The following is a 57,671-nucleotide window of genomic DNA, read 5'->3' on the forward strand; positions in this document are numbered from 1 at the left end:
GATTCATGTTTGGGATACCGAAGGTGGCGTAGCGTTTAGCTGTGAAGAGTTTACAATAGATCAAGTGATGGTGATTGATTATCCGCGTTACTTTACACCAAACGGTGATGGCATCCATGATGCTTGGAATATAGTAGGCTTATCGAATTTTGCTGAGCAAACCACGATATACATCTTTGACCGTTACGGCAAGCTTTTAAAACAATTGAGTGCCAGTGACCAAAGCGATGGTTGGGACGGAACTTACAACGGAAAACCATTACCATCAACAGATTATTGGTTTACGGTAGATTTCCCTGAGCAAGGAGCGATGAAGCAATTTAAAGCGCACTTCTCGTTGAAACGATAAATAACAGATTTATAAAAAAGCCACTCAAATCGAGTGGCTTTTTTGTAATGATAGAAAATCAATGCGTGTAATTAGCCCCGATAGGAGCTGGCTACCCTGCCTGCCTGCAGGCATGTAGCGCGGATAGCGGGAGCAGGAGTGAAGAAAAGCACAAATGATCTGCTTCTAAAAATAAAAAAAACGCCTCAAAAAAATGAAGCTTTTTTTGTGGAGTCGGGGAGAGTAGCTACGCTCATCTCCAACGTTCCTTTTCTGCAAATGCAATTTTCAGCCTTTACCAGGCTGACGGCTTAAAATAAAAAAATCCAATCAAGTGAACTTGTTGGATTTTTTTATTTTAAGCCGCAATAAAATTGCGCTTGGTGTGGAGTCGGGGAGAGTGGCTTCGCCCATCTCTGGTATTCCAAAATTGCAAATGCAATTTTCGGTTTTTTCAAGACCGCCGTATTAAAAATGGAAAAATCAGATCAAGCGAGCTTGTCTGATTTTTCCATTTTTAATACGCTAAACCGCGCTTGGTGTGGAGTCGCCGAGAGTCGAACTCGGGTCCAAACAAGCAACTAAAGAGCTTTCTACACGTTTAGTCTTTGATTGGGTTTTCGACAGTAGGCTATGCCAAAGACAGCGGCCTAATGCTTAGCTCTATCAGTGTCAGAAAGGATTCAGAACATTACCTTTCCTAGGTTTACTTTTACGGTTCCCCTGAGCCAGACGCCATAAACCAAGGCTTCTGAGGAGAATCCAGCTTCCTGACCTTGTCGGGACTTGGCAAATCTTACTTTAATTCAGATTATGCAGCTAAAGCGTAGTTATTTTCGCCGTTTATGTGTTTATACCCTTGGATTTACGAGCAAAAGGTACCATGCTCGACGTGCTTACTGTTCAATTCGACTTGCTGTCAAAACCAGTCGACCCCAGATTATTATTCTGATTAGCAAAAATCAGACCACAAAAGTAGTTAATTATTCGTCATTATCCTCATTCAATTTGAATGGATAATCGCCAAAAAGGGAAGCCAATTTTTTTGACTGGTAGGTTTTTCGGGTGAATTTATTGGAAAGTGTGATGATGGTTACTTTTTCTTTTCTCAAATTAATGAAGGAAGAAGTATTGCCGTGCCACCAGCCGTTATGAAAAAAGAAAGGTTCTCCTTTTTCAAATTCAATCATTCTGATTCCGAGGCCATAATTTTTCAATCCTTTGCTTTCATAGCTATATCCTTGGTATACTTTCTTTAGTAATTCTTTATTGAGGAAGAAAGGAGCATAGCGTGCAGCATCAAATTTTAATAAGTCTCTGGGTGTAGAATATATGTTTTTATCGCCGTAAATTCCGTCTAAATAATCGGTTCCAATTTCGACATGATTACCTTTATAGGAAGGGACAATATTTTCTCTGTCTTTTTCAAAATCACACACATAAGTATTGGTCATTCCCAGTGGTGAAAAAATCATTTCTTTCATTGCTTCCGGATATTTTAATCCGGTTACTTTTTCAATGATTAGCGCCAACATGGCATAATTGGTGTTGCAATAGCTGAAATGGGTATCGGTTTTGGTTTCCAATTGAATTTCTTTCTCTACCATTACTTTGACGATGTCCTCATTGGTCAATAATTTTTTCTTGTCCCAGTTATTATTTTCGAACGTGAAATAAGCATAGTTTCTCATGCCGCTTCTGTGGTTTAAGAGCGTTTGCACTGTAACATCAGGATAGGGAAAACCATCGATTAGTGTAGTTACTTTTTGGTCGAGTTTAATTTTTTCAGCATCAATTAACATCAAAATTGCCGTTGCTGTCAAAACTTTACTAACCGAAGCGATATGTAATGGTGTTTCTTTCGTTATTTTTTCATCGGTTCGTTTATTAGCGTAGCCCATGTAGTTTTCATAGATGATTTGACCGTTTTTGGCCACTAAAAAACTCACGTTATCATTCTTTTCAGACCAAGTTTTTTCAAAAAAACGAGCAGAACCATATTTTTTGTCATTGATGAATGATTTGGAAAGTTCAGGCAATCCTTCTTTCATAGGTTGCATAACCGGAATTCCGTTTTCGTTGATTTTAATGATACTCTCTTGTGTTTTCTCTTGTTTGGAGCAGGAAGTACTGATTAAAAATAAGATACTGCAAAGTAGTATATAGTGGGATTTTTTGATTTTCATTTTAAAGACTTATGGAAACACAAATATAATTATTCAGGTAAGGTGTATCGTTAATATTTTGCAAAGCTTTCAACAGGTTTTTCACAATTTTTATTTTTCCGAAAAAGTTTTGAAAACGATTTCGTTACTACTACTTTTGGGGCACAAAAAAAAGAGAGAATGAAATTCGGCATAATTAAAGAAAGAAAAAATCCACCCGACAGAAGAGTTGTTTTTACTCCGGAAGAACTGGTGAGATTACAACAGGAACATCCTGAAGCTATAGTGAAAGTGGAAAGCTCTGATATTAGAGTTTTTAATGATGAAGCGTATAAAAAACTAGGTATCGAGGTAGCTGAAGATATTTCTGATTGTGATGTATTCTTTGGAGTGAAGGAAATTCCGGTTGACTTTTTGATTCCGAATAAGAAGTACTTTTTCTTTTCGCATACGATAAAAAAGCAAGTACACAACAGAAAGCTATTGCAAGCAATTTTGGCCAAAAATATTGAATTGTATGACCACGAAACAATCGTAGATGCCAGCAACAGAAGGTTAATAGGTTTTGGTCGTTATGCCGGAATTGTTGGTGCTTATAATGGCTTTAGAGCTTTCGGAATTAAATATGATTTGTTTACTTTACCTAAAGCGGAAACCTTAAACAGTAAGGATGATTTAATCGTTCGTTTAAAAAGACAAACTTTACCCAATATCAAAATTGTTTTAACGGGTCACGGAAAAGTAGGTATGGGTGCCAAAGAAATTTTGGACGGTATGAAGATTAAAGAAGTTTCAGCAGCAGACTTTTTAAATAAAGTATACTCACAACCTGTTTATACCCAAATCGACGTATTGGACTATAACAAACGTCTTGACGGACAAGTTTCAGACAACAATGATTTTTACAAAAATCCACAAGAATACACTTCTAACTTTGAACGTTTTACTAAAGTAGCTGATATATACATGGCAGGTCATTTTCACGGGAATAATGCGCCTGATATTTTGACACAGGATATGTTGAAAGCGGCTGATTGTAAAATAAAAGTCGTAGCCGATATTTCTTGTGATGTTGACGGACCGATTGCTTGTACTATTAAAGCTTCAACGATAGCCGAACCGTTTTTTGGTTATTTACCCTTTGAAAATAAAGAAGTACCGTTTACACATCCGGGTTCGATTATGGTGATGTCTGTCGATAATTTGCCGTGCGAACTGCCTAAAGATGCAAGCGAAGGTTTTGGAGAAATGTTTATGGAACATGTGATTCCGGCATTTTTCAACGGAGACAAAGATGGTATTTTAGAGCGCGCCAAAATCACCGAAAACGGCAAACTCACACCTCGATTTGCTTACTTACAAGATTACGTTGACAGAAATTAATTTTTAATTGGTACCAAAAGGCATAAGTTTTTTTATTTTTGACTATTAATCTGCCAAAAGTGAGAAACAAAATCGCCTTTTTCTTTTTATTGCTCTGCTCATTTTTGAATGCTCAGGAGTTGTTACCGTTTGTAGAAAACTTTACCAAAAGTAATTACAATGGCGATAATCAGGTTTGGAGTGTTACCCAAGGCAACGACAATGCCTTTTATTTTGCCAATAACCATTATTTACTTCGTTATAACGGTGTTCGTTGGGAAAAATACAGTTTGCCTAATAAAACCATCATAAGATCCGTTTTTTCGGATGGTGATAAAATTTATTCGGGTTCTTACAATGAATTTGGGTATTGGAGAAGACAGAACGGAATATTGCGATATACTTCTCTTTCGGAAAACAAAAATTTTTTTACCGGTTCCTCCATTAACGAAGAGATTTGGAAGATTTTTAAGCATGACAATAAAATTTACTTTCAGTCTTTCAATGAACTTTATGTGTTAGAAAATGGTAAGACGCGAAAAATCAGGATTCCGTTTCAAATTTCATATTGCTTTTTAGTAGAAAATAAAATCTATGCTGCTTCGGTAAAGGAGGGCGTTTTTCTTTTTGAAAATAATAAATTCAAGAAGATTGACAAATGGAATTTATTGGAAGACAATATCATTCACGCTATTGACAAAGCCGATGGGAAAATGTTCTTTTTTACCCAAAAAAGTGGCGTTTACATTGAAGAAAGCAACACTTTAAAACCTTGGTCACATCCTTTAAATGAATTACTCAAGAGGGAAATTATCATTACTGCCAAAGCCATTTCTAATAACAGACTCGTTATTGGAACCGCTTTTCAAGGCGTTTATGTCATTGATTTAAAAAACAATAGCTACAATAATATTTGCCGAAAAAATGCCTTAAAGAACAACTCTATTTTAAGCATCGGATTGGATAAAGAAAATGATTTGTGGCTTGGCTTGGACAACGGAATTTCTCATATCGAAATCAATTCTCCGTATAAAATATTTTCAGACAATACAGGTGTTTTGGGTTCGGTTTATACTTTGGCACCACTGAATGGTGGATTGCTTTTAGGCTCCAATCACGGTGTTTTTAAATACCAGAATAAAACTTTAACCTTGTTATCAGATTCTCAAGGACAAGTTTGGGATATTTTGAAAGTAAATGACAGATATCTCATCGGACACAACGACGGAACCTATATTTATGAGCATGATGTTTTGCAAAAAGTAAATGAAGTCAGTGGCGGATGGAAGTTCTTAAAGAGTAATTTTCATGATATCTTTTTCTTAGCCAATTATTCAGGCATTGTAATTTATGAGAATCCAAGTGATTTTAAGCGATACAAATACTTTTCAAATCTTACTAAGCCCATAAAAAATATAGTACAGAACAAACCAAATGAGCTTTGGGCTGTAGACAATTACAGAAGCTTGTATCGAATACTCTTTGATGATAATTTCGCCGTTAAGAAAATAGAAAACATTACCCAGAAGAATAAAATTCTCAATGATTATGGTGTTAAAATGGTGAATTTTAATAATGATGTGCTGTTTTATATCAATTCAAAATGGTACGGTTATAATGCTATTTCCGATAAGTTAGAACTGAATGCTTATTTCAATAAATCGTTTTCCAATATTTCAGAGCTAATCCCAATTGATGATGAAAATTTTATTATTCTAAAAGACAAGTCACTTTATGTCATCAATAGAGTCAATGATAAGTTTGTATGGCGACTCATTCCTGAAAAGTATTATGAAGGAAAAATTATCAACCAAGATACCAAGGTGTTTAAAACCAATGGGCAATATTTATTAAATCTCGATGATGGTTTCTTTGCATTTAAATTGCAAAAGGCCAAGCCCAATCCCCATAGCAAAAGTGTGAAATTGGAAGCAACTGTTGATGGAGTATTTATTGAAAAATCAGCATCGATAGACTATAACAAGTCAATCAGTCTTGATGTTATTTCTGAGTATTATGGCTACAACAAACAAGAACTTTTTTACATACTGGATGACAACAATAAATACAATTCTTTAAAAGATTCGAACATTGTTCTAAATAATTTGTCCAGCGGAAGTCACGAATTCACGGTTTATTGTAATAATGGAGAGAATTACATTCAGTTAGATTCCTTTAATTTCAGCGTGGATAGGCCATGGTACATTTCTTTTTGGATGATTTTGATTTATGTATTCATTATTGTAGGAGCTTTTTACCTTTATTATAAATGGAATAAAATCCGCTACATCGAAAAACTAAAGTTAAAAGAGGAAGAACTCAAACACCAAAAAGAAATTCTTCACTTGGAAATGGAAGCTCAGAATAAGTTGAAGTTGCAAGAGTATGATAAGCACATTTTGGAAGTTCAAATCCAAGCCAAAGCCTCTGAAGTTGCCGGTAAATCATTGTCTATTGCCAAACAATCAGAAATGATTGAAAGCATTCAAAAAGCATTAGAATCCGAGAGTGATATCAGTAATTTAAAAAGCAGTATTAAAAAATCGATTAAGATTAATGCTATTAATAAAAATGAATGGGAGAGTTTTGAGAAAAACTTATTACAAAGCAACGAAGAGTTTGTACAGCGATTGTCTAAAAAACACCCAATCTTAACCTCTAAAGATATTAAGCTTTGTATTTACCTAAAAATGAATCTTTCTTCTAAAGAAATTGCACCGTTAATGAATATTTCTTTCAGAGGTGTTGAGCTTCATCGTTACCGCTTGAGAAAGAAATTAGGCTTAACCTCAGATGACAGTCTTTCTAAATTTATGATAAACACATAATTTTATGTGTTTTTTTGTCAAAGTTGTAATTTTTTTTATACTATTTTGTCAATTATTAACACATCAATACTACATCATCAATGATGTGTATCGATGTGTTTTTTGTTGTTAATATATATTTTAATTAATTGAAAATTAATAATTTGTGATTTTATTTTAAAAAAAAGATGTAGTAATGTAGTAAGATATGTATAACTACTATAACGATTTAGTTCACTATATTTACTAAAACAAAATCAAATTTTATACAATGAAAATTTTCTTAGCTTATTTTTTGTTGCTAACTATTGGTTACGTGTCTTACGCTCAAGAGATAAAAGGTAAAGTAATTGATGTTAGTGGAATGCCACTTCCGGGAGCAAATGTTGTTGTCAAAGGAAAGAACATTAGTACATCAACTGATTTTGACGGTGTTTTTTCTTTAAAAGCTGATCTGGCTGATAACATAGAGTTTTCAATGATTGGTTTTGAAACGGTTTCTTTAAAAGCCCAACCGAATATGGTTGTAACCCTCAATGAAAGCAATCAGTTGTTAAAAGAGGTTGTTGTAGTTGGTTATGGTACTAAAAAAGCCGGTTCGATTACCGGTTCTGTGGCACAAATTAAGGCGGTTGATATTGTTAAAACACCTTCGCAATCCGCTGTACAAGCTATCCAAGGGAAGGCTGCCGGTGTAAATATTGTTACCAACGATGAGCCTGGCTCTAATCCTTCTATCCGTATAAGAGGTTTGGGAACAGTTTTAGGGGGAAGAGATCCTTTATATTTAATTGATGGGGTAGAAGCTACCGGATTGAATGGATTGAACCCAAATGAAATTGCTACTATTGATATTTTAAAAGATGCCTCTTCCTTAGCTATATATGGTCAAAAAGCGGCCAATGGAGCTGTAATCGTTACTACCAAAAAAGGAAAAAAAGGAAAAATAAAGGTGCAATACGACTCTTACTACGGTCAAAAATTTATTCAAAAGAAAGTCGAAATGGCCGATTCGTACCGCTTTGCCTATTACAATAATGTTGCTGCAGGTTCTTCCTCTTATTATAGTTTTGAACAACCTTATAATACTGATTGGCTTGATGAAATTACGGATACCGGTGAGGTGATTAGCAACTATGTTTCATTTTCAGGAGGTAATGAAAACGCCAGCTATTATTTTGGAGCTACAAATTACAAAGAAAAAGGGATTTTAATCGGAACCGAATACGAACGAAATAATATCAATTCAAGAAACGAATTTAAAATATTTGACGATAAAGTAAAGATTTCTCAAAATTTCAATCTTGCTATCGCTAACAATACGCCAAAACCTGTTAACGCTTTTACGAATGCTTACAAGCAATCACCAATTGTTCCGGTGTTTTTTCCAAACGGAAGATGGGGAGTACCATTGCGTAATCCAGCCACCGGACTGATAGATATTAATGGAAACGATCGTTTCAATAATGTTGCTAATCCTGTTGCCCAACTTACTTATTTCAATGAAAGAAACAAGAATATTGTAATGTCAGGTTCTGTTGCCGCTGAAATTGCCTTGTTGAAAGAGTTAAAATACACTTCTAATTTTGGTGCTACTTATGTTTTGAATAAAGGCTTCAATTTTTCGCCAAATGCGGATATTTATTTATCTCAAAATGCCACACAATCATTACAAGATTATGAAGATAGTTTCGGCGATAATCCCATAAAATACAACACGCTTCAACAATACAAAAGCGATGATTATATGTGGAATTGGGATAATTACCTAACTTATAAAAAAGTATTTGACAAGCATGATATTACCGTAATTGCCGGTATGTCTAGGTCTACCAAAAATAATGGTGAATATTTATCAGGAACTCGTTTTAATGTTCCGGAAAGTTCCAATTACTGGTATTTAGATCTATCGTCTTTTAACGCAGATACAGCACCGGGTAGTGTTGTGGCTAACAGCCATTCAACTCCAATTGTTTCTATAGCTTATTTTGGAAGAGCTGAATATGAGTACAACAACAAATATTTGATATCGGCTTCCATCAGAAGAGAAGGAATCAGTTCGTTTCAGGATGTAAAAAAATGGGGCTACTTCCCAGCGGTTTCTGCCGGTTGGGTAATTTCTAATGAGGCTTTTTTAGAAAAAATAAAATTCATCAATTATCTTAAATTCCGCGCCGGATATGGAGAAGTTGGTAATGCAAATTCACTGAATGCATTAAATATTCCTGTATTTGCTGCGGGTTATAACTATGCTTTTGGAGATGATCAATCTATTTTTCCAGGAAGCAATCAGCCTTATCAAGTTGATCCAAACCTAACATGGGAAACCATGAAAGAGTTTGATTTCGGACTAGATTTCAAAGTCTTGAACAATAAACTTTCGGGTTCAATTGATGTTTATGACAGAACTTCTTCAGACGTGATTCTTCCTGTAACGCTTCCACCGGTATTATCTCCGGGAGAAGTGACTGTAAACACAGGAGAAGTAAGTAATAAAGGAATTGAACTTTCATTACGTTGGGATGCTGAAATTAACGACAATCTAAAATATTGGGTTTCCGGAAATTTTTCACACAATAAAAACGAATTGACCAAAGTGAATAACGCTTATTTTTCAAGATTAATTGGCGGTGGTTTAGGTAATGGAGAATATACCAAACAAGTATTGGTTGGTCAACCATTAGGTAGTTTTTATGTTTATGATGTGCTCGGTATTAACGGTGATGGCGCTTTTATTTACAGTGATGAAAGAGTTGTGGCAGGTTCTTATTTGCCAACTTACACTTACGGATTGAGTTTAGGTGGAAGTTACAAAAATTTTGACTTTTCCGTGGATACTTATGGTGTCGGTGGAAATAAAGTCTACAATGGAAAGAAAGCGCAACGTTTTGGAGGAGAGAATATTGAGTACAGTTACTTGGATAGCTTCTGGACACCTTCAACACCCAATGCAACCAATCCAAAGCCTTATAATGAAATACCAAGACCTTCTACTTATTTCTTAGAAGACGGTTCTTTCTTGAGAATTAATAATATTACCATTGGATATACGATACCAAATTTTTATAACAAAATTGAAAGAGTGAGGATTTATATCACCGCTGTTAATCCATTTGTATTTACCAAGTATACAGGGTATTCTCCGGAAGTTGTTGGTGGTGACAATGCAAATCCTCTTGGTGGTGCCGGAATTGAATTGGATGCATATCCAACTAATAAAACATTTTTGTTTGGTCTTAATATGAGTCTATAAAATACTATGAAAAATGATTTGTAACATAAAATTTAAAACAATAGCGCTGTTCTTATTTCCGTTGATTTTCTTATCCTGTGAAGAAGATTTAAACGTCGAACCCAACAATGCCTTAACTGAGATTGATTTTCTTAACGATCCTAACAATGCCGTTCAATTGGTGAATGGTGTTTACAACAAACAATTGGATTATAATATGTACGCCTTTTCATGGATAGGAATTACTAGTATTGTCTCCGATGATGCCGATAAAGGTTCTACATTAACTGACACTGGAGTCGATAAAGGAAGACTTGATAATTTGGCTTTTGGCCCAACTGATATTTCCTTTAATGATGTTTGGATAGGTCGTTATGACGGAATATATCGTGCTAATAATGCCTTGTTTTATTTAGAACAATTATCTATCGAAGAAAGCCTCAAGAATAGATTAATAGGCGAAGTAAAATTCATTAGAGCTTTATGCTATTTTGATTTGGTTCGTTGTTTTGGTGGAGTACCGTTGGTAACATCAAAAATTGATATCAATGATACAGCACAAATCAATGAAGTGGTATACGTCAGAAAGTCAAAAACGGAAACTTATGCCCAAATTGAAACAGATTTATTAGATGCCATCGATAAGCTACCTTTAAAAGGAGCATATTCACCTAATGATAAAGGAAGAGCTTCAAAAGGTGCTGCACAAGCTTTATTAGCTAAAGCCTATTTATACCAAGAGAAATGGCAAGAATCATTTAATATGAGTGGTAACGTAATAAGTTCAGCCCAATACAGTTTGATGACCAATTATGCTGATGTTTGGAAAGAAATAGGCGAAAATGGATCCGAATCCATTTACGAAGTACAAGCCACATTAACCAAAGGGTTACAAGATTATACAAATGTTCAAGCACCAAGAGGAACACCAGATTTGGGTTGGGGTTTTAATACGCCATCATTATCCTTAGCCAATTCCTTTGAACCGGGCGATATTAGAAGAAGTAGTTCCATCATTTTTGTTCCGTCAGTACTTTGGGATGGATTTGTTGCACCAACTACTTGGACCAATGCAAGATACAATTACAAATCTTATCAGAGTAGTATAGCAGAATCTTGGAATGGAGACCGAACCCAAACCGCTAAAAATCTGAGAATTTTAAAATATAGTGATATACTATTAATCAGAGCAGAAGCAGCCTTTCATCTTGGGTTGAATTCAGAAGCTACTGATAGAATTAACGATTTACGAGCAAGAGCCGGTTTACCGATAGTAAGTTCGGTTACCCTTGATAACATTTTAAAAGAACGAAGAGCAGAAATGGCAATGGAGCATGACCGTTGGTTCGATTTAATCAGAACCGGTCAAGCATCAGCTGCTATGGCTGCTGACGGCAAGACATTTATAGTTGGAACTCACGAATTGTTTCCGATTCCACAAAATCAAATAATTACAAGCGGAGGCTTACTAACTCAAAATCCGGGGTATTAAAATTAATTTAACTTAAACCATTTTTTTTATTATGAAAACGAACAAAATTTTTATTTCAGCATTTGCTTTAACAATTGCATTTGCATCATTAACAAGTTGTAGCAGTGATAGTGATAGTTCATTGCCACCAATTGGAGGTTACAACAATGCTGGTGAAGTAGGAGCAACAGATTTAGTTGCCTATTGGCCTTTAAATGGCAATGGTAAAGAAAGTATTTCGAATACTTCGCCTTCAGCTACCGTTGGAGCGTCATATAACACCGCTGTAAAAGGCGACGGTTTAGTACTGACTAACGGGTATTTAGCTTACCCTGAAATTACGGCTTTGGCTAGTACTTCAGCCAGTATGTCAATTAGTTTATGGGCTAAAATCACTAACAATGGAGGAACAGATGGACACCCAACAATGTTATTCTCTTTAACTCGTCCAAATGAATGGGCAGGAAATTTAAACTTAATGTCTGAAACAGGTTGGAGAACTTCTGCTAGTGACACATTGGTGGTTAAAGGTTTAGCCGTAATTAAAAACGGTGATGGAAGTGCTAATTTCCAAGACATTATCAATTCAGCTAATCCAAGTCCGGATGACATTGCGGCTGGTCACGTAGCTCATGCTGCAAAATATGCAAATGCTTGGGCTCATTACGTAATCACATGGGATGCACCAACAGCGTTATTCAAAGTGTATGCTAATGGTCAAAAAATTTCTAATCCGGTTTGGGAATCTAGAAATGGCGGAACAGCTTTACCTTTAAATTTCTTTACACCTGCAAAAGCAGTTATCGGAACATTTGGAACAGTAGTTTCCGGCACAGCTGATTCATGGCAACGACCTATGAATGGTCAAATTGACGAGATTCGTGTTTGGAAAAAAGCACTTTCAGCTTCAGATATCAATTCATTGTATGAGTTAGAACTAGCAGGTAGATAATTCCTGGACAATTTTAAAAAAGTCTGGTGGTTTAACTGCCAGACTTTTTAATTCTAAATTTAATCATCTCCCCATCAATCATGAAAAACATTGCCAAAATGATTATCCTTTTACCTTTTTTACTACTTTTCGGCTCATGCTCAAAAGATTCTTCAACGCAAACACAAGAACCTACAGTGTTAACCGATGAGGAGATTCTTAACTTGGCCCAAAAAGATGCTTTAAAATACTTTTGGGATTATGCAGAAACCAATTCAAAATTAGCCCGAGAAAGATGCCATATCGATGAACCGTCCGTTGATGAAAATCTTGTAGCCACAGGTGGTTCAGGATTTGGATTAATGACTATTCTGGTAGGTATTGAACGTGGCTTTGTTCCAAGAGGTGAAGCAGTAACCCGATTGAATACAGCGCTTACATTCCTTGAAAACGCAGACCGATTTCACGGTGCTTGGCCTCATTGGTTGAATGGTGTGAACGGAAATGTCGTTCCCTTCGGAACTGTTGATAATGGTGGAGACATCGTTGAAACTTCCTTCCTGTGTCAAGGATTAATCTGTGTTAGAGAGTATTTCAAAAATGGTACTCCAGAAGAACAAGCATTGGCTTTAAAAGCTGATAATCTATGGAAAGGTGTGGATTGGAATTGGTACACTAAAGGTGAAAACGCCATGTATTGGCATTGGTCTCCTGAGTATGAATGGCAAATAAATTTTAAGTTGGAAGGTTATAATGAATGTTTGATTACCTATATAATGGGTGCTGCATCACCAACCCATCCGATTCCATCTGCCGCTTATCATGAAGGTTGGGCCAGAAATGGAAATATTGTTAGTGCAAGTACAAGTTTTAATATTCCCAGAGTTTTTAGTTATAACGGAACTTCAACGGTTGGACCTATGTTTTGGTCGCATTATTCTTATATGGGATTAGACCCAAGAGGTTTAACAGATCAGTATGCCAATTATTGGACATTGACCCAAAATCACACCAAAATAATGAATGCTTACTGTATTGCTAACCCTTTATCATGGAATGGTTATAGCGACGAATGTTGGGGTTTAACAGCAAGTTATTCTCGTAATGCTAATGGTACAACGGGCTATTCTGCACACCAACCTAATAACGACAGAGGTGTGATTTCGCCAACAGCTGCCTTATCCTCATTTCCTTATACACCGGAAGAATCAATGAAAGCACTGCGGTTTTTTTATGAAAATGAAAATTGGAAAGATAGATTGATAGGTGTCGCCGGACCGTATGATGCTTTTTCGCCTCACCACGATTGGGTAACTAAAAGATACTTGGCCATCGACCAAGGAACTATTGCACCAATGATTGAAAATCACAGAACAGGATTTCTTTGGAACTTATTCATGCAAGCTCCTGAAATACAAACCGGTTTGCAAAATTTAGGATTTACTTCCACACAACACGGATTTTAATATGATGCGTTATTTTAAAATACTACTGTTCTGTTTCTTCGGTACTAGTTTTAATACTTTTGCTCAAGAAACTTCTGGTAGCTTTTCGACTCAAATAACTACAACTTATTCTTATGGTTATCTATTGAGTCAACCCAAAAATGTAAAATCTAAAAAGCCGTTAATTGTTTTTTTACACGGTTCCGGTGAAAGAGGAACAGATTTGGAAAAACTTAAAATTCATGGTCCATTAAAATACAATCAAAATCATGAATTAGACGCATTCATACTTGCGCCACAATGTCCGGAAAATGGTAATTGGGAAGCTGAATCGCTTTACCAATTGATTCAAAAAATCGTTAAAGAAAATAATATTGATGCCAATAGAATTTACTTAACCGGTTTGAGTATGGGCGGTTGGGGAGCATGGGACTTGGCATTAGCCCACGCCGAGATTTTTGCTGCCTTAGTCCCAATAGCAAGTTTTGTAAATCAAATGCAAGAAGACGATGCTTGCAAAGTAAAAGATATTCCCATTAGAATTTTTCACGGTCTGCTCGATGATGTAGTGGTTTTAAATTCTGTAACCAATGTATTTAAAAATCTTAAAACATGTAACGCCGATGTTCAACTAACTATATTTGCAGATGCCGATCACGATAGTTGGAGTAGGGTGTATGACAACTCTGAAGTCTACGATTGGATGTTGCAACAAGTTAAAAAATAAGGAACTATAATGAAGTTAAAAGCCACAATAATCCTATTACTGGTAACCGGATTAACCTTTGCCCAAAAAGCTAAAAAGGGTAAAACCACTATAACAATTGCACCAAAAGAAGTTTTTGTGTCTGATTTATTATCCAAAATGACTTTGGAAGAAAAACTTGGACAGCTAAACTTACCTACTTCCGGAGATATTACTACCGGTCAAGCCAACAGTTCAAATATTGCTAAAAAAATTGAAGAAGGTAAAGTTGGTGGCTTGTTCAATATAAAATCCGTCAAAAAGATTAAAGAAGTTCAAAAGATTGCCGTTGAAAAAAGTCGCTTAAAAATTCCGTTGCTTTTCGGAATGGACGTCATTCACGGATACGAAACTACATTCCCGATTCCGCTAGGATTATCGTGTACTTGGGATATGAATTTGATTAAAAGAAGTGCCCAAATTGCCGCTCAAGAAGCCAGTGCCGATGGCATAAATTGGACGTTTTCACCTATGGTAGATATTTCCCGAGATCCGCGTTGGGGAAGAGTTTCCGAAGGTTCAGGAGAAGATCCTTATTTGGGAAGCCAAATTGCCAAAGCCATGGTTAGTGGATATCAAGGCGATGATTTAATGAAAAATAATACAATTTTGTCTTGCGTAAAACACTTCGCTTTATACGGTGCACCGGAAGGTGGAAGAGATTACAATACGGTTGATATGAGTAAACTCAGAATGTTTAACGAATATTTACCTCCATACAAAGCTGCAATCGATGCGGGAACAGCTTCTGTAATGGCCTCATTTAATGAAATCGATGGGATTCCGGCAACGGGTAATAAATGGTTATTGACAGATTTGCTTCGGAAACAATGGGGTTTCAAAGGTTTTGTTGTAACCGATTATACCGCAATAATGGAGATGAGCGAACACGGTGTTGGTGACATGCAAACCTCAGCTGCTATGGCATTAAATGCCGGAGTAGAAATGGATATGGTAAGCGAAGGTTTTTTACTAACGCTTAAAAAATCACTAGAAGAAGGCAAAATCTCAATGTCGCAAATTGATAACGCAGTAAGGTTAATTTTAAATGCCAAATACGATTTGGGACTATTTCATAATCCTTACAAATATTGTGATGCCAATCGTGCGGAAACGGAAATTTTTACTTCATCTCACAGAGCTGAAGCTAAAAAGATTGCCATAGAATCATTGGTTTTACTAAAAAATGAAAACCAAACGTTACCCTTAAAAAAGTCAGGAACCATTGCCGTTATTGGTCCGTTAGCGGATGCTAAAGAAAATATGGCAGGAACTTGGAGCGTGGCAACCAAACAAGAAAAATCGATTTCATTGATCGCAGGAATTAATTCGGTGGTCGGAAATTCAGCCAAAATATTGTATGCCAAAGGTAGTAATCTCGATTATGATGCCGCTTTAGAAGAAAGAGCCACCATGTTTGGTAAAACCTTACACAGAGATAACAGAACGACCGAAGAACTACTCTCAGAAGCGCTGAAAATCGCCAATCAAGCGGATGTTATTGTGGCAGCATTAGGGGAATCAGCTGAATTCAGTGGCGAATGTAGCAGTAGAACTAATCTAGAAATACCACAAGCGCAAAAAGATTTGTTACAAGCTTTATTAAAAACAGGAAAGCCGGTTGTTTTGGTTTTATTTGATGGTCGCCCATTGGTTATAACGGACGAAAATAAAACCGTTCCGGCTATTTTGAATGTTTGGTTCGCCGGAAGTGAAGCCGGTTATGCCATTGCCGATATTTTATTCGGAAACGAAAATCCATCAGGAAAATTGACGACTACATTCCCAAGAAGTGTTGGGCAAATCCCAATTTATTACGCTGTAAAAAACACCGGAAGACCATTAGGCAATAAAGAAGGTATTTTCGAAAAGTTTAAATCAAATTATATTGATGAAAGAAACGAGCCTTTATTCCCATTCGGATTCGGATTGAGTTATACGTCTTTTGATTATTCAAATTTGAGATTATCTTCTGCTGTAATGAATGCCAATGAAACACTTAAAGCTTCAGTTGACATAACCAATACCGGAAATTTTGATGGCAAAGAAGTGGTTCAGTTATATATCAGAGATTTAGTGGGTTCGATAACCCGACCGATTAAAGAATTAAAAGGATTTCAAAAAATAAACCTTAAAAAGGGCGAGAAGCAAACCGTAACATTTGAGATTAGTGTAGAAGATTTAAAGTTCTATAACTCAGATTTACAATTTGTAGCCGAACCCGGGAAATTTCAAGTCTTCATCGGAAGCAATTCCGATACTAGTAATAAAATAGAATTTGATTTGGTTAATTAGTTTTATGTTTACTTCAAGGAAAACCCTTTGGTTAAATACTAAAGGGTTTTTTTAAAGTAAGGAGTAATTTCTATCTTTAGCAAAAATATACTTTATGAAAAATTCGATTACCATCACCTTGTTGTTGTTCGCTTTTTGCCTTAAAGCGCAAACGATACAATCGCCTTCAAAAGAACTTACGCTCGATTTTAAATTGGCCGAAAAAGGAAGACCTTCTTATTCGTTGACTTATAAAAACAAACCGATAGTTCTGAACAGTCTTTTGGGTATTTATTTGAAAGGTGATACCGATCTGGCAACCAATTTTAAAATTGACAGTGTCAGAACAATAACTTTTAATGAAACATGGAAACCGGTTCTAGGTGAGCAATCTAGCATTGTAAATCATTATAACGAATTGACCTTTTGTTTATCTCAAATAGGAACAAATAGAAAGATCAATATCATCTTCAAAGTTTATGACGAAGGCATGGCTTTTCGCTATGAATTTCCAAAACAATCCAGTCTGAATTATTTCATCATTTCCGATGAGAAATCAGAATTCAACTTAGCCGGAAATCACAAAACGTTCTGGATTCCGGGCGATTTTGACAGTCAGGAATATGCTTATAATGAAACTTTATTGTCAGAAGTCAATACTGAAAAAATCGATTTAAATAATGGTATCGGATTAAAATCAATCGCCGAAAAGTACGTTGTACAATCACCATTAATGATGAAAACCGCCGACAATTTATACCTTAATATTTTTGAAGCCGCCGTAGTCAATTATCCAATAATGCATTTGGATTTAAATCCAATAACAAATGCGCTTACCTCTCGTTTAGTGCCAAATGCCATTGGCGATAAAGCCTATTTGCAAGCACCATGCGTTTCACCTTGGAGAACGATTATGATAAGCGATGATGCCAGAAAAATTGTTGGTTCCAAAATGATTTTAAATCTTAACGAGCCATCAAAAATTGAAGATACTTCATGGATTAAACCTATGAAATATGTTGGTGTGTGGTGGGAAATGCACGTAGGAAAATCAACTTGGGATTATGCCGGTAGCCAAAATGCCCAAAATACAGAATCTAAAGAATTAATTGCCAGTGGCAAACACGGAGCAACTACGGCTAATATAAAACGCTATATAGATTTTGCAGCCAAACACGGTTTTGACGGTGTTTTAGTCGAAGGTTGGAACGTTGGTTGGGAAGATTGGTTCGGCAATTGGAAAGAAGATGTTTTCGATTTTACGACGCCTTATCCTGATTATAATTTGGCCGAGATTAACGCTTACGCCAAATCCAAAGGCGTTAAGATGATTATGCACCACGAAACTTCGGGTTCGGTGGCGAATTACGAAAGACATTTAGACAGAGCGTTAAACTTGATGAAAGAGTATGGTTATCCTGCAGCAAAATCAGGTTATGTAGGCAGAATTATTCCGCGTGGTGAATTTCACGATGGGCAAACCATGGTCAACCATTTCAATTTCGTAGCCAGACGTTTTGCCGATTACAAAATGATGGTCAATTCACACGAAAGTTCTCGTCCAACCGGTTACCACAGAACATATCCGAATTACATTGCTGCCGAAGCCGCTCGTGGAAATGAGTTCAACGCTTGGAGCAATGGAAATCCGCCAATGCACGAAACCATTTTGCCATTCACCCGATTATTAGGCGGACCAATGGATTATACACCGGGCATTTTTGAAATTAAAATGAGCTTTTATGACAAAAGTAAAAAAGAGCAGGTTCACACTACTTTGGCCAAACAATTAGCCTTGTATGTAACCATGTATTCTCCGTTGCAAATGGCAGCTGATTTACCGGAAAACTACGAGAAATACCCAGATGCGTTTCAATTTATCAAAGACGTTGCGGTAGATTGGCAAGAATCCAAATATATTGAAGCTGAACCGGGAGATTATTTGACTATTGCCCGTAAAGATAAAAAATCCGAGAATTGGTTTTTAGGCGCTATCAGTGATGAAAACGCCAGAAATACAGAAATCAAATTGGATTTCCTTTCTCCGAATAAAAAATACAAAGCCATCATTTACCAAGACGGAAAAACGGCTCATTGGGAGAAAAACCCAATTAACTACGAAATTAAAACCATGACAGTGACTTCCAAAAGCAAGCTGAAATTAGTTTTGGCTGCTGGTGGTGGAACGGCTATTAGTTTTGTGCCAATCAATTAAAACTCACTTTTATGAAACATCGGATTGCACTACTATTACTGTTATTGATTTCAAATTTTGGAATTGCCCAACAAAAAACATATTGCAATCCGATTAATATTGACTACGGTTATTGCCCAATTCCCGATTTTGTAAAGCAAGGAAAACACCGCGCTACAGCTGATCCTGTAATTACTTTTTTTAAGGGTGAATACTATCTTTTTTCTACCAATCAATGGGGTTATTGGCATAGCAAAGACTTATCGGATTGGAAATTTATTTCTAAAAAATTCCTTCGTCCCGAACACAAAGTTTATGACGAATTGTGTGCACCATCTTTGTCTTTTGTCAATGATACTTTATTGGTAGTTGGTTCAACTCACGGAAAAGAGTTCCCGCTATGGATGAGCACTAATCCGGCGAAAGGCGAGTGGAAAGAGTTAATCCACAAATCGGAAGCCGCGGCTTGGGATCCACAGATTTTTTGGGACAAAGAGAAAGACGAAGTTTATGAATATTACGGTTCGAGCAATTTATATCCGTTGTACGGAATGAAACTCAATCGTAAAACTTTCCAACCGGAAGGCGAGAGAATTCCGGTGTTGGCATTGAATGACGATGAACACGGTTGGGAACGCTTTGGTGAACACAACGACAATACTTTCCTGCAACCGTTTACCGAAGGCGCTTTTATGACCAAACACAACGGTAAATATTACTTGCAATATGGTGCGCCCGGAACCGAATTCAGTGGCTATGCCGATGGCGTTTATGTGGGCAATCATCCGCTTGGTCCTTTTGAGTATCAATCACACAATCCGTTTTCGTATAAACCCGGAGGTTTTGCTCGTGGTGCAGGACATGGAGCGACTTTTACCGATGCAAACAACCAGTATTGGCATATTTCTACGATTGGCGTTTGTGTGAAAAACAATTTCGAACGCCGTTTGGGCATTTGGCCTGCCGGATTTGATCAAGATGATATTTTGTATTCGAATACCGCTTATGGTGATTATCCAACGTTTTTACCTTCGGAAAACAAAGGCCATTTAAGCGAAAGTTTTGCCGGCTGGATGTTACTGAATTATAACAAACCGGTTCAAGTTTCTTCAACATTGGGTGGCTTTCAGGCGAACCTTTCGGTAGATGAAGATATCAAGACTTATTGGTCGGCTAAAACGGCTAATAAAGGAGAATACCTGATTTCGGATTTGGGCGAAAAAAGTACCATCAACGCGATTCAAATCAACTATGCCGATCAAGATGCTGAATTTATGGGCAAACCCGAAACGACCTTGGGACACAAATACATCATTTATACTTCTAATGACGGTAAAAACTGGAAAGTCTTAATCGACAAAAGCAAAAGCACTAAAGATGTTCCGCACGAGTACATCGAATTGCAGACTCCGACTTCGGCTCGGTATTTAAAACTGGAAAATATCGGGATGCCAACGGGTAAATTTGCGATTAGTGGTTTTAGGGTTTTTGGCAAAGGAAGCGGAGCAAAGCCAAGTGAAGTTAAAGGATTTGTGCCATTGCGTTCGGGACCAAAAGTAAAAGGTGAACGAAGAAATGTTTGGTTCAAATGGCAACAGGAACAAAATGCAGACGCTTATGTAATTTACTTTGGCAAATCACCTGATAAATTATACGGCTCGATTATGGTTTACGGAAAAACCGAATATTATTTCAATGGTTTGGACAAATCTGATGCGTATTATTTCCAAATAGAAGCTTTTAACAACAATGGTATTGGACCAAAGTCTGAAATCAAAAGAGCGGATTGAGTTTATGAAGATGACTTCGTTAATAACTAATTCTACCGCTAAACTTTTTTTTTTACTTATAAATGTATATTTAACCAATTAATTTTATTCAGCATTAATTTTTAACAACCAAACCAAAAACTATAATTATGAGTACACAAAATTTGAAGACCAATTGGGCACAGTTTATTCCTTTAGTCACTGTATTTTTCTTTTGGGGATTTGTCGCCGCTAGTAACGATATTTTAATTCCTGTTTTCAAGAAAGCTTTTGATTTAACACAAGGTGAAAGTCAGCTTGTATCGGTTGCTTTTTATGTAGCATACACCGTTGGTTCTATTATTTATATGATTATTTCTTATTTGACAAAAGGTGATTTAATCAATAGAATTGGTTATAAAAACTCTTTGGCTTTAGGTTTAGTAATTTCTGCTTTAGGAACTTTATTGTTTTATCCTGCGGCGAATACAGGTTCGTTTCCTTTAATGCTTTCCGGATTATTTATCGTTGCGCTAGGTTTTTCTTTGCAGCAAACGGTTGCCAATCCATTGGCGATTGCACTTGGACCAATAACTACCGGTTCACAGCGTTTAACTATGGCTGGTGGAATTAATAATCTTGGAACAACTATTGGACCGCTAATCGTTAGTTTTGCCATATTTGGTTCGGCAACTTCAGGAAATACTGAGATGAGTATTGAAAGTGTAAAAACACCATATTTGGTTCTTGGTGCAGCATTCTTATTAGTTGCTGTTTTATTAAAATTCTCTTCATTACCGGACAAACCGGCTGCTGTTGTTGAAGTGGAAGGCGAAGCAGATAATACCAGAAGTTCGGCTTTGAAATATCCACAATTGATTTTGGGGATGATTGCTATTTTCGTTTATGTTGGAGTTGAAGTATCTACTGCGAGTAATTTGCCAGAATACATGGAAAAAAATCTTGGTTTTATAACAAAAGATATAGCACCTTATATTTCATTATATTGGGCAAGTTTGATGATTGGACGTTGGACAGGTGCAATTGAAGCCTTTACAGATAACATGAACACTCAAAAGATATTGCGATTTATTGCACCCTATTTGGCTTTTGGAGTGTTCTTGTTTGTTAATGCTATTGCAAAACATGATTTAACGCCATTTTATGTATATGCATTAATTATTTTGGTTTTAATTGTCGCAGATATGGTCAGTAAAGGAAATCCAGCTAGAATGTTATTGATTTTTTCCATTTTAGGGATGGTTGCTCTGCTGGTTGGAATGACTACTGACGGAATGGTAAGTGTATATGCGTTTACTAGCGTTGGTTTGTTTTGTAGTACGCTTTGGCCTTGCATTTTTACATTAGCTATTAGCGGTTTAGGTAAGCATACTAGTCAAGGTAGCAGTTTTTTAATCATGATGATTATGGGTGGTGGAATTGTAGCATGGTTGCAAGGAGAAATAGCAGGAATTTTAGGTATTCACAGTAGTTATATAGTAGGTGTATTCTGTTTTGCCTATTTAGCGTTTTATGCTTGGAAAGTTAGCGGAATACTAAAAAGTCAAGGAATTGACTTTGATAAAAAAGTAAGTGGCGGTCATTAATCCATCCGAATCTTTATAAAATCAAAAATCCCGCATCGTGTAAACTTTGCGGGATTTTCTTCATCAAAACCTAACCAAAACAACTAACTATTTATTTTTTATCCTCAATCTTGGCCTTTGTACCATCAGATTTGTAGTAGTAGTAATCATCATCATTTCTTGGATTGTTTGTTGCATAATCGTTATCGTAATCGTAGTTGTTGTGGTAAACATACCCTTGATTTCTAAAACCTTTAATGCTTCCAATCATATCTACAATATCACCTCTGCGGTTGTAAACAATTTGCATTCCACCAATTTGTGTCAATGCATGTCTGTTATATCTCATGTAAACCGTTCCAATTCGGCTTACTCTGTCTCGGCTGTCGTAGTTGACAAAAGTGTTACCAACACGTCTTACTCTACCAAAACTATCATGTTCAATTCGAGTTCCATAGTTTACAGCGCCTCTAGCTGCCGTAGCTTTTGTTCCTCTTTTTCCGGCAGTTCGGTAATAGTAATCACCTTCGCTGTCTTGTGGACGGGTATTAAAATCAAAGTCTCCATTTGGAAAAACAAAAAACTCAATGCCTCTTTCCACAAATGAGATTGGCTCATCAAAGCTATATCTCGTTCTTACTTCTGTTGCATTCACTACGTTTCCAACCAGTAAAACAGTAGCTACTAAAAGGGTAATTTTTTTCATAATCAATACAAATTTGAGTTTTGCTTACTCTTTCGATTTTCAGCGTCTTCGAACAGTTATTATTGCTGTTGAAAGGTACATTCCAATACGTGTGCCAAAGCCCGTAAATAAATTCTTAAGGTTTGATTAAGATGGTCTAATCGTCATTAATACAAGACCTTACGAATCATTTTTTGTCTTGCATTTTATTTTTATGGTATTGAATATGTTTAAAATTTTAGTACATTTGCTAACGAACTTGCAAACTAAACAACTTTATTTTATTAAAATTTCAATGAAAAACCTACTATTTTCATTATCCTTTTTGTTCTTGATATCAAATGGCTATGGTCAAACTTATGTGCCTTTTTACGGAACTGTAGTTGAACAAGTTTCTGAAACTAATGTGTTGGCCAATCTGACTGAATTTGAAAATTTAGGCATAAAAAGGAGAGGAACAACCGCTTTGCAAAATACACTCGACTGGTTGAAAGCTGAATATTTAAGTTACGGATATACTGCCGCACAGTTGCAAGAATACAGTTTTACCTATTCGGGTTCAACATGTAAAAATTTGGTGGTGACCAAAGTAGGAACACTTTATCCTAATAAATTTGTGATTATTTGCGGACATTATGATACCATAACCGGTAAAGGAACAAATGACAACGGAAGTGGGGTAGTTACTATTTTTGAAGTAGCACGTTTATTGCAAAATATTCCAACAGAATATTCAATAAAATTTATCAATTTCAGTGGTGAGGAAGATGGTTTGGTTGGAAGCCAGAATTTTGTTTCTTCCGTAGTCAATGCCACCAATCCAAAAATGGATATTCGTTTGGTTTTTAACATTGATGAAGTTGGAGGAAGAGCCGATATGACCAATGATACTATTACTTGCGAAAGAGATACAGGAAGTCCGACTTCTAACAATGCCGCCTCCAATACATTCACCAATCAGTTGATTACTTGTACTCAATTGTATTCTCCTTTAAACACTTATTTGTCTTATGCCTATGCCTCAGACTACATGCCGTTTGAAGACAATAATGAAGTAATCACCGGTTTTTTTGAAAGAAATGAAACGCCACATCGCCATACTTCAACTGATTTATTGGTCAATATGGATCCGCATTATGTTTATAACATTGCCAAAGCCGCTACCGGTGCCATGTTGCACTTTGCTGTGGCTTCCACAACATTAGAAACTAATGATTTGTCGAATGATTTTCAAGTGAGTTTTTATCCCAGTCCGGCCAAGGATTTTTTAAATATTAATTTAGGAACATTGACCGACAATCATTACACTTTCAAACTGGTTGATTTGCAAGGAAAGAGTGTAATTTACAAACAAGTTGAAAATGCGCAACTCATAGAAACAGTCTCTTTAACCGGGTTGTCTAAAGGAGTATATATGGCCGTATTAGAAACAAACAAGAATAGAATTACCAAAAAAATTATAATAGAATAAATTTACTTTACTAAAAAAGCCTTCCATCAGAAGGCTTTTTTTATAGTTTGTCTTTTAGGTATTGTGCCGTAATTGATTTTTTATTTTTCACAAGTTCTTCCGGAGTTCCGACTGCCAGTAATTGCCCTCCGTTTTCGCCACCTTCCGGACCCAAATCAATAATCCAATCGGCACATTTGATCAAGTCGAGATTGTGCTCAATCACTATGATGGAATGTCCTTTTTCAATCAAAGCATCAAACGAAGCCAATAGCTTTTTGATATCGTGGAAGTGCAATCCGGTTGTGGGTTCATCAAAAACAAATAAAGCTTTTTCTTTGGTTACACCTTTCACTAGAAACGAAGCCAATTTGATACGTTGTGCTTCTCCACCGGAAAGTGTAGAAGACGATTGTCCCAATTGGACATAACCTAAACCAACATCTTGAAGAGGTTGTAACTTCTGAGTGATTTTAGTTTGTTTGTTTTCGGCAAAAAAGGCAATGGCATCATCAATGGTCATGGTTAGAATATCATCAATGTTTTTGCCTTCAAAAGCTACTTCTAAGACTTCTTTCTTGAAACGTTTTCCACCACAAGTATCACAAGGCAAAGAAACGTCGGCCATGAATACCATTTCTACATTGATTGATCCTTCACCTTTGCATGTTTCACATCTTCCGCCATCAACGTTGAAGGAAAAATGTTTGGCTTGGTAACCTCGCACTTTAGAAAGTTTTTCTTTGGCATACAAATCACGAATGTCGTCATAAGCCTTGATATAAGTTACAGGATTCGAACGCGAACTTCTCCCGATAGGGTTTTGGTCAACGTATTCTATGTGTTTGATGTGTGAAAAACTTCCGGTTAACTCACTGAATTGTCCTGCTTTGTCTCCGATGCCTTCGAGTTTCTTTTGCAACGCCGGAAACAATATTTTCTTTACCAAAGTACTTTTTCCACTTCCCGAGACACCTGTGATTACGGTTAAACTTTCTAAAGGAAAAGCAACGTCTATGTTTTGCAGATTGTTTTCTCGAGCGCCTTTGATTTCTATGAAGTTGTTGGATTTTCTGCGTTTTTTTGGCACTGAAATTTCCAATTGACCATTTAAGTATTTAGCCGTCAATGAATCCGCCTGCAAGATTTCGTCAAATGTACCTTCGGCTACCAATTCTCCACCAAAAGTTCCGGCTTCCGGACCAATATCGATGATTCTGTCGGCCGCTTTCATGATGTCCTCATCGTGTTCAACCACTACAACGGTATTGCCTAAATCGCGTAGGTTTTTCAGTACTTTAATTAATCTCTCAGTATCTTTTGGGTGTAAACCAATACTTGGTTCATCTAAAATATACATCGAACCCACTAAACTACTGCCTAATGAAGTCGACAGATTTATTCGTTGTGATTCACCGCCTGAAAGCGTCGCAGAGTTTCGGTTTAGAGTCAGATAGTCCAGCCCAACATCGCTTAAAAAAGCCAGTCTGTTATTGATTTCTATCAAAAGGCGTTTGGCTACTTTGGCATCATATTCGGAAAGATTCAATTCATTAAAGAAAGGAATTAGTCTTTTAATCGACAAGTCAACCAATTCAGAAATAGTTTTACCGCCAACAGTGATGTAATTGGCTTCTTTGCGTAATCGTTTGCCTTTACAAGTGTTACATTTGGTTTTACCTCGATATCGCGATAACATCACACGGTTTTGGATTTTATAATTTTTCTCCTCTAGTTCTTTAAAGAAATCATCTAATCCGGTGAAGAGTTTGTTGCCTTTCCAAATCAGGTTTTTTTGTTCTTCAGTTAGTTCGAAATAAGGTTTGTGTATAGGGAAATCAAATTTATAGGCATTGTTAACCAATTGATCTCGGTACCAACTCATACTTTCACCACGCCAAGGAAAAACAGCGTTTTCGAAAACTGAAAGTGAAGTATTAGGAATCACCAATTCTTCATCAATACCAATGATATTGCCGTAACCTTCACAAGTTGGACAAGCACCATAAGGATTGTTGAAACTGAATAAATGAATATTGGGTTCTAAAAACGTAATGCCGTCTAATTCAAAATTGGCACTGAATTCCAGACGTTTTTTAGTGTCTAATTCTTGTAAATAACAAATGCCTTTGCCTTCGAAGTAGGCGGTTTGCACGGCATCGGCCAAACGATTATAAAAGTCTTCATCTTCAGCTGTTTCAGCATTCAATACAATTCGGTCAATGATGAGTAAAATGTCTTTATTGTCTAATGAATGTTGGTCGATTTGATCCAAACGCACCATTTCGTTATCAACCAAAATACGTGCAAAACCTTGCTGTAGTAAAACTTTCAGCTTGTCTTCCAATTGTCTTCCTTGTTCCAAATGAATTGGAGAAAGCAATAGCCATTTACTGTTTGGGTCAAATAGTTTTACAGCATTGACAACATCTGAAACCGTATCTTTTTTAACTTCATTGCCTGAAATAGGAGAAAAAGTCTTTCCTATTCGAGCGAAAAGTAATTTTAAGTAATCATAGATTTCGGTTGAAGTACCAACTGTTGAACGCGCATTTGTGGTATTTACCTTTTGTTCGATAGCAATCGCAGGTGCAATCCCTTTGATGTATTCTACTTTGGGTTTGTCTAGTCGACCTAAAAATTGCCGTGCATAAGAAGACAAACTTTCCACGTATCGGCGTTGTCCTTCAGCATAAAGCGTGTCAAAGGCTAAACTTGATTTTCCTGAACCTGATAAACCGGTAATCACTACCAATTCATTGCGCGGAATCACCACATCTAAATTCTTTAGATTGTGAATTTGTGCGCCTTTAATTAAGATGTTTTTTTTAGGTTCTAGTGTAGCAATATCAGTACTCTTCATAGCAAAAAAGGAATGTTCGCAAAGTTAATCAATTCTGACAGGAGTTTGTAACAAAGTTAATTAGGAAATCTTAGTATTTGCTCTTAATTTCTTTTGTCAATATCATTAAAAAATGCTTTTATTTTTATGGTAAAGTTTTTTTTTGAGTTAATTTTTTTTAAAATCACCACATTTAGTTTGATTGAAATAAAGTTTTAAGCAAAATAAATACAACATTACCACAACATTTTATTCTTTTAACATTTATTTTGGCAATTACTTGAATGACTGTTATTAACTTTGAGTTATTGTATTTAGAACGATTAAGAAAGGTTTTAGACTGTATAGTTTTTATATAGTGTAACAAATCTTCATACTATAAACAAAAAATTAACTTTACATTCAAACTAAAATAAATTAATTATGAAAAAAATTACTTTCTTACTATCATTAATTTTGTCTACGATGACATATGGTCAGATTGTGACTAATGGTAATTTTCAAACTGGTACAGCTGCACCTTGGTACGGAAATGCTGCAAATGTTGTAGATCTTGGCGCAGGTTCTTTTGTAAACCAAGCCAATGTAACTGCTGTTGCTAACCCATACGATGTTAATCTTAGTCAAGTTGTTACATTGACGAGTGGTAATACATACGAATTAAGTTTTGTTGCGTTTACAGACAACATTACTAGTTCTAGAACTATGATTGTTGGTCTTGGTCAAGCTGGTCCGCCTTGGACTGCTTTAACAGCAACATCTACTTTGACAGCTACACCACAAACATTTACATATCAATTTACGATTAACTATGGTGATGCTGTTAATGATAGAGTTATATTTGACATGGGCGCTGCATTAGGTTATGTATTTATTGATGACGTATCCGTAGTTCAAGTTGTAAGCACTTGTAATAATGGTGTTCAGGATGGTACTGAAACTGGGATTGATTGTGGAGGTTCTTGTGCACCATGTGTTGCTTCTCCAACAACAGCAGCACCAGCTCAACCTAACAGACCTACTGCAGATGTAATATCAATATTTAGTGATTATTACACACCAATAGCTACTTTAAATTATTCTGGTGTAGATGGGCAACCTTCTAATGACAATACATTTAACACTTCTTGGTGTCCAGGTGCAACTACTTTAGTTCAAGTTCAAGGGGATAATACAAATAAGATTACTGGTTTAGGATGTGAAGGTGTAGCTTTTTTTGCTGGAAGATTCAATGCTACTGGTTTTACACGTTTTCACATTGACATTTGGACACCTACAACAACTCAAGATAAAGTATTTAGTTTTAAATTTTCTAACTGGAATAATACAACAGGAGAAACAAATGCTTATGAATATACTGCAACCAATGCCAACACATTACTAAGTGGAGCAGAGGGAACATGGATTACTATAGACATACCTTTATCTACACCAACTTTTAGTTGTATAAATACACCACCAGGTAATGCTTGTCCAAGCATGACTGATTTTACTCAGTTCGTTATTACATCTAATTTAGGAACTGTTTATTATGACAACCTTTATTTACACAAAAATACTGTATTATCGACAAATGATTTTGAAACGTTAAAAGCAAGAATATATCCTAATCCTGCTACGAATCTATTAAATATTGAGTCAGAAATGTCAATTGAAAAAGTTACAGTATACAATATTTTGGGTCAAGAAGTAATCTCAAAATCTCCAAATGCTGAGTTAGTTACTCTTGATGTGTCTAGTTTACAAGTAGGAGTTTATGTTGTAAAAGCGTCTATTAATGGAAACGTTTCTTCAACAAGATTCATGAAAGAATAATTTTAAGTTAATTAAGTTATGGAAAAGGAATTTTCATATCAAATGAATTTTCCTTTTTTTTTGCCCCATTTTTTAAAATATTGGGTTTTTTAAATAATAAATAAAAACGTTTTTAATACATAAATATAAAAATAATCATGAAAAAAATTACATTATTATTATTCCTTTTTACTTTTTCATTAGGATATTCACAAGACCAATTGTTAGGATTTGAACCAGGAGAAACTGGAAGTGTAGGAGCTACTTTTGGCGATATAGGTGCTAACGCAGTGCCTACACCTATTGTTGAAGATGGAACCGGTACAAACACAACTAAAGTTCTTAAAATCGTTGGAAACCCTGCATGTGAACCTTGGCAAGGTGTAAATTTAACGCTAACCTCTCTAGTTAATTTAACAACTACCAAAACTATGACAATGGATGTTTTTTCTGATACCCCTATTACTTTCTTAGTTAAAGTTACTGGCGGAACAGGTGGTCCAGCTATATCAGCAGCTTCTGCATCACATACTGGTGGTAGCACATGGCAAACAATTTCATTTACATTTACTACTTCTTTAGATGGCCAACCAACCCCAGCAAATGGTATCTATAGTGGTTTTGTTATTCACACTTATTGGGCTCCAGGTGCAGTGTCATTTTTTAATCCAACTGTTCCTACACCAGCGAGAACTTTTTATGTAGATAATATCAAAGGACCACTTGGAGCACCTCCAGTAGTTCCACAACCTCTTACTGCTGCTCCAACTCCTCCAAATAGAGCTGCTGCCGATGTAAAATCATTATTTAGTGACGCTCTAGTTGGCTATACACCTGTAACAGTTATTGGTTATACCGGTGATGATAATACCTTTAATACTTCATGGTGTGGCGCTACAACAACTTTAGTACAAATTGAAGGGAATAACACAAATAGAATAACTGGTTTAGGATGTGAAGGGATTGCATTTTTAGCAGGAAGATTTGACGCATCTGGTTTTACTTATTTCCATATGGATATTTGGACAGCGACTCCAACTCAAGATAAAAGTTTTAATTTTAAATTCTCAAACTGGAATGGTACCACAGGAGAGACTAATGCTATAGAATATTCTGCTAATAATTCAAACATTTTGACAAGTGGTTCAGAGGGAACTTGGATTTCTATAGATTTACCTCTTACTTCTTTCAATTGTATTAATACACCTCCTGGCAATGCGTGTCCAAGTGTATCTGATTTTGCACAATTCGTTATTACTTCAGATTTAGGAACAGTATATTATGATAACCTTTACTTACACAAAAATACTACATTAGGAACTGACGATTTTGAAGCTTCAAATGTAGAACTATATCCAAATCCTGCTACTAATGTTTTGAACATAGAATCAACAACATCTACGATTGAAAGAGTTTCTGTATATAATCTTTTAGGTCAAGAAGTAATTTCTAGAACTCCAAATACTGAGTTAGTTACTTTAGATGTTGCTAGCCTTCAAGTAGGAGTTTATGTTGTAAAAACTTCTATAGATGGAAATATTTCTTCAACAAGATTTATCAAAGAATAATTTTAATTTAATTATTTTTGAAAGCACGAGATTTATTTCGTGCTTTTCTATTTAAAGTAATCTATCGATATTAATTAATAAAAAAATTGTAATTCTGTAAACAGAATTCGTAATATTGTGTAAATATGACTTTCAAAAAATCATTCAATAATAGATTTATCAGCTTAGCAATACTAATATTGTTTACCAATTTTATGGTTGCTCAAGACTTACCGCCCATTGTAAAATATAACTCCACAACATACAATGCAGGTAATCAGAATTGGATGATATCACAAGATAAAAATCACTTTGTATATTTTGCTAACAATGAAGGATTACTTGAATTTAATGGGTCTAATTGGGCTCTTTATCAATCCCCTAATGAAACTATTATTCGTTCTGTAAAAGTTATTGGGGATAAAATATACACGGGTTGCTACATGGAATTTGGGTATTGGGTCAGAGAAAAGAATGGCAGGCTTAAGTATACTTCTCTAAGTCATAAAATCAAGTCAAAAATTAATGTAGACGAACAGTTTTGGAACATTTTAAATTATGATCAGTGGGTTATTTTTCAGTCCTTAGATAGAATTTATATTTATGATACCAAAACGAGTGTTTTTAAAATTGTAAACCCTAATAGTCGCATTTTAAAATCTTTTAAAACGGAAAGCTCAATATATTATCAAACGGTTAATTTTGATTTGTTTGAAATCGAAAATGGCACCAGTAAATTGGTATCCAATAATTCAATTCTAAAAAACAACAAAATAGTAAACGTATTTGCTATAGATGAAGGCTTGTTGATTCATACACAATTTGATGGATTTTATAAACTGACTAATGGAAATTTGGTCAAATTCAATACAGAAGCCGATTCAGAGATTGCAGCAAGTAGTGTTTATAGTAGCCAAATGATTGCCAATGGTAATTTTGCTGTTGGAACCATTTCCAACGGTGTTTTTATTTTGACAAAAGAAGGCAAAGTAAAGTACCATATTACACAAAGAAAAGGATTGAGCAATAATACAGTTTTGTCTATATATGAAGATACTGATAATAATCTATGGCTTGGATTAGATAACGGCATCAACTGTATCAATTTAAAATCTCCAATTAAAAGTTTTTCGGATGATTCCGGAAATTTAGGAACCGTTTATGCTTCGATCATTTATAAAGGCTTTTTGTATTTAGGAACAAATCAAGGGTTATTTTATAAAGATTATTTAAATGAGAGTCAATTCAAATTTGTTAAAGGAACGAAAGGTCAAGTCTGGTCACTCTTTGTACATGATGGCGTTTTGTTTTGTGGTCATGATTCCGGGACTTTTATAATTGAAAATGACAACTCAAAACTAATTTTTTCACAATCCGGAACATGGAAACTGGAAGTAGTACCTAATAAAAAGAATTTATTGCTTCAGGGGAATTATTACGGCATGTCTGTGTTGGAAAAAGTTAACAATCAATGGGTTTTCAGAAACAAAATATCCGGTTTTAATTATTCCTCTAAATATTTTGTAACTACTAAATCTAATGAAGTTTATGTAAGTCATGAATATAAAGGAATATTTCGTTTTCAATTGGATTCTCAATACCGTAAAGGTTCTGGTTTATATGCCTACAAATATCCTTATAAAGGGAAGAATGCAGGGTTGTCAAAATTTAACAATTCTATTTACTACGCTTACAAAGATGGAATTTTCAGATTGAATCAAAAAACCAAACAGTTTGAAAAAGACAATATACTAAGCAGTGTTTTTGATAATAATGAATACTCTTCAGGGAAATTAATTATAGACAATTCTAATAAACTATGGCTTTTTTCAAAGAATTACATTAATTATTTCACGGTCAATAAATTAAATTCTGAATTGAAGAAGAATGTGATTTCTATACCGTCATCAATTACCAATACGATGCTAGGCTATGAAAACATTACGCAATTGTCTAATTCAGTTTATATAATTGGAACCACAGATGGTTATTATACTTTTAATATTGATGAATTAAATTTCAAAAATAACCATGTTGCCATTTCGAATATTAGTATTAATAAATTAAATGGACATTTAATAAGTTCATCAATAACTGAGTCGGGTTCATTTTCACATGATGAAAACAATATTACGTTTAGTTATACAGTTCCGATATATAATAAATACGTTATCGCGGAGTATCAATATTTGCTTGAAGGTTTTCAAGATCAGTGGAGTGATTGGAGTTCTAAACCAACCATTAATTTCAAAAATTTATCTCCGGGAGATTATAAATTTAAAGTTAGGTCTAAATTAGTTAATTCACAGACAGAAAATGTCGCTGTTTACTCGTTTACAATCGCAAAACCTTGGTACAGTACAAACTTTGCCATTATTATTTATTTCCTTTTAATTTGTTTGTTGGCCTATTATATCAACAAAGCTTATGTCAATTATTATTCACAGCAGAAGCAAAAATTGATAGATGAAAATAATCTTTTATTAGAAATAAAAGAGTTAGAAAACGAGCAGCAATTAATGAAATTAAGAAATGAACAACTCTCCTTAGATGTGAATGAAAAAAGTAGAGAGCTGGCCTTATCCACAATGAGTTTGATTAAAAAAGATGAGTTATTGGCCTTAATCAGAGAAGATTTAAAAAAATCATCTGATGAAGCCAGTTCCAGAAGTGTCAAATCAATAATATCTACAACTATAAACAAAAACGTTTCGGCCGATAAAGCATGGAATGTATTTAAAGAGGCATTTGATTCTGCAGATAATGATTTTTTGAAGAAAGTAAAACAAGCATATCCTACCTTAACACCAAATGATTTAAGATTGTGTGCCTACCTAAGGTTGAATTTATCTTCAAAAGAAATTGCTCCTTTATTGAATATTTCTGTGCGTAGTGTTGAAATTAAGCGATATCGTTTGCGTAAAAAAATGGATTTGCCGCATGAAACAGGTCTCGTTGAGTACATTCTTTCTATTTAAGAATGTCTTTTCGCTTCGATTTGACTATACATTAACTATACAAAATATGTTTATTTCTCAAATGTTTCGCAGCAATAAATATTTAAATTACTAGTGTTTTCGGTGCAATTCATTTTTTAATTGACAAAACTCACATTGTATAGTTTCTATAATCTTTTATTTTTTTTTGGAATTATAAAAAATGTAAATTTACTAAATATCATATTTTACCATTTTTTTTATTGATACATTAATAAAAACTACCTAAAATTACAAATTATGTAATTTAAATCGTTTTTGATTAAAAGCTCATTAACTAAAAATCAAATTTCAATAACAACCAAAACAATTATTAAAAATGAAAAACTTAATTTTATTATTCATCATCATGATTTTTTCACCCTCTGTTTTTTCGCAGGCCAATAAAGTGGTTTTAGCGAATAATAATGATGGAACTAAATTCGTAGTCGATGGCAAAGATTTTATTGTAAATGGAATGAACTGGGATTATTTTCCAATTGGAACAAATTATTCCTACAGTCTTTGGAATCAATCTGATGATTTTGTCAAAGAAGCTTTGGATGAAGAAATGGGGCTACTTAAAAACATGGGGGTTAATACGATAAGAGTTTATTCGGGAATGCCCAAAAAATGGATTGAATACGTTTATGATAATTTTGGGATTCACACCATGTTAAATCATTCTTTTGGTCGTTATGGTCTAACATTAGACGGAGTTTGGACGCCAAATACTGAGTATTCCGATCCTAAAACACGTGAGTTGTTGATGAAAGAAGTTAAACAAATGGCTTCTGATTACAAAGACACAAGAGGTTTGTTATTGTTCTTGTTAGGAAATGAAAACAATTATGGTCTTTTTTGGGATGGTGCTGAAACAGAAAATATCCCAATTAAAGATAGAAAGTCAACCATAAGAGCTCAATCAATGTACAAATTATTCAATGAGGCTAGTGTAGCGATGAAGTCTATTGATACATCACATCCGATAGCGATTTGTAATGGTGATTTGTTATTCCTTGATATAGTTGCTCAAGAATGTAAAGATGTTGACATCTTTGGAACTAACGTTTATAGAGGGGTTTCTTTTGGAGATTTATTTGAGCGTGTAAAAAAAGAATATGGCAAACCGGTATTGTTTACTGAGTTTGGCGCCGATGCCTTTAACGTATTAAGTAATGAAGAAGACCAAAAAGCACAATCTTTTTACCTAAAAGGGAACTGGAAAGAAATATATGCGAATGCTTCAGGCCAAGGAAAAGCAGGTAATTCACTAGGTGGTTTTACTTTCCAATTTAGTGATGGATGGTGGAAATTTGGACAAACTAAAAATTTAGATTTGCACGATTCCAATGCGTCATGGTCTAATGGTGGATATCAAAAAGATTTTACCGAAGGTCAAAACAATATGAATGAAGAATGGTTTGGGATTTGCGCCAAAGGATCAACCGACGAGAAAGGTCATTACCAACTTTACCCGAGAGCAGCTTACTATGTTTTAAAAGAAATACATCAATTAAATCCTTTTGCTGCCGGAACAACACTGACTTCAATTGACAGTCATTTTGATAAATCGCAGATTATGGATGCTGTTTTGAGAGCAAGAGGTGACAAAGCTGCTTTAGGTGGCAATGACAGTGAGGTTCTTAAAATTAGTAATTTAAGAGCAGAGTTCACAACTTTTAATACAGGTGGTAGTTTAATTACAACACCTGATGCAGCTGATCCTGATGCAACTAATTACCCTAATAGATTAGGTTTTGACCACATGCAATCTTATTTTATTGGTGTTGAAGGAAATCCGGCACCTAATATGAAAGCAAATGTGAACGTTAATATTTTGGGTCGTGTAGCTGAAAATCCAATAAATGAAATATTTTACGAAAATAGAGGCCGTACACAAACTATTCAAACAACTGAAGGGCCGGTATTAATTTCTGATGCCAACAGAGTACAAGTTTATAATGCATCATACAGTTGGAATCAAAAAGATTTTGATTTGAGAGGATTCTACAGAACAGGACATTACCATTGGGGTTATGAAGGCGACTTCTTTGCTTTGTATTCGGAAGCAAATTATGGTCCGAATTTAGATATCTATAACGGAGAAACATTAGGTTTTGAAGTAGATGGAAAAAGAAGTTTGAGTGGTTTTAAAGCTGCATTTGGTCCACAACTTTGGTGGGCGGCGAATCCTGCAGTACTTTTGAAGTATAGCAAAAAAATAGGCAAGTTTGATGCAACAGCTGTTTATCATGAAGATATTGCCAATGCTAATAATATTCAAACTTCTATTTTTGTTCCTCAGCCTAAAACTCGTAGAGCTACGCTAGCTTTTAAGACAAAACTTGGTGCATTAGGTATTGAATTTGGTGGAATTTGGGCAGGACAACCTTTGAACGGAAGAGTTTTCCAATACGCTGTTGAAACTACTCCGGGTAATTTTACCGCTTATGATGATAAAATAAATTCAGAGGATAATTGGGGTGGAAAAGCAAAACTAACCTTTTCAAAAGGAAGGTTTAATGTATACACTCAAGGAGCTATCATGGGATTAGTTGCTAATGGAGGTGCAGATAATGTTCAAACATTCACCGGATGGAGATTAAAAGATACTGGAAGCGGAAATCAAATGAACTTTTTAGCCGGTTTTACTTATAATGTCAATTCCAATTTACAAATTGCACCAAACTTCTTATGGCAAAAACCATTGGTTGATGCTATGCCTAATGGTATAGATGCACCGGGAAGATTGCGTAATATTTTAGAAGACCCATTTATAGTTAGAGCAAACAGAGAAACTGTTGGTGGAGAGTTATTAATCACTTGGGATCCAACTCCTGCAACCTGGATGTATGAATGGAATAACGATATGTTAGAAGATGCAAAATTTGCAGTAAGTACAGGTTTTGTATTCAGACATTTACCAACCAATCAAGATGCAGCTATCGGATTTTTAGCCAATCGTACAGCTTTTGCTTTTGAAAGATCTGCGCCGGCTCAAGATTTATGGGAATCAAATACCAGAATAGTTTCAAAATTAAGCACTGATTTAGGGTTTATAGCCAATGTTTATTTTGGGAACGGACAAGCAAACGGTGATTCTGAGAGAACCATTAACAGAGCAGGAGGTGATGTAAGATTAATTTATAGAAAAGTAAAAGTTACCAGTGCAATAAAGTTTAACGATTGGGGTCCATTTGATTATCACAGAGATTTTAATTTGACTTATCCGTTACAAACATCATTAGATATTTCAACTTCTGTTGGAAAACCAAGTTGGTTTATATTGCCTGATACCAGAATTGGAATTATGGGTATTTGGAGATCTTTGAATCAATTTTCTCCGAGATATTCGCCTAACCAAACGGCAACAGAATTTGCTACAGAACCAATTTTATCTCCGGTTGGTTTTGGAAACGGATCTGAATGGGAAATTAGAACATACATTCACATAAATATTGGAAAATAATTTAAAAAATTGAAAAATGAAAAATACAAAAATTAATTATTTAAAAAAGTCACTACTATTGTTTATAGTATTGATTTCAGCGGTCAATTGTGATCGTGAATTATCGGATGACGCAACGTTATCTGGATACTCAAAAAACGGTGAAATATTCACTGATAATTTTATTGGTTTGGGAAGCAATTTTTACTTTCCATACGGAAACTCTAAATTTACAGCATTTTCTGTTGATACTGAAGAATCCTATAAAGGTTATGCTTCAATTCGTTTCGATGTACCAAATGCAAATGATCCTTTGGGAAGTTATGCCGGTGGTATTTTTAGAATAGATGGTGCTGGACGTGATTTAACAGGTTATGATGCCTTAACATTTTGGGCAAAAGCTTCTCAAGGAGTTACTATTGATGAATTTGGTTTTGGAGAAGATTTTTTCCCAAATGAGTTTATTACTACCATGAGAAACGTAAGCGTTGGAACTGCATGGACAAAGTACATTATTCCAATACCAGAAGCTTCAAGACTTTTGCAAGAACGCGGAATGTTTAGATATGCAGCAGGTTCTAACGGAACTAATGGAGCCGGCTATACTATTTGGATTGATGAATTGAGATTTGAGAAATTAGGAACAATTGCCCATGGACAAGCTTCAATAATGAATGGTAATAATGTAACACAGACTACTTTTGCAGGTGTTACTTCAAGTGTTGATGGAGTTATTGCTACTTTCAACTTACCTACAGGAATTAATCAATCGGTATCAATTAGTCCTTCTTATTTAGAATTTTCTTCGTCAAACCCTAGTGTGGCAACTGTAGATGCTTCTGGACTTGTAACTTCTATAAGTGCTGGGACTACTGTAATAACTGCTACTTTTGGAGGTGTTCCCGCTACTGGTAGTTTAACTATTAATTGTGCAGGTACTTTTATTCATGCTCCTGTACCTACAAGAAATCAAGCCAATGTAGTTTCAATTTTTTCGGATGCTTATACCAATGTTCCTGTAAACTATTATAATGGTTATTGGCAGCCTTGGCAGACTACTGTTTCAAATGACTTTTCTGTTTTAGGAGACAATATTCTGAATTATACCATTTTTAATTTCGTTGGTATTGAATTTAGTAACCCTACAATAAATGCTAATAGCATGACAGGTATACATTTAGATGTTTTCATTCCAGGACCAGTTGCTCCTGGTAGACAACTTAGGGTTATTGTAGTTGATTTTGGTGCAAATGGTGTTTTTGGTGGTGGAGATGACACAAGACATTCAACCACTTTTACAGCCCCAACTTTAGTTTCCCAAGCTTGGATTCCAATAGAAATTCCTTTTTCAGCTATGCCTCTATTGTTGAGTAGATCACATTTAGCCCAAATTATACTAGAAGGTGGAGATGGTTCGGTACTTTATGCAGATAACATCTATTTTTATAACTAATTAGACTTTATTTAAAAACATTTAAAATACATATAATGATTAAATCAATAAAAAGAAGTTGTCTCTTAACAGGAATAACCCTGTTGCTTATAGGTTGCTCAACAGATGAAAAACAAACTGTGACAACGATGAAACAATTGGTTATGCAAGACGAGTTTGACACAAATGGCGCACCAAACGCTAGTTTGTGGAGCTACAACATCGGTACAGGTAACAATGGATGGGGTAACAATGAATTACAGTATTATACGGATAGACCTGAAAACATAGTGGTTGAAAATGGAATGTTGAAAATTACAGCAATTCAAGAACTTTATATGGGAGCTGGTTATACCTCGGCAAGAATTTTGACCAAAGGAAAATTTGAAAAAAAATACGGAAGATTCGAAGCCCGTATCAAATTACCATGGGGTAAAGGGATTTGGCCGGCATTTTGGATGCTTGGTGCAAATTCTGACACCGTTGTATGGCCACAATGTGGTGAAATAGATGTAATGGAGTATTTAGGTAACAATCCTACCACCGTATTTGGTACAGTACATGGACCAGGTTATTCAGGTGCCGAATCCATTTCTAAAAGCTATTCATTACTCAATGATAGGTTTGATAATGACTTTCATATTTTTGGAATTGAATGGGGAGAAAACTACATAAACTATTATATAGATGACGTTTTATACAATCAAATTACACCCGAAGATGTTCCCGGAGAATGGGTTTTCAACGAGCCTTTTTATATTATTCTAAATATGGCTGTAGGTGGAAATTTACCAGGTACTCCAAATAGCCAAACGGTATTTCCTCAAACAATGTTAGTTGATTACATAAGAGTATATGAATAAATGTAATAAAGACAACTAGACTTCTTGTATAAAAAGTCTAGTTGTTTTTATGGCTTCGATTGGACAGAAAAACAAAGAACTCTTTTTAATTATTATGATTGACAAACAAACCACATTAGTTGATAATGAGATTGAAGATAAAAAGGTGTCCATGGATATCGTTTTGTTAGATGGAGAAAAATTTTATAAAATAGCCAATAATGATGCCATGCGACCATTCTTCATGAGTGTCGTTAGCGATTCAAATCATTGGTTGTTTATTTCAAGCAATGGCGGTATTTCCGCCGGAAGGAAAAATGCTGAATACGCATTATTTCCTTATTATACGGATGATAAAATAACTGAATTTGCAGATATTACCGGGAGTAAGTCTGTTTTCCAAATTCACTCTGAAGACCAAACCTACATTTGGGAACCGTTTTCAGAACGTTTTAATGATAAGTATAAGCTTAGCAGAAATCTCTACAAAAACAATTACGGAAACAAAATCATTTTTGAAGAAATTCACCATGATTTGCAACTGACTTTCAGATACCAATGGAGTAGTAGCAACTTGTTTGGCTTTGTTAAAACCTCAAAATTGATTAACAATGCAACTGCAGATTATACTATTACTCTTTTAGATGGTATTCAAAATGTCTTGCCACAAGGAGTTAATAGTGATTTACAAGCCACAACCAGTAATTTGGTAGATGCTTATAAACGAAATGAACTTCATGCTGAAAGTGGGTTAGGGATTTTTGCCCTGAGCGCTATTATTGTTGATAAAGCTGAACCAAGCGAAGCCTTAAAAGCTAATGTTGTTTGGTCATTGGGCTTTGAAAAGCCTACCTATTTACTGTCTTCATTACAACTTGCTGCTTTCAGAAAAGGACAAATCATCAAGCAAGAAACCGATGTTAAAGGTGAAAAAGGCGCTTATTTTATCTCTTCAGAAGTTGTTTTACAATCCAATTCATCGAAAGAATGGAAGATTGTTGCCAATGTAAACCAAAATCAATCGCAAGTAATTGCCTTGACTGAGGCCATTTGTAATGATAAATTTCTTGACCGTAAAGTGGTTGAAGATGTCGATTTGGGAACCCAAAACTTAATTGCATTAAACGCCACAGCCGACGGATTACAATTCACTGCTGATAACCGAAAAGATACCCGTCATTTTTCAAATGTCTTGTTCAACATCATGCGTGGTGGAATTTTTGATGAAAATTACCAAATTGATAAAAGTGATTTTGTAAACTATATTGCAAAAGCAAACAAAATTGTTTCAGAAAAGCAAGCCTTTTTTTTGAGTCGTTTGCCGGAAACCTTCAATTATTCGTATCTGCAACAACAAGTTACAGAAAATGAGGATGCCGATTTATTGCGTTTGTGTACTGAATATCTACCGCTTAAATTCAGCAGAAGACACGGTGATCCAAGCCGTCCGTGGAATAAATTTTCTATCAATACAAGAAGTGAAATTGATGGCTCAAAAATCCTTGATTACCAAGGGAATTGGCGCGATATTTTTCAGAATTGGGAAGCTTTAGCGTATGCTTATCCTGATTTTATCGATGGAATGATTCATAAATTTCTGAATGCTTCTACTTTTGACGGATACAATCCTTATCGCGTTACCAAAGACGGGTTTGATTGGGAAACCATCGAACCGGATAATCCTTGGTCTTACATTGGATATTGGGGAGACCATCAAATCATTTATCTATTAAAATTTTTAGAGTTCATAGAGAAATACCAACCCGGTAAACTCAATAGCTACTTTGACAAAGAATGTTTTGTTTATGCAGCCGTTCCTTATACCATTAAGTCGTATCAGGAGATTTTGCAAAATCCAAAAGACACCATCTTATTCAACCATGAATGGGATGCCAAAATAAATGCCAGAAGAAATCAAAATGGAGCTGATGGCGCTTTGTTAAGAGACAATAACGACGAAATCTACCATGTCAATTTAATCGAAAAGATTTTGGCCACAGTTTTGGCAAAAATGTCCAATTTTATTCCCGAAGCCGGTATTTGGATGAATACCCAACGTCCGGAGTGGAATGATGCTAATAATGCTCTGGTCGGGAATGGTGTTTCAATGGTTACTTTATATTACTTGAGAAGATTTTTGAAATTTTTCCAACAATTACTCGAGAACTCTAATCAGGAGACCATTAAAATTTCGAATGAAATGGTTGAGTTTTACCATGCTATTCGAGAAAATTTGGTTGCTTTCCAACCTTTACTGTCTGAGTCTATTAACGACAAAAACAGAAAGCAAATTTTGGATGCTTTAGGACAAGCTGCTTCAGAGTATCGTTACCAAGTATACAACAGTGGTTTTTGGGGCAAAAAACGAACCCATTCCATGGAAGGTTTGAAGAAGTTTACCCAAGTAAGCATAGATTTTATAGAGCATTCCATTAAAGCCAATCAGAGAGAAGACAAATTATATCATGCTTACAATCTGATGTCTGTAGCAAACGATGGAGTATCAATTTCCTATTTACCCGAAATGCTCGAAGGCCAAGTAGCAGTCTTAAGTTCAGGTTTTCTAAATGGTAAAGAATCATTAGAGGTATTGGATGCCTTGAGAAATAGTGCTTTGTACAGACCTGAACAGAACAGTTATATTTTATATCCGAATAAAGCGCTTCCTAAATTTTTAGAAAAAAATACCCTGCCTAAGGATAGGGTTGAGAAATCAATTTTATTGAAAAAGCTTTTGGATAATAACAACTTCCAAATAGTCAATCAGGACATCAAAGGAAATTATCATTTCAATGGCAATTTTCATAATGCCAATGATGTAAAGGAAGCTCTTCTTCAATTAGCAAACCAACAAGATTATAAGTTATTAGTAGATAATGAGTCAGAACTGGTGTTGCAAATTTTTGAAGATGTCTTCAATCACAAAGCATTCACAGGACGTTCCGGTACTTTTTATGGGTATGAAGGTTTGGGTTCTATCTATTGGCACATGGTTTCTAAATTGCATGTTGCAGTATTAGAAGTTATTGAGACAGCTGTGGAATCCAATGAAAATCAAACCACAATTAAATCATTAATTACCCATTTTGATGCCGTTGGAGCCGGAATCGGTGTGCACAAGTCACCACAAGTTTATGGTGCTTTTCCAACCGATCCTTATTCGCACACACCATTTAATAAAGGAGCACAACAACCCGGAATGACCGGACAAGTGAAAGAAGATATTCTGACCCGCATAGGAGAATTAGGTGTAAAACTGAAAGACGGTCAATTGCATTTTCAACCTAATTTTCTGCTTAGAAATGAGTTTTTGACACAAGAAATTGAGGCTACTTTTGTTTTAGTCGATGGCACAAAGATGCCATTAACTATTCCAAAAAACAGTATGGCCTTCACAGTTTGTCAAGTGCCTGTTATATACAAAATAGCTACTGCAAACCATATAGAATTGTACAACGCAAATGGTTCTAAAGAAACACTGGATTCGCTAGAATTAAGCAAAGAGCAAAGCACAAAAATATTCCACAGAAATGGTGAAATTTCCCAAGTAGTGGTGTATTTAGATGAAAATAATTTGAGATAATGAACAAATTAATTTACATCATACTACTCTTGTTTATAGCATGTAATCAAAAAAACACTAGCAATTTAGTTTCAAAAGAAATGACCGCAGAGAAAATATTAGGAAATGTTGAGTGCCAAGCTATTTGTTATGGCGGATACCGAACCCAAACAAGAGAAAAGCAACCCACAATCGCAGAAATAAAGGAGGATTTAAAGTTACTTGCTGCCTTAAACATTAAAATTATCAGAACTTATAATGTTCATTATGAAGAGGTTTCTAATGTGCTAAAAGCCATAAGTGAGTTAAAAAAAGAACCTGAAGGTTTCGAAATGTATGTAATGTTAGGTGCCTGGATTGATTGCAAAAATGCGTGGACAAATTTGCCTCCAATTCATAACGAAGAAAGCGAACGAAATGCTGTCGAAGTTAAGGAAGCAGTCCGATTAGCCAATCAATATCCTGATATTGTTAAAATTATAGCAGTAGGAAATGAAGCCATGGTAAAATGGGCCGCGAGTTATTATGTAACACCAAATATCATTTTAAAATGGGTTAATCATTTACAAAATTTAAAAAAAGAAGGCAAATTATCCAAAGAAGTTTGGATAACCTCATCAGACAATTTTGCCTCTTGGGGTGGAGGTGGAAAAGAGTATCATGTTGAAGATCTAAACCAATTGATTAAAGCGGTTGACTACATTTCGATGCACACTTATCCAATGCATGACACTCATTACAACCCGGTTTTTTGGGGAGTAAAAGAAAGTGAAATGCGTTTGTCTGAGAAAGAAAAGATAGATGCTGCGATGGTTAGAGCTCGAGATTATGCTGTTCAACAATACGATAGTGTGGTCAATTATATGAAATCAATTGGTGTCAATAAACCAGTTCACATTGGCGAAACGGGTTGGGCTTCAATGTCTAATGAGCATTATGGAAATGAAGGTTCTAAAGCTACCGATGAGTACAAATCGGCTCAGTTTTATAATTTAATAAGAGAATGGTCCAATAGCAATAAAATTTCGTGCTTCTATTTTGAAGCTTTTGATGAGAATTGGAAAGATAGCGCAAATCCGATGGGTTCAGAAAATCATTTTGGATTAATCAATTTGCAATCGCAAGCCAAGTATGCCCTTTGGAAAGAGATTGATAAGGGCACTTTTAAAGGTTTAACCCGAAACGGTAAGCCCATTACAAAGACCTACAGCGGCGACGAAAAAGCATTATGGTTGGAAGTAAAAACACCAACATCGATTTTAAAAAAATAAAGAGTGCAAAAGATTCAGTGTAAAATAACCAATGTTAAATTTTTGATACTAGCGTGTAGTATGGCATTTTCATTGCAAAGTTGTAAAGTAACCGATAAACTAAAGGTAGAAGTATATGAAACTTCCGCACAAGGTCACTCGTTAAAAAAAATGACTGAATTTACCGATAATAGCAAACCGCTAATCATCAAATTGAATCCGGAAGAAAAATTCCAGACCATCACGGGTTTCGGTGGTTCATTTACCGAAGCTTCTGCTTATTTGTTAAACAAATTAAGTCAAGCCAATCGAAAAAAAATACTCGATGCCTATTTTAGTGAAGAAGGTGCCAATTATTCTTTGACACGAACACACATTGCTTCTTGTGATTTCTCTTTGAGCAATTATACTTATGCAAAGGTTGAAAATGACCTAAAAATGGAGCATTTTACCATAGAAGACGACAAATCCGACCTTATTCCGATGATACGCGAAGCCAAAACCATTTCTAAAGAGGGGTTTAAGATTATCGCTTCGCCTTGGACTTCTCCACCATGGATGAAAGACAATAAAAAATATGTAGGCGGAAAATTATTGCCCGAATTCAACGATGCCTTTGCTTTGTATTTTTCAAAATATTTAGAAGCTTACAAAAAAGAAGGAATTGATATTTGGGGTGTTACCGTTATCAACGAGCCACATGGCAATGGAAACAACTGGGAAAGTACTCTTTTTTCGCCGGAAGAAATGACCTTGTTTGTTCAAAATCATCTTGGACCAAAATTAGAAAATGACGGTTGGGCTGATGTTAAAATTTTTGGATATGATCAAAACAGAGCCGGTTTGCCGGAATGGGTTGATGCCATGTTTAAAAATGAAGCCACTTCAAAATATTTCGCGGGAACGGCTATTCATTGGTATGAAAGCACCTATGAATATTTTGCAAAAGAACTACAATACGCCCACAAAAAAGCACCCAATAAATACCTAATTGAAACCGAAGGCTGCGTTGACTCGGAAGTACCACATTGGAACGATGATGCTTGGTATTGGAAAAAAGAAGCTACAGATTGGGGTTGGGATTGGGCTAGTGAAAAAGAAAAATATTTGCATCCAAAATATGCTCCGGTTAACCGCTATACTAATGATATCATTGGCTGCCTCAACAATTGGGTCGATGGTTGGGTCGATTGGAATATGGTTTTAGACCGTCAAGGTGGACCGAATTGGTTCAAAAATTGGTGTGTCGCACCGATTATTGTTGATGATAAAAACGATGAAGTATATTTTACCCCTTTGTATTATGTGATGGCTCATTTCAGTAAGTTCATGCGTCCGGGAGCAATAAAAATCGGATGCACAATCGATAACAATGAGGTCGTAACCACAGCAGTAAAAAATCTCGACGGAACTATAGCGGTTGCTATTTTTAATCCAACTGATGCAAAACAAACAATCAACATACAACTAAACAATAAAAACACTATCATTTCAATCGATGCAAAAGCATTGCAGACGGTTATAATCAAACCAAACTAACTAAATAATTTAAAATTTTACTTATGTCTAATAATAATACAAATACCAAAGTAATGGTTCCTATGTACAAAAAGATAGCTTTTGGTATAGGAATGCTTGCTAATCAAATGTTTCCTGCTGCGCTTGGCGTTTTTATGGTTGTGCTATTGGCAGGTTTTGGTTTTGATCCATGGATGGTAGGATTTTTAACTTTTGCACCTCGATTATTCGATTTTATTATTGATCCCATTATGGGTTTTATTACTGATAATACTCGTTCTCGTTGGGGAAGAAGGAGGCATTACGTTTTTATTGGAGCTCTGATAATGGGGATATCTTTTTTATTAATGTGGCAAATTTTTAAAGAAAATGGAGTCTATTTTAACTTTTTCTATTTTCTAGGATTTAAATTATGTCTTTATTTAGGACTTACTATTTTTAGTGTTCCATTTGTAGCCATGGGCTATGAAATGAGTGAAGATTTTCACGAAAGAACACAAATTATGGCTATTGCTCAGTGGATTGGACAGTGGGCATGGGTTATAGTTCCATGGTTTTGGATTATAATGTATGACAAGGAATTGTTTTCTAATCCTGAGGTTGCTACTAGAACACTAGCTATATGGGTAGGAATTCCTTGTATGATTTTTGCAATGGTTCCAGCATTCTTTATTACTTCAAAATCAACTTTAAATGAAACTTCGTATAAATCAATTAGTATAAGGAATGTAGGAGAAATTTTCAGAAATCTAATTCACGAATTTAAAGAAGCTTTCAAAATTGCCGATTTTAGAAAATTATGTTTTGCAACTTTTTATACTTTTAATGCATTTAATACAGTTGCACAATTTACTTTTTTCATTATAGTTTATTATTTATTTAATGGAAATCAACAAGCTGCCGGAATTTGGCCTGCCATTTTTGGTAGTGGTGGTGCATTAGTCACAACTTTTCTAGTTATTCCGCTAGTGGTAAAAATGGCTAAGAAGATTGGTAAAAAGAAAGCTTTTTTGGTTTCTCAATCCATATCAATTTTTGGTTACATTTTACTTTATTTCTTATTTATTCCAGGAAAACCTTATTTGTTTTTAATCGCAATTCCATTCTTTTCCTTCGGAATTGGAGGTTTGTTTACCACAATGATGTCAATGACTGCCGATGTTTGTGATGTTGATGAACTCAATTACGGTCAACGACGAGAAGGTATTTTTGGCGCTATTTATTGGTGGGTTGTAAAATTAGGATTCGCAGTAGCGGGTTTATTAAGTTACTTAATTCTTGATGTTATTGATTTTGATGGAAATTTAGCTACTCAAACACCAGACACCTTATTTTGGTTACGTTTTTGTTTTTCGGCTATTCCAATTGCAGGTACATTAACTGCTATTTTTTACATGTGGAATTATGGATTGACTGAGGGTAAATTAAAAGAAATTCAAGAAGAATTAGCTTCTAGAAAAGGAAAAGTAAAAGTTCAATCTTCTGCTTTTCTTTCCGGAAAACTCGTTTCAATATTAAAAAATGGTTCAATAAATAATTCATTTGATTCCGAATTGAATCAAAAAAGTAATGCCGAAATAAAAACACTTTATTCAGAAATTCTAAATAATGGTTTACACGGCGTTTGTTTTAGTCCCTACACCGAAGGGCAACAAGCCGGAGACGTTTTATCAGCTGACCAAATAAAAAGAAGACTCGATATTATTGCTCCACATACCCAATGGATTCGCTCTTTTTCTTGTACTGAAGGCAATGAGTTAATACCGGAAATCGCACACGAAAAAGGGTTAAAAACCATAGTCGGAGCATGGATCAGCGATGACAGAGACAGAAATGAAAAAGAAATACAATCCTTAATCAAATTGGCAAAAGCCGGTTTAGTTGATATCGCAGCAGTTGGGAATGAAGCTTTGCACCGCAATGAGATTTCTGAGCAAGAACTTATTAGCTACATCAAAAGAGTAAAAGAAGCATTACCCAATATCTCTGTAAGCTATGTAGATGCTTATTATCAGTTTTTAGACCGACCGAATTTGGTTTCCAATTGCGATGTGCTTTTGGTTAATTTCTATCCGTTTTGGGAAGGCGCTAATAATGATTATGCCATTTCCTATTTGCAAAATATGATTGAAGTTACACAAACGGTAGCCCATGGAAAGAAAATTATAATCTCAGAAACCGGTTGGCCTAGTAAAGGGGAAACGGTTGATCAAGCTATTCCATCAGAAATCAATGCTATAAAATATTTTGTGGCATCACAAGAATGGGCTAAAAATAACAATATCGAATTGTTTTATTTTTCATCCTTCGATGAATCATGGAAAGCCAATCAAGAAGGAACCGTCGGAACAGCCTGGGGAATTTGGGATAAAAACGAAAAATTAAAGTTTGAACTTAAATTAAATTAATATGTCATATAGAGAAGGTCATTATTTTTCCTTAGAAGATCATTCTTTTGAAAATACACAGTCAAGTATAAATTTTTTTGAAATTTCAGTTAAAAACTTAAAAGAAATTTGGAGAGAAACATTAGAAAAAGGAATGCACGGTATTTGTTTTAGTATGTATGAAGACGGTCAAAAACCCGGTGATATTATTTCTGCTGAACAAGTAAACCGACGCATTCAAATTCTAAAACCATATACCCAATGGATTCGTTCATTTTCATGCATTGAAGGAAACGAACATATTCCGAGAATTGCCCATCAAAATGGGATTAAAACACTAGTAGGCGCATGGTTAAGTGATGATTTAGAACTCAATGAAAAAGAAATTGAGGGTTTGATTGAACTTGCCAATGAAGGTTGTGTAGATATTGCGGCTGTTGGGAATGAAGTAATGTACAGAGGTGATTTAACCGAAGAACAATTGTTAGCCTATATCCATCGTGTGAAAGAAGCATTGCCTAATATTCCTGTGGGATATGTAGATGCTTACTATGAATTTTCTCACCGACCAAATATTACCCAAGCCTGCGATGTCATTTTAACCAATTGTTACCCATATTGGGAAGGTTGTCCTATAGAACATTCCCTGAATCATATGCAAAGTATGTTTGGATCAGCCAAAGATGCCGGTCATGGAAAGCGCGTGATTATTACAGAAACGGGTTGGCCAAGCGAAGGCGGTTCTCTTAAAGGCGCTTTTGCTTCGAATGAAAATGCGATGCAGTATTTTATAGAAACACAAAATTGGTCAAGACAAAATAATATCGAAGTTTTCTACTTCTCTTCTTTTGATGAAGGATGGAAAGTAGGAGCGGAAGGTGATGTCGGCGCTTATTGGGGATTATGGGATAAAAATGAACAATTAAAATTTTAGTGTAATTTATTAAAATTATTATTTAAGTAAGTTAAGCTCTAAGATCTGAATTAATGCAATCAATAAAAAATAAACACTCATTATGAGAATTAATATTTTTCAACTATTTTTTTTAATTTCCATCCTTGTAACGCAAAGCAGCTATTCTCAAGTAGATGTTGTTTACACCAACTTAGTATGGTCTGACGAGTTTGATGCTAATGGTGCTGTAAATTCAAGTAAGTGGCATCACCAAACCCAATTGCCAGCAGGTGGAAGTTGGTTTAATGGTGAAGTACAGCATTATACTGATCAATTAACAAACTCTTTTGTCAATGGAGGTTTTTTGAATGTAGTAGCTAAAAAAGAACCATACACAAGTCAAGGAATAACCAAGCAGTATACATCAGCTCGTTTAAATTCGAAGTTTTCATTTTTATACGGTCGTGTTGATGTTAGAGCAAAAATTCCAACCAACCAAGGTACTTGGCCTGCTATATGGATGCTTGGCAAAAATGTGAATGAGAACGGTGCCTTTTTTGATGCACAATTCGGAACTACAGATTGGCCGGCCTGTGGTGAAATTGATATTATGGAACACGGTATAACGCCATCGCAGCCAGCGAATTATGTGCAGAGTGCTTTACATACTCCATCATCTTTTGGTAATACAACTAATATTGGAGGTACAATTGCTAATAATTTAGGCAATGACTTTCATGTGTATTCAATGAATTGGTCTCCTTTTCAAATCTCTTTTCTGTTGGATGGAGTGGTATTTTACACTTACAATCCTGCAGTTAAAACACCAAGTAATTGGCCATTTAATGCTGAACAATATCTTTTGTTAAATATAGCTATGGGAGGAATTGCAGGAACAATACCTTCAAATTTCACACAAACGGCAATGGAAATTGATTATGTTAGAGTATACCAAAATACACTTGTAGATACTCAAGCACCAACCAACTTTACCGCTTCAATAGGCGCTATAACTAGTTCAACGATAGAATTATTATTGAATGCTGACGACAACTCAGGAAATGTTAATTACAACATTACATACAGTGGTGGAACTATATCTTTAGCCAATCCTTCTGGAGTTCAAAGATCGGTTGTTATTCCTAATCTATTGCCTAATACCAATTATAGTTTTTCAGTTGCAGCCAGTGATTTGGCAGGAAATGCTTTTGTTACTAATCCAATATTGCTCAATGCAACTACTACAGGAGTTATAGGATGTTCGGGTAATGATACAGAAGCTCAAGCGGGTACTTTCTCGATTGGATATAATTACGCCTTTGAAACTTTAGGTACCGATGTGAAAATCACTTTTGAAATGTTGGATACCGATAAAGTTGGCGTAGTAGCATTTTTATGGAGACAAAGTCCTTTTACAGAATATCAAATGACCAATGTGTCCGGAAACATATTTACTAAAACCATTACAGGACAAACTATTGGTTCAACTATTAATTACGCCGTGAAGTTTGCTTACGCGGGTGGCTTATCTGTTACAAGATATTTTTCTTATGTGGTTGGAAATAATTGTGCGTTAGAAATACCAACATTATCTGAATCCCGCCAGTTATGTTATCCTAATCCCGTTGAAGATATTTTGCATTTACAGTTGTTGGATAGTCATAACCAAATAAGATTGACAGATGTTTTAGGAAAAACACACCTAGAAAGAGTAGTAAATGCCACCGGAAATCTTGATATGAGTGATTTTAAACCCGGAATTTATTTTCTAAGAATTCAAAACTCACGAGGAATTCAATATTTAAAAATAATAAAGAATTAGCATATAGTTTATTTAAAAATAAGATTTCAATTCCGAAGAGAAATCTAAATTTTTACAGGTAAATGTCAAGTAAAAATGTCACCTCTCTTTTAGAAAATAACATTTTTTTAGTTTTTATTTGTTTTTTAAATATATTTTATGTTAAATTTGGCTTATAATTAACTCTTAAACCTGATTTGCCTATACGCGACAATTACTTTTTAGATTAAAAACTCTTTTTTAACCCTACACTAAAAGGTATTGTTATGGCTAAATCTCAACTTCCGGATGCTATATTAGTTGATAAGTACGTTGCTGGCGATGAAAACGCTTTGGCAATATTAATCAACAGGCACCAATCAAAAATTTATGGGTATATCTATTCCAAGGTTTCGGATAGAGATGTAACAGAAGATATTTTCCAGGAGACATTCTTCAAGGTGATTCATACACTTAAATCTAAAAAGTACTATAACGAGGAAGGTAAATTTTTGTCTTGGGTTTTGCGTATAGCCAGTAATCTAATTATTGACAAATACCGTAATGATAAAAAAATGCCATTAAACCGTGATACTGATGAGCTATTAATTTTCTCCAGAATTACTGATGATTCGTTAAATATCGAAAGAAGATTAATTAAAAATCAGGTGGAAATCGATATTAAAACGATTATTGAAAAGTTACCTCATGACCAAAAAGAAGTAATTATGATGCGTTATTTTTTAGACATGAGTTTTAAAGAAATAGCAGATTTTACAGGTGTTAGCGTAAATACAACTTTGGGAAGAATGCGTTATGCCATCACAAATCTGAGAAAGGTGATTGAAAAAAATAAAATTTATTTGCCTTCCTAGATAATAAAAAGTAATTTTTTGCGTTACTATATAAACATCCAAAACAAACTGATTTTATATATGGCAAAACTTTACTCTAAAAGAAAATTAGCTCCCAAAAAAATGTTACCAAAAAAAGAAACAATCCGTTTAATACTTCAATATTCTTGTGCATTGAATATTATTAAAGTAGGTAATATGAACTTCGAAACAATAGCTAATTAAGAAACATCCCGATACAATTATCGGGATTTTTTTTTATAGTATTCTTCCAAAACGCCTTTTCGACCTATGGTTTTGGTGATGACATCTTTTCCTAAATCCCATCCACGAGCCGGTGAATATTCTCTTCCATACCATATGATTTGCAAGTGTAATTCATTCCACAGTGCTTTCGGAAAAATGGCTTTGGCGTCTTTCTCTGTTTGTTGCACGTTTTTGCCGTTGGTCAAATTCCATCTGTACATCAATCGATGAATATGAGTATCTACCGGAAAAGCCGGAACACCAAAAGCTTGTGACATAACTACACTGGCGGTTTTGTGTCCAACAGCCGGTAATCTTTCTAAAGCTTCAAAACTCTGCGGCACTTCTCCGTTATGTTCTTCAATCAAAATTTGAGACAACCCATAAATGCCTTTCGATTTCATCGGCGATAAACCACAAGGCCGAATGATTTTCTTGATTTCTTCCACCGAAAGTTTTACCATATCATATGGATTATCGGCTTTAGCAAAAAGGAGTGGTGTGATTTGATTCACACGAACATCAGTACATTGTGCGGAGAGCAAAACAGCAATCAGCAAAGTATAAGCATCTTTATGATTGAGTGGAATAGGGATTTCAGGGTAAAGTTCTTTTAACGTATTTATAACAAATGTTGCACGCTCTTTTTTGGTCATTTTAAACTAAATTTGAATTGTAAAAATACTAAAATAAACTCAGAAACTTAGTAACTCAGTAACTCAGAAACTTTAAAAATGACAACACTACAAAAAGGTGACAAAGCACCCAATTTTTCCGGAAAAGACCAAGATGGCAATATACATACTTTAGCCGATTACAAAGGACAGAAGTTGGTGGTATTCTTTTATCCCAAAGCTGATACACCGGGTTGTACGGCTGAAGCTTGTGATTTGAGAGATAATTTCGAACGCTTCAAAGCTAATAATTATGCACTTCTGGGAGTTAGTGCCGATAGTGCTAAAGCCCAGAGTAAATTTAAAACCAAATATGAATTTCCTTTTCCGCTATTAGCAGATGAAGACAAATCAGTTATTGAAGCTTTTGGCGTATGGGGACCCAAAAAGTTTATGGGAAGAGAATATGATGGCATTCACAGAACTACATTTATTATTAATGAAGAAGGAGTGATTGACGAAGTGATTTCAGATGTAAAAACCAAAGCTCACGCAGCTCAGATATTGAAATAAAAAAAGCCAAGATTCAATTCTTGGCTTTTTATTTATGCCTTTTCTAAAACTTTGTTGGGATCGTAACCAAACAATTGGTGTTGCTTGATGATGTCTGAAATTCCTTTTGGCAATAAGTTTTCCCAGCCGGGAGTTCCGTTGCTGATCATTTTCAATACCTCACGAGAGAAGATTTTTAAGTGATCTTTATCGAAATCAGTGATGTCTACTACTTTTCCGTTATAAGCAAAGAATTTATACAACTCTTTCATACGTGGATGAACTTTCAAGTTTTGGGAGTTGACAATTTCTCCGTTTTCGTCTTCCATTGGATACAAAAACACTTTCAAATCTCGATAGAATAATTTACCGAAGGCTTCCAAAATACCACCACTCAAATGACGGTAGTATTTTTCGTCAAAAATATCAACTAAATTGTTGACACCCATGGCCAATCCCATTCGGGCTTTGGTGTAGTTAGAGAAATATTCCACTACTTTATAATATTCCTGGAAGTTTGAAATCATTACAGTTTGACCTAATGAACAAAGCAATTCAGCTCTGTCCATAAAATCTCTTTCGTCAATTTCGCCTTCCGAACGCAAATTAGAAAGTGTAATTTCAAAAATAACCAAGGTATTGTCTTTGTCCACTTTACTTTCATCAAGGAACATTTTTAATGATTTCTCATACATGTCCATGTTTACTTGCGTTACCGGACGGAAACTTCCTCTAAGCGCTAAGATGTTTTTCTTGTAAAGTATCGATGCTGGCAAGATATTTTTTCCGTCAGGACCAAACATTACCGCATCTGTCATCCCATTTTTAACCAATTGTAAACTCATTAAACGATTGTCAACATTGGCAAACCGCGGACCCGAGAAGTTGATGGTATCAATTTCTAATTGGTCTTTGTCTAAATGGTCATATAAATAACGCAACAATTTTTTCGGATCGTTGTATTTGTAATACGCACCGTAAATCAGGTTTACCCCCAAAATCCCTAAGGTTTCTTGTTGTAAACGCGCATCGGTTTCTTTAAAACGTATGTGAAGTGTAATCTCATTGTAATCTTCATCAGGCTCAACTTGGTATTTTATTCCAACCCAACCATGCCCTTTAAATTGCTTAGCGAAGTCAATTGTAGCAACAGTATTGGCAAAACTGAAGAATATTTTATTGGGATGTTTGTCTCTTTTTAAACGTTTTTCAATCAGTTCTACTTCATGATTCAACATTTTTTTCAAACGACTTTCCGTTACATAACGACCATCATCTTCAATGCCGTAAATTGCATCACTGAAATCTTTATCGTAGGCCGACATCGCTTTTGCTATAGTTCCCGATGAACCACCGGCTCTGAAAAAATGCCTAACCGTCTCTTGTCCGGCTCCAATTTCAGCAAATGTCCCATAAATATTTTCATTTAGGTTAATTCGCAATGCCTTATCTTTGATAGCAGGAATTTGTTCAATGGCTTTATCGCCTTTCAATTTTATTATAGAAACAATATTGTCCATAGTTTAGCGTAAGTGTTCTTTGCAAAGTTAGTAAAATAGCTATTTTATTAAAAGATAATTAAGTCTATTTTTGTATTTAATTACTTTTAAAGCCAAACCTCAAAAGTATCCTATCAAAAACCGTGCTATTATGCAAGTTTATTTTCTCGGAACCGGAACATCACAAGGCATTCCTGTTATTGGAAGCCATCATTCAGTTTGTAAAAGCGAGGACTTTAAAGACAAGCGTTTGCGGGTTTCTGTTTGGGTCACTTTCGAAGATTTTTCTATAGTAATCGATTGTGGTCCCGATTTCAGGCAACAAATGCTAACTTCCGGTTGTACTCAATTGGACGCCATACTATTCACCCATGAACATGCCGATCACACAGCGGGTTTGGATGATATTCGACCGTTTTTCTTCCGACAAAAAAAAGACATTCCGATTTATGCTCATGAAAGGGTTTTAGAGAACTTGAAAAAGCGTTTCGATTATATTTTTGAAACCGAAAATAAATATCCGGGTGCGCCGGGTGTGGAGACTTTTGAAGTAAAAAATAATCAGGCTTTTACTATTGGCAATACTAAAATTACTCCCATCGATGTAAATCACGGAAATCTGCAAGTTTTTGGCTATCGAATTCAGGATTTTGTATATTTAACCGATGTAAAAACTATTGCCTATACTGAAATTCAAAAGCTGAAAGGTGTAAAAGTATTGGTAGTGAATGCTTTGCGCGAAGAGCCACACCATTCACATTTTAATTTGCAGGAAGCGTTAGATTTTATACATTTGGTACAACCAGAAAAAGCGTATCTGACACATATCAGTCATCTGATGGGTTATCACGAGGAAGTTCAACAACAGTTGCCCCCAAACGTGTTTTTAGCCTACGACAATTTGAAAATTACAATTTAATATTATGAAGAAATCATTGTTTTTATACTTGTTTATCATTGCGGTTTTAATGAATATTTTTACCTATAAATATTTTACTTCAAAAGAAGCTGCGCAAGACAAACCCGAAACAGTGCAAGACAATAAGAAAATAAATGACAGCATTACCAAGTTGGCAGACCAACTCTACGATGCCAATTACTTTTCTTTGGAATCCAATGACAGAGCTATGAATTATTTGAACCAAAATGACATCAACGTATTTGCTGAAAAAGTAAAACAAGCACTTTTGGCCTATAATGATGACAAGGCTGGAAATAAATACACCGATCAAGTTACAATGGGTGAGCAAAAGTTTATCATTACTAAAGTAAAATTATTAAACCACCGATGGATTATCGCCAGCTACAGCAATGGTAAACTATGGGGTGAAGTCATGTTGAAATATTTTATCGAAGATGATCAAACGGTTTCATTTGAAATCATGAATTCCTATTTATATCCTGAACAATTAAACTAGAATTTTTTAAGGCATGAAAAAAATCTCTCTACTCTTAATCGCTTCAATCTTACTGTTTTCGTGCAAGTTAAATGACCAAAACGAAACGGAATCAGATGAAGAAAATGTTCCTTCGGCTGTTAAAGATTCTACTATTGTTAACGACAAGGATGAGCATGGTTGCTTGGCAACAGCAGGTTATATATGGTCAAAAATGAATAAAGAATGTGTAAAAGGTTATACCGGAATCCAACTCAATCCGGTTGACAAACCCGAAAACGAAGATGAAACTTTGAGTGCTTTTGTCCTTTTTAGTGAAGACCAAAATCAAGCTGAAGTTTTTCTTCCTAATGAAGCCAATTCCATTATTTTAATTCGCCTTGCAGAAGGCAAACCCTGGGTTTTTGAAGATTGGCAATTGGTGCCTTGGAAAGGTTATGTTTTGAAAAAAGGAACCGATATCAAATTTTCAGGTGATGGCCAAATGGGCAAAAAAATCACCGGTAGTGATACCCAAGAATAAAAAAAGTCCTGATGATTCGGGACTTTTTATTTGGATAACCAATGTTTGAAATCAAAGAAATTCTGTGGTGCTACGCCGTGACCAACCATATATTCTTTAAAGACTATTTCAATACCCAATATTTGTAACATCGGAATGGATTTTCGTGCCCATTCTACCGGAATGACTTGGTCAACCGTTCCGTGTGAGGCAAATATTTTTAGGTTGTTCAAATCATTTTCGGTATAATCATCCACGGCAATTTCCGGGTTAAAATAACCACTCATAGCTACTACACGCTGTACTTTTTCCGGATAAGACAAAGCCACAGCATAACTTAAAATACAGCCTTGGCTAAAGCCAATAAGCGTTACGTTTTGAGTATCAATAGGATATTCCGCGACTAATTCATCAATAAAGTTTGCAATAATATCTCTAGAAGCTCTGGCTTGACCAATATCAGAAAACTTGTTTTCATCAGCATCAAAATTTATAGCATACCAAGCATAGCTTCCATACATCATGTCGAATGGTGCGCGGGCCGAAATCACATAATATTCTTCGGGCAATTCACCGGCAAAAGAAAATAAATCTTCTTCATTGCTGCCATAACCGTGAAGCAATAGGAGCAAAGGGTTTTTGTCTTTTTTGACTTTTGGTTCTCTGACCAAATGATGCAGGGATAAACTCATTACAAACTTTTAAATGTTTTTTGAAAAAGGCTTCCCAATAAAGGAAGATTAGTGGTTTTACCGATAGCTGCAGAAAAAATTCCATACATAGCCAGAACAGAAATAAAAATCCACATCGAAGCCGCAATCATGAAGTTTTCAAAGTGACTTATGGATACGCCCAAGAGAATAAAGGTCAATGTCAATCCTAAGCCTTGTCGAATGTGAAAAGACGCATAAGTATTCTTTTTTTCGCTATTCATAGAAAGAGCAATCAGCGGTCCGAAAAGCAAAATATAACTGATAATGGCTATAGTTTTGCCTTCTTTTATGGTTTGATTATCCATGGTTTACAACTAATTTTCCTTGATTGTAAATTCCCAAAGCTTTGCCTTTCATGGCTTGTCCAAGGAAAGCGGAATTTTTAGATTTTGAAGCTATATTTTCTTTGCCAAATGTCCAATTATTGTCAATTTGGAACAGGGTAAAATTAGCTTTATTGTTTTCTTTAATTTCTTGACTTTCAATATTTAAAATAGATTTACCGAAAGTCAATTTCTCAATTATTTTTTCCAAAGGTAACACCGTTAAAAGAGCACCAAAAGCGCTTTCTAAACCAATCGCTCCGTTTTTGGCCA

Annotated in this window: 38 protein-coding genes and 1 other RNA gene (1 of these 39 running past the window's edge); 30 read left to right on the plus strand and 9 right to left on the minus strand. The window is 35.2% G+C overall.

Going from position 1 to position 57,671, the window contains the following annotated elements; translation table 11 throughout:
- The coding region (locus tag ACK4HO_RS07910) for a T9SS type B sorting domain-containing protein (protein WP_409664657.1) at window positions 1–349 on the plus strand (349 nt) is incomplete at its 5' end.
- Window positions 350–867: 518 nt separating this feature from the next.
- On the opposite strand, the gene ssrA is transcribed toward ACK4HO_RS07910, so the two are convergent.
- Window positions 868–1,265: a transfer-messenger RNA gene (gene ssrA / locus ACK4HO_RS07915) on the minus strand.
- A gap of 46 nt (window positions 1,266–1,311) precedes the next feature.
- The gene (locus ACK4HO_RS07920) at window positions 1,312–2,514 is read right to left on the minus strand and encodes a serine hydrolase domain-containing protein (protein ID WP_409664659.1); all 1,203 of its coding nucleotides are present in this window, start codon (window positions 2,512–2,514) and stop codon (window positions 1,312–1,314) included.
- Window positions 2,515–2,673: 159 nt separating this feature from the next.
- On the opposite strand from ACK4HO_RS07920, the gene ACK4HO_RS07925 reads away from it, so the two are divergent.
- The 11 genes from ACK4HO_RS07925 (at window position 2,674) to ACK4HO_RS07975 (ending at window position 22,309) form a co-directional block, all read left to right on the plus strand.
- On the plus strand, window positions 2,674–3,876 hold the full coding sequence (locus ACK4HO_RS07925; RefSeq protein WP_409664660.1) for an NAD(P)-dependent oxidoreductase: 1,203 nt from the start codon (window positions 2,674–2,676) through the stop codon (window positions 3,874–3,876).
- 59 nt (window positions 3,877–3,935) lie between these two features.
- The gene (locus ACK4HO_RS07930) at window positions 3,936–6,683 is read left to right on the plus strand and encodes a LuxR C-terminal-related transcriptional regulator (protein ID WP_409664662.1); all 2,748 of its coding nucleotides are present in this window, start codon (window positions 3,936–3,938) and stop codon (window positions 6,681–6,683) included.
- A 250-nt stretch (window positions 6,684–6,933) separates the two neighbouring features.
- Window positions 6,934–9,915 carry a SusC/RagA family TonB-linked outer membrane protein gene (locus tag ACK4HO_RS07935; RefSeq protein ID WP_409664664.1) on the plus strand — a complete coding sequence of 994 codons (2,982 nt, stop codon included), beginning with the start codon at window positions 6,934–6,936 and terminating at the stop codon, window positions 9,913–9,915.
- Between the two features lie 13 nt (window positions 9,916–9,928).
- Window positions 9,929–11,386, plus strand: coding sequence for a RagB/SusD family nutrient uptake outer membrane protein (locus tag ACK4HO_RS07940; RefSeq protein ID WP_409664666.1), 1,458 nt, complete (start codon window positions 9,929–9,931; stop codon window positions 11,384–11,386).
- A 31-nt stretch (window positions 11,387–11,417) separates the two neighbouring features.
- Window positions 11,418–12,317, plus strand: a complete 900-nt coding sequence (locus ACK4HO_RS07945) for a LamG-like jellyroll fold domain-containing protein (protein ID WP_409664668.1) — start codon at window positions 11,418–11,420, stop codon at window positions 12,315–12,317.
- Between the two features lie 80 nt (window positions 12,318–12,397).
- Window positions 12,398–13,762 carry a glucoamylase family protein gene (locus tag ACK4HO_RS07950; protein WP_409664670.1) on the plus strand — a complete coding sequence of 455 codons (1,365 nt, stop codon included), beginning with the start codon at window positions 12,398–12,400 and terminating at the stop codon, window positions 13,760–13,762.
- Window position 13,763: 1 nt separating this feature from the next.
- On the plus strand, window positions 13,764–14,468 hold the full coding sequence (locus ACK4HO_RS07955; RefSeq protein WP_409664672.1) for a prolyl oligopeptidase family serine peptidase: 705 nt from the start codon (window positions 13,764–13,766) through the stop codon (window positions 14,466–14,468).
- A gap of 9 nt (window positions 14,469–14,477) precedes the next feature.
- Window positions 14,478–16,781 carry a beta-glucosidase BglX gene (gene bglX / locus ACK4HO_RS07960; protein WP_409664674.1) on the plus strand — a complete coding sequence of 768 codons (2,304 nt, stop codon included), beginning with the start codon at window positions 14,478–14,480 and terminating at the stop codon, window positions 16,779–16,781.
- Between the two features lie 94 nt (window positions 16,782–16,875).
- Window positions 16,876–18,975 carry a glycoside hydrolase family 97 protein gene (locus ACK4HO_RS07965; protein WP_409664676.1) on the plus strand — a complete coding sequence of 700 codons (2,100 nt, stop codon included), beginning with the start codon at window positions 16,876–16,878 and terminating at the stop codon, window positions 18,973–18,975.
- An 11-nt stretch (window positions 18,976–18,986) separates the two neighbouring features.
- On the plus strand, window positions 18,987–20,744 hold the full coding sequence (locus ACK4HO_RS07970; RefSeq protein WP_409664678.1) for a family 43 glycosylhydrolase: 1,758 nt from the start codon (window positions 18,987–18,989) through the stop codon (window positions 20,742–20,744).
- Window positions 20,745–20,872: 128 nt separating this feature from the next.
- Window positions 20,873–22,309 carry an MFS transporter gene (locus ACK4HO_RS07975; protein WP_409664680.1) on the plus strand — a complete coding sequence of 479 codons (1,437 nt, stop codon included), beginning with the start codon at window positions 20,873–20,875 and terminating at the stop codon, window positions 22,307–22,309.
- Window positions 22,310–22,400: 91 nt separating this feature from the next.
- Here the strand turns inward: ACK4HO_RS07975 and ACK4HO_RS07980 are convergent, their stop codons facing one another.
- Window positions 22,401–22,994: a hypothetical protein gene (locus ACK4HO_RS07980; protein WP_409664682.1), complete on the minus strand. Its 594-nt coding sequence runs from the start codon at window positions 22,992–22,994 to the stop codon at window positions 22,401–22,403.
- Between the two features lie 274 nt (window positions 22,995–23,268).
- On the opposite strand from ACK4HO_RS07980, the gene ACK4HO_RS07985 reads away from it, so the two are divergent.
- Window positions 23,269–24,444, plus strand: coding sequence for a M28 family peptidase (locus ACK4HO_RS07985; RefSeq protein WP_409664683.1), 1,176 nt, complete (start codon window positions 23,269–23,271; stop codon window positions 24,442–24,444).
- 40 nt (window positions 24,445–24,484) lie between these two features.
- Here the strand turns inward: ACK4HO_RS07985 and uvrA are convergent, their stop codons facing one another.
- Window positions 24,485–27,286, minus strand: a complete 2,802-nt coding sequence (gene uvrA / locus ACK4HO_RS07990; protein ID WP_409664685.1) for an excinuclease ABC subunit UvrA — start codon at window positions 27,284–27,286, stop codon at window positions 24,485–24,487.
- Between the two features lie 402 nt (window positions 27,287–27,688).
- Between uvrA and ACK4HO_RS07995 the strand changes: the two genes are divergently transcribed.
- The 13 genes from ACK4HO_RS07995 (at window position 27,689) to ACK4HO_RS08055 (ending at window position 51,573) form a co-directional block, all read left to right on the plus strand.
- On the plus strand, window positions 27,689–29,080 hold the full coding sequence (locus tag ACK4HO_RS07995; RefSeq protein ID WP_409664687.1) for a T9SS type A sorting domain-containing protein: 1,392 nt from the start codon (window positions 27,689–27,691) through the stop codon (window positions 29,078–29,080).
- Window positions 29,081–29,217: 137 nt separating this feature from the next.
- Entirely contained in the window at window positions 29,218–30,627 is a 1,410-nt protein-coding gene (locus ACK4HO_RS08000; RefSeq protein WP_409664689.1) for a T9SS type A sorting domain-containing protein, read from the plus strand.
- A 125-nt stretch (window positions 30,628–30,752) separates the two neighbouring features.
- The gene (locus tag ACK4HO_RS08005) at window positions 30,753–33,584 is read left to right on the plus strand and encodes a triple tyrosine motif-containing protein (RefSeq protein ID WP_409664690.1); all 2,832 of its coding nucleotides are present in this window, start codon (window positions 30,753–30,755) and stop codon (window positions 33,582–33,584) included.
- A 337-nt stretch (window positions 33,585–33,921) separates the two neighbouring features.
- Window positions 33,922–37,053, plus strand: a complete 3,132-nt coding sequence (locus tag ACK4HO_RS08010; protein WP_409664692.1) for a glycosidase — start codon at window positions 33,922–33,924, stop codon at window positions 37,051–37,053.
- A 16-nt stretch (window positions 37,054–37,069) separates the two neighbouring features.
- Window positions 37,070–38,485, plus strand: coding sequence for an Ig-like domain-containing protein (locus tag ACK4HO_RS08015; RefSeq protein WP_409664694.1), 1,416 nt, complete (start codon window positions 37,070–37,072; stop codon window positions 38,483–38,485).
- 128 nt (window positions 38,486–38,613) lie between these two features.
- Entirely contained in the window at window positions 38,614–39,327 is a 714-nt protein-coding gene (locus ACK4HO_RS08020) for a family 16 glycosylhydrolase (RefSeq protein ID WP_409664696.1), read from the plus strand.
- Between the two features lie 94 nt (window positions 39,328–39,421).
- A complete protein-coding gene (locus tag ACK4HO_RS08025) occupies window positions 39,422–42,889 on the plus strand; it encodes a hypothetical protein (protein WP_409664729.1) in 3,468 nt (1,155 codons plus the stop codon).
- The gene (locus ACK4HO_RS08030; protein WP_409664698.1) at window positions 42,889–44,139 is read left to right on the plus strand and encodes a glycosyl hydrolase family 17; all 1,251 of its coding nucleotides are present in this window, start codon (window positions 42,889–42,891) and stop codon (window positions 44,137–44,139) included. The genes ACK4HO_RS08025 and ACK4HO_RS08030 overlap by 1 nt, the downstream gene beginning before the upstream one ends.
- A 60-nt stretch (window positions 44,140–44,199) precedes the next feature.
- Window positions 44,200–45,657, plus strand: a complete 1,458-nt coding sequence (locus ACK4HO_RS08035) for a glycoside hydrolase family 30 protein (RefSeq protein ID WP_409664700.1) — start codon at window positions 44,200–44,202, stop codon at window positions 45,655–45,657.
- A gap of 23 nt (window positions 45,658–45,680) precedes the next feature.
- On the plus strand, window positions 45,681–48,044 hold the full coding sequence (locus ACK4HO_RS08040) for an MFS transporter (RefSeq protein ID WP_409664701.1): 2,364 nt from the start codon (window positions 45,681–45,683) through the stop codon (window positions 48,042–48,044).
- A 1-nt stretch (window position 48,045) separates the two neighbouring features.
- Complete coding sequence (locus ACK4HO_RS08045) at window positions 48,046–48,957, plus strand: glycosyl hydrolase family 17 protein (protein ID WP_409664703.1); 912 nt, start codon at window positions 48,046–48,048, stop codon at window positions 48,955–48,957.
- Between the two features lie 82 nt (window positions 48,958–49,039).
- The gene (locus ACK4HO_RS08050) at window positions 49,040–50,740 is read left to right on the plus strand and encodes a family 16 glycosylhydrolase (protein ID WP_409664705.1); all 1,701 of its coding nucleotides are present in this window, start codon (window positions 49,040–49,042) and stop codon (window positions 50,738–50,740) included.
- Between the two features lie 245 nt (window positions 50,741–50,985).
- Complete coding sequence (locus ACK4HO_RS08055; RefSeq protein ID WP_409664707.1) at window positions 50,986–51,573, plus strand: RNA polymerase sigma factor; 588 nt, start codon at window positions 50,986–50,988, stop codon at window positions 51,571–51,573.
- A gap of 221 nt (window positions 51,574–51,794) precedes the next feature.
- Here the strand turns inward: ACK4HO_RS08055 and nth are convergent, their stop codons facing one another.
- Complete coding sequence (nth, locus tag ACK4HO_RS08060; RefSeq protein WP_409664709.1) at window positions 51,795–52,454, minus strand: endonuclease III domain-containing protein; 660 nt, start codon at window positions 52,452–52,454, stop codon at window positions 51,795–51,797.
- A 78-nt stretch (window positions 52,455–52,532) separates the two neighbouring features.
- On the opposite strand from nth, the gene bcp reads away from it, so the two are divergent.
- Window positions 52,533–52,985, plus strand: a complete 453-nt coding sequence (bcp, locus tag ACK4HO_RS08065; protein WP_409664711.1) for a thioredoxin-dependent thiol peroxidase — start codon at window positions 52,533–52,535, stop codon at window positions 52,983–52,985.
- A 32-nt stretch (window positions 52,986–53,017) separates the two neighbouring features.
- Here the strand turns inward: bcp and ACK4HO_RS08070 are convergent, their stop codons facing one another.
- A complete protein-coding gene (locus tag ACK4HO_RS08070; protein ID WP_409664713.1) occupies window positions 53,018–54,484 on the minus strand; it encodes a TonB-dependent receptor in 1,467 nt (488 codons plus the stop codon).
- 130 nt (window positions 54,485–54,614) lie between these two features.
- Between ACK4HO_RS08070 and ACK4HO_RS08075 the strand changes: the two genes are divergently transcribed.
- From ACK4HO_RS08075 to ACK4HO_RS08085, 3 genes are read left to right on the plus strand one after another with little or no spacing between them, the layout of a single operon-like run.
- Window positions 54,615–55,382 carry an MBL fold metallo-hydrolase gene (locus ACK4HO_RS08075; RefSeq protein ID WP_409664715.1) on the plus strand — a complete coding sequence of 256 codons (768 nt, stop codon included), beginning with the start codon at window positions 54,615–54,617 and terminating at the stop codon, window positions 55,380–55,382.
- A 4-nt stretch (window positions 55,383–55,386) separates the two neighbouring features.
- Entirely contained in the window at window positions 55,387–55,881 is a 495-nt protein-coding gene (locus ACK4HO_RS08080) for a hypothetical protein (RefSeq protein WP_409664717.1), read from the plus strand.
- Window positions 55,882–55,894: 13 nt separating this feature from the next.
- Complete coding sequence (locus ACK4HO_RS08085) at window positions 55,895–56,383, plus strand: hypothetical protein (RefSeq protein ID WP_409664719.1); 489 nt, start codon at window positions 55,895–55,897, stop codon at window positions 56,381–56,383.
- Window positions 56,384–56,409: 26 nt separating this feature from the next.
- Here the strand turns inward: ACK4HO_RS08085 and ACK4HO_RS08090 are convergent, their stop codons facing one another.
- The 3 genes in view from ACK4HO_RS08090 to ACK4HO_RS08100 are tightly spaced (each overlapping or abutting the next) and all read right to left on the minus strand, a layout consistent with a single transcriptional unit that may run on beyond the window.
- A complete protein-coding gene (locus tag ACK4HO_RS08090; protein WP_409664721.1) occupies window positions 56,410–57,054 on the minus strand; it encodes an alpha/beta hydrolase in 645 nt (214 codons plus the stop codon).
- Window positions 57,054–57,380 (minus strand): hypothetical protein, encoded by a 327-nt coding sequence (locus tag ACK4HO_RS08095; protein WP_409664723.1) that lies wholly within the window; start codon window positions 57,378–57,380, stop codon window positions 57,054–57,056. Before ACK4HO_RS08095 ends, ACK4HO_RS08090 begins: the two co-directional genes overlap by 1 nt.
- Window positions 57,373–57,671, minus strand: partial view of a dihydroorotase gene (locus ACK4HO_RS08100; protein WP_409664725.1) — the end only. The gene runs 961 nt beyond the window's last position; 299 of the gene's 1,260 nt are visible here — the last part of the coding sequence; its start codon lies beyond the right edge, outside the window — the gene reads right to left on this strand; the stop codon is at window positions 57,373–57,375. The genes ACK4HO_RS08095 and ACK4HO_RS08100 overlap by 8 nt, the downstream gene beginning before the upstream one ends.

This window comes from Flavobacterium sp., assembly GCF_046296355.1.
Lineage (GTDB): Bacteria > Bacteroidota > Bacteroidia > Flavobacteriales > Flavobacteriaceae > Flavobacterium.

What these genes read in the sequence shown, in the direction of transcription:
- ACK4HO_RS07995 (WP_409664687.1), top strand. Translation starts at nt 27,689, where the DNA reads ATGAAAAAAATTACTTTCTTACTATCATTAATTTTGTCTACGATGACA.
- ACK4HO_RS08050 (WP_409664705.1), top strand. Translation starts at nt 49,040, where the DNA reads ATGAGAATTAATATTTTTCAACTATTTTTTTTAATTTCCATCCTTGTA.
- ACK4HO_RS08020 (WP_409664696.1), top strand. Translation starts at nt 38,614, where the DNA reads ATGAAACAATTGGTTATGCAAGACGAGTTTGACACAAATGGCGCACCA.
- ACK4HO_RS08030 (WP_409664698.1), top strand. Translation starts at nt 42,889, where the DNA reads ATGAACAAATTAATTTACATCATACTACTCTTGTTTATAGCATGTAAT.
- ACK4HO_RS07920 (WP_409664659.1), bottom strand. Translation starts at nt 2,514, where the DNA reads ATGAAAATCAAAAAATCCCACTATATACTACTTTGCAGTATCTTATTT.
- ACK4HO_RS08015 (WP_409664694.1), top strand. Translation starts at nt 37,070, where the DNA reads ATGAAAAATACAAAAATTAATTATTTAAAAAAGTCACTACTATTGTTT.
- ACK4HO_RS08085 (WP_409664719.1), top strand. Translation starts at nt 55,895, where the DNA reads ATGAAAAAAATCTCTCTACTCTTAATCGCTTCAATCTTACTGTTTTCG.
- ACK4HO_RS08035 (WP_409664700.1), top strand. Translation starts at nt 44,200, where the DNA reads ATGGCATTTTCATTGCAAAGTTGTAAAGTAACCGATAAACTAAAGGTA.
- ACK4HO_RS07955 (WP_409664672.1), top strand. Translation starts at nt 13,764, where the DNA reads ATGATGCGTTATTTTAAAATACTACTGTTCTGTTTCTTCGGTACTAGT.
- ACK4HO_RS07970 (WP_409664678.1), top strand. Translation starts at nt 18,987, where the DNA reads ATGAAACATCGGATTGCACTACTATTACTGTTATTGATTTCAAATTTT.
- ACK4HO_RS07940 (WP_409664666.1), top strand. Translation starts at nt 9,929, where the DNA reads ATGATTTGTAACATAAAATTTAAAACAATAGCGCTGTTCTTATTTCCG.
- ACK4HO_RS07975 (WP_409664680.1), top strand. Translation starts at nt 20,873, where the DNA reads ATGAGTACACAAAATTTGAAGACCAATTGGGCACAGTTTATTCCTTTA.
- ACK4HO_RS07945 (WP_409664668.1), top strand. Translation starts at nt 11,418, where the DNA reads ATGAAAACGAACAAAATTTTTATTTCAGCATTTGCTTTAACAATTGCA.
- ACK4HO_RS07935 (WP_409664664.1), top strand. Translation starts at nt 6,934, where the DNA reads ATGAAAATTTTCTTAGCTTATTTTTTGTTGCTAACTATTGGTTACGTG.
- ACK4HO_RS07965 (WP_409664676.1), top strand. Translation starts at nt 16,876, where the DNA reads ATGAAAAATTCGATTACCATCACCTTGTTGTTGTTCGCTTTTTGCCTT.
- ACK4HO_RS07980 (WP_409664682.1), bottom strand. Translation starts at nt 22,994, where the DNA reads ATGAAAAAAATTACCCTTTTAGTAGCTACTGTTTTACTGGTTGGAAAC.
- ACK4HO_RS07950 (WP_409664670.1), top strand. Translation starts at nt 12,398, where the DNA reads ATGAAAAACATTGCCAAAATGATTATCCTTTTACCTTTTTTACTACTT.
- uvrA (WP_409664685.1), bottom strand. Translation starts at nt 27,286, where the DNA reads ATGAAGAGTACTGATATTGCTACACTAGAACCTAAAAAAAACATCTTA.
- ACK4HO_RS07925 (WP_409664660.1), top strand. Translation starts at nt 2,674, where the DNA reads ATGAAATTCGGCATAATTAAAGAAAGAAAAAATCCACCCGACAGAAGA.
- ACK4HO_RS08025 (WP_409664729.1), top strand. Translation starts at nt 39,422, where the DNA reads ATGATTGACAAACAAACCACATTAGTTGATAATGAGATTGAAGATAAA.
- ACK4HO_RS08090 (WP_409664721.1), bottom strand. Translation starts at nt 57,054, where the DNA reads ATGAGTTTATCCCTGCATCATTTGGTCAGAGAACCAAAAGTCAAAAAA.
- ACK4HO_RS08055 (WP_409664707.1), top strand. Translation starts at nt 50,986, where the DNA reads ATGGCTAAATCTCAACTTCCGGATGCTATATTAGTTGATAAGTACGTT.
- bcp (WP_409664711.1), top strand. Translation starts at nt 52,533, where the DNA reads ATGACAACACTACAAAAAGGTGACAAAGCACCCAATTTTTCCGGAAAA.
- ACK4HO_RS08080 (WP_409664717.1), top strand. Translation starts at nt 55,387, where the DNA reads ATGAAGAAATCATTGTTTTTATACTTGTTTATCATTGCGGTTTTAATG.
- ACK4HO_RS07985 (WP_409664683.1), top strand. Translation starts at nt 23,269, where the DNA reads ATGAAAAACCTACTATTTTCATTATCCTTTTTGTTCTTGATATCAAAT.
- ACK4HO_RS08010 (WP_409664692.1), top strand. Translation starts at nt 33,922, where the DNA reads ATGAAAAACTTAATTTTATTATTCATCATCATGATTTTTTCACCCTCT.
- ACK4HO_RS08005 (WP_409664690.1), top strand. Translation starts at nt 30,753, where the DNA reads ATGACTTTCAAAAAATCATTCAATAATAGATTTATCAGCTTAGCAATA.
- nth (WP_409664709.1), bottom strand. Translation starts at nt 52,454, where the DNA reads ATGACCAAAAAAGAGCGTGCAACATTTGTTATAAATACGTTAAAAGAA.
- bglX (WP_409664674.1), top strand. Translation starts at nt 14,478, where the DNA reads ATGAAGTTAAAAGCCACAATAATCCTATTACTGGTAACCGGATTAACC.
- ACK4HO_RS08040 (WP_409664701.1), top strand. Translation starts at nt 45,681, where the DNA reads ATGTCTAATAATAATACAAATACCAAAGTAATGGTTCCTATGTACAAA.
- ACK4HO_RS08000 (WP_409664689.1), top strand. Translation starts at nt 29,218, where the DNA reads ATGAAAAAAATTACATTATTATTATTCCTTTTTACTTTTTCATTAGGA.
- ACK4HO_RS08075 (WP_409664715.1), top strand. Translation starts at nt 54,615, where the DNA reads ATGCAAGTTTATTTTCTCGGAACCGGAACATCACAAGGCATTCCTGTT.
- ACK4HO_RS08070 (WP_409664713.1), bottom strand. Translation starts at nt 54,484, where the DNA reads ATGGACAATATTGTTTCTATAATAAAATTGAAAGGCGATAAAGCCATT.
- ACK4HO_RS08095 (WP_409664723.1), bottom strand. Translation starts at nt 57,380, where the DNA reads ATGGATAATCAAACCATAAAAGAAGGCAAAACTATAGCCATTATCAGT.
- ACK4HO_RS08045 (WP_409664703.1), top strand. Translation starts at nt 48,046, where the DNA reads ATGTCATATAGAGAAGGTCATTATTTTTCCTTAGAAGATCATTCTTTT.